The organism is Geobacillus sp. FJAT-46040, assembly GCF_002335725.1.
GTDB classification, from domain to species: Bacteria; Bacillota; Bacilli; order Bacillales; family Anoxybacillaceae; genus Geobacillus; species Geobacillus thermoleovorans.
In genome coordinates, this window is the sequence record NZ_NISS01000001.1 from 2,528,666 (window position 1) to 2,585,610 (window position 56,945).

Consider the following 56,945-nt stretch of genomic DNA (forward strand, 5'->3'; position numbering starts at 1 on the left):
AGCGCTGATACCAACCGAGAAGCGCCGTCGCCTTCCGCATCCGTCCTTGATGCGGAAACAGTCCGGCAAACACAAGCTTACGGATGAGGCGAACCGGAAGCGGCATTTTTTTATGCTGGGCGATAATGTCGCGCGCCTCTTCCAGAAGATGGCCGTAGCGGACCCCGGACGGACAGACCGACTCGCATGCCCGGCAGCCTAAACATAAGTTGAGCGCCCGCTCCACCTCTTCGTCCGGCTCAATCAGTCCATCGACGACCGCCTTCATTAAGGCAATCCGTCCGCGCGGCGACTGGGCTTCTTGCTGCCCCGATTCGATGTACGTCGGACATGATGGCAAGCAAAAGCCACAGCGCATACAGTTCATCAGTTCATCCTCATCCATCCGTTCTTGAAACGCTTTCTGAATGAGCGCTCGTTCTATCTTCGTTGTCATCGTGTCACCACCACCCGTTTTCTCGTGCTTTTGGCGAACACTTTGCCCGGATTCATAATATTGTTCGGGTCGAGCGCCTGCTTGACCGCTTTCATGGCAGCGATGCCGGCCGGACCGAGCTTCCATTCCAAATACGGCGCTTTCATCACCCCGACGCCGTGTTCGCCGGTAATCGTGCCACCCAATTCAATCGCTTTGGCGAAAATTTCTTCAAACGCTCGTTCCACCCGCTCCATTTCTTCACGATTGCGGGCGTCGGTCGGACAGGTCGGGTGCAAGTTGCCATCGCCGGCATGGCCGAACGTACAGATCTTCAACTGGTACTTCTCGGCAATTTCATTGATTGCTTTGACCATTTTGGCGATTTCCGAACGCGGCACGGTTGCGTCCTCTAAAATTGTCGTCGGCTTTAAGCGCGCCAACGCCGACAGCGCCGCCCTCCGCGCCGTCCGCAGCGCCTCTGCTTCTTCCTCCGAACGGGCGAGTTGAACAGACACCGCCTGCTCGGCCCGGCAAATATCGGCCATCTTTTTCATATCGCGCTCTACCACTTCCTTCGGCCCATCCTGCTCAATGAGCAAAACGGCTTTCACATCGGTCGGCAAGCCGATGCGGGCGAAATCTTCGACCACTTCCAATGTCGGCTGGTCCAAAAACTCGAGCGTCGCTGGAATGATCTTGTTGGCGATGATTTTCGACACCGAACGGGCGGCCGCCTCCAAATCTTGATAAAGAGCGAGCATCGTCTGCTTCGTCTCTGGCATCGGAATAAGTTTTAACGTCGCTTCGGTGACAATGCCAAGCGTTCCTTCCGATCCGACAAACAGACGGGTTAAGTCATAGCCAGCTACATCTTTTGCCAGCTTGCCACCGGTGCGGATGACATCGCCGTTCGCCAAGACGACTTCCAACCCGAGCACATAGTCGCGTGTCACCCCGTATTTCAGGCCGCGCAAGCCGCCTGAGTTTTCGCTGATGTTGCCGCCAATCGTTGAAATTTTCATCGACCCCGGATCCGGCGGATAAAACAATCCTTTTTCTTCAACGGCTTTCGCCAAATCAAGCGTCACCACTCCTGGCTGAACGGTCGCGGTTAAGTTTTCCTCATCAATTTCCAAAATGCGGTTCATATGGTTAAACAGGAGAACGATCCCGCCTTCGACCGGACACGTGCCGGCGCAAAGGTTCGTTCCTGACCCACGCGGCACGATCGGGATGCGATACTCGTTGCAAATTTTCGCAATTTCCGCGACCTCTTTCGTATTTCGCGGCGCAATGACCGCATCGGGGAGCGACTGAAACTGCGGAGTCGCATCATACGAATAGACGAGCCGCCCCGTTTTCGTGTCATCGTAGTTTTCAGCTCCCACGACTTGAATCAACCGTTTTTTCGCTTCATTTGGAATCAATGGTCTCACCCTTTCCACATCCATTTGCATTCGCCGACAGCGAAAAAGGGGCTGGGCTTGGCGTCTGTTTCCATCCAGGCCAAGCCTCGTCCCCCTTCGCTGCCGTTACGGAATCATCCACGACAATACCGTCGATTGCAGGTACACGAGAATACCAATCAAGATAATTAAGAATATGCTATGTTTGACCGTAAAGCGGAACAAGTCGGACTCTTTGCCGGTCAAGCCGACGGCCGCGCAGGCGACCGCGATCGACTGCGGCGAAATCATTTTCCCGACGACGCCGCCTGATGAGTTGGCCGCCAACGCCAGCACCGGATCCATGCCGATCGATGTTGCCGTCACTTTTTGCAAGTTGCCAAACAACAAGTTCGACGACGTATCCGAACCGGTGATGAACACGCCAAGCCAGCCCAAAATCGGCGAGAAGAACGGGAAGAATGACCCCGTTTTCGCCAACACCATCCCAAGCGTCGTGCTCATGCCCGACGAGTTGGCAATGTAGGCAAAGCCGACAACCGAAGCGATCGTGATGATCGGGAATTTCAATTCGTTAAGCGTTTCTACAAACGTACGCGCCCAATCTTTCCACGAGATGCCGATGATGAACTTTGTGACGACCGCCGCCACCAAAATCGCCGTTCCAGCCGCGCCGAGCAGCTCAAGCTTATACACCGCAGCGATCGGCTGGCCACTTGGGTTCAAAATTTGGTTATTGAGCCCCGGCACCGGCGGCATAAACGTCAAGTGGACGCCGATAGCGTTGACCAACTTCAACAAGCCGTTTGTCCCTTCATAATGGCCGGTGAGCGCCGCTTTCACCTGCGGGATGCCCCAAAGCGAGATCAAAGCTGTCAGCACGAGGAATGGTGACCACGCCCGGAACACTTCCCCACCGCGATGCGTTGCACGAGCCGTTTGCCCAGCAGCCGCCACTTCCGGTTCCGATGCGAAACGGAACGTGCTTTTTGGCTTCCAATATTTCAAAAAGACGGCCAGCGCGACGATTGAAACAATCGAGGACAAAATGTCCGGCAGCTCCGGTCCTAAAAAGTTCGAGGTGAAATATTGCGTCAGCGCGAACGAAACACCGGAGACGATAATGGCCGGCAACACTTCGACTGTCTTTTTCCATCCTGCCATAATCAAAACGAGATAGAACGGAATGAACACCGATAAAAACGGCAGCTGCCGCCCGACCATTTTCGAAATTTCCATCGCCGGCACACCGGTCGGCCCTTCCATCGAGATGATCGGAATCCCGACCGCCCCGAACGCCACCGGCGCTGTGTTGGCGATCAAACAGATGCCTGCGGCGTACAGCGGGTTAAACCCCAACCCGGCCAGAAGCGCCGCTGAAATCGCCACCGGCGCGCCAAACCCGGCCGCCCCTTCCAAAAACGCTCCGAACGAAAAGGCAATGAGCAGCGCCTGCAGCCGCCGGTCTTCGGTGAGGGAAACGACGGAGTTGCGAATGATGTCAAAATGGCCGGTCTTCACCGTCAGCTTATATAAAAAGACGGACGTAATGATGATCCAGCCGATCGGGAGCAGCCCGTACACCGCCCCTTGCGTCACCGACATGACCGCTTTGCCGGCCGGCATTCTGTAAGCGATTACAGCCAACACCAAAGCAAGCAGCAACGTCGTCAGCCCGGCGACATGCCCTTTCATCCGCTTGACGGCCAAAGCCCAAAAGAAATACAAAATCGGAATGAGTGCGACAATGGCCGATAACCAAAGCTGGTCGGCGATTGGCGTAAAATCTTGCTTCCACTGCATGCGGTTTTCTCCTCCCCTTTATGCCCGACTTAGCGGCGTTTGCAAATGATCGCCCACTGATCTTTCTGTTTCACTCTTCCAGTCATCAGATGACCGGATAAGAAACGCCGTCTGTCTCAAATTATAAAAGCGTTTTCTCCAAAAGACAATAGGTGTTTTTTCATTTTTTTGAACTTTCCACTCACTGCTTCCTCTCCCCAGCTGCAAAAAGCGCTTGTCTCTTCCCATGATGCTGTATCATAATAGACATTGCAGGAGATTTCCCCTACAATCGGAAATCTACTTTATCGTATTGAGGTGGATCCATTGGCATTTAAACGGATCAAAACGAAAAAAATTTACGAAGAAGTGGCCGAAGCGATTTTTGATATGATCAAAAACGGCGAGTTGAAGCCCGGTGATAAGCTCGATTCCGTCCAGCAGCTCGCCGAGCAGTTCCAGGTCGGGCGGGCCGCCATCCGCGAAGCGCTCACCGCGTTAAAAGCGATGGGGCTGATTGAATTGAAGCAAGGCGAAGGGACGTACGTGCGTGAGTTCGATCCGACGATGATGACATTTCCGCTTTCGATCGCCGTCTTAATGAACAAAGAAGATATTTGGCACTTGCTTGAGGTGCGCAAACTGCTCGAAGCAGGCGCCGCCTCGCTCGCTGCTGCCAAACGGACAGAGCGCGATCTTGAAGCCATGGCGGAAGCGCTCCGACAAATGAAAGAAGGCATCGGCAGCGATGAGCTTGGCGAAAAAGCCGATTGGGCGTTTCATATGGCCATCGCCGAAGCATCGCAAAATCCGATGCTCACAAGCATCATGAACAGCGTTTCCGGGATGATCGTTGAAACGATGCGGGAAACGCGCCGCATTTGGCTGTTTTCCAAGCAGACGACGACCGAAAAACTGCTTGCGGAACACCAGGCCATTTTTGAAGCCATTCGCAAACAAAATCCAGACGCCGCCCGGGCGCGCATGCTCGACCATTTGACAAACGTCGAAAACGTGTTGCGCCGCTACGTTCGCACTCAGCAGCCAAACTGAGTGCGTTTTTTGCAAAAAAGAGCTACGAATCTGAAAAAATGGTTTATAATAGACATATAGTCATCAGATGACCAGTTCACTGAATCCTCAAAAAACAGGAGGGAAACGAATGAAAGTGTCCTTGTTCGTCACTTGCCTCATCGATCTTTTTTATACGAACGCCGGCAAGGCGACCGTCGAACTGCTCGAGCGGCTCGGCTGCGAAGTAGATTTTCCAGAAGCGCAAACATGCTGCGGCCAGCCGGCGTATAACAGCGGTTACGTCAAAGAGGCGAAAGAAGCCATGAAACAGATGATGCGCGCGTTCGCCCACGCTGATTACGTCGTCACCCCATCCGGCTCGTGCGCGGCGATGGTAAAAGAATATCCACACCTTTTCCACGGCGACCCGGAATGGGAAGCGGAAGCGAAACAGCTTGCGGCGAAAACGTACGAATTGACGCAATTTCTCGTTGATGTCCTAAAAGTCGAAGATGTCGGCGCCTCGCTCCACGGACGGGCGACGTACCATACGTCTTGCCATATGACCCGCCTTCTTGGCGTCAAAGAAGCGCCGCTTTGCCTATTGAAAAACGTCAAAGGGCTTGAGCTCGTTCCGCTGCCGAACGCCCACCAGTGCTGCGGGTTTGGCGGCACATTTTCCGTCAAAATGGGGCCGATTTCCGAACAAATGGTCGATGAAAAAATCGCGCATATCGAAGAAGTGGACGCCGACTATTTAATCGGCGCCGACTGCGGCTGTTTACTGAACATCGGCGGGCGCATCGAGCGGCTCGGCAAGCCGATTCGCGTCATGCATATTGCCGAAGTGTTGAATGCGCGCAACTAAAGGAGGGAAGCGAACATGCCGATGAAAATTGAAAACGGGCCGTTTTGGAAACGGGTCCGAGAAAACTTGGACAACGACTTTATGCGCGGGGCGGTCGCCGGCATGCAAGACCGCGGCTATGTGCGGCGGCTTGGCGTCATCGAAGAGCTCGGCCATTGGGAAGAGTGGCGGTCGCTTGCTGAACAAATCCGCAAGCATACGCTCGAAAACTTGGACTTTTATTTAATGCAGCTTAGTGAAAACGTTGCCAAACGGGGCGGCCACGTCTTTTTCGCCCAAACAGCCGAAGAGGCGAACGACTACATCCGCCGCGTCGCTTTGGAAAAGCAAGCGAAAAAAATCGTCAAATCGAAATCAATGGTGACAGAAGAAATCAACTTAAATCCGGTGCTTGAGGCCATCGGCTGTGACGTTGTCGAAACGGACCTTGGCGAATACATTTTGCAAATCGATGACCATGACCCGCCGTCGCATATCGTCGGTCCGGCGCTCCATAAAAACAAAGAGCAAATCCGCGATGTCTTTCAACGGAAGCTGGGCTATACGAAATCGTCCGACCCCGTTGAACTCGCGCGCCATGCCCGTGAAATGCTGCGGCGCGACTATTTGACAGCCGACATCGGCATCACCGGGTGCAACTTCGCCATCGCCGAATCGGGCTCGATTACGCTCGTTACGAACGAAGGCAACGCCGACTTGGTGACAGCGCTGCCGAAAACGCAAATTACGGTCATGGGAATGGAGCGGATCGTTCCGACGTTTGAGGAGATGGAAGTGCTCGTCAGCATGTTGACGCGCAGCGCCGTCGGACAAAAATTGACGAGCTACATCACCGTTCTCACCGGTCCGCGCGACGAAGGCGACGCTGACGGTCCGGAAGAGTTCCATCTCGTCATCGTCGACAACGGGCGTTCGTCGATTTTAGGCACGGAGTTTCAACCGGTGCTGCAATGCATCCGCTGCGCGGCCTGCGTCAACGTCTGCCCGGTATACCGCCACATCGGCGGCCATTCGTACGGCTCGATTTACTCCGGCCCAATCGGAGCGGTCTTGTCGCCGCTGTTGGGCGGTTACGACGACTACAAGGAGCTTCCGTACGCGTCCTCCCTTTGCGCCGCCTGTACGGAAGCGTGCCCGGTGAAAATTCCGCTTCATGAGCTGCTTATCAAACATCGCCAAATCATCGTGGAGCGCGAAGGAAAAGCGCCGGCCGCAGAAAAATTGGCGATGAAGGCGTTTCGTCTCGGGACCGCCTCACCGTCATTGTACCGGTTCGGCACGAAGTTGGCACCAAGCGCCTTCGCCCCGTTTGCCGAAGACGGGCGCATCACAAAAGGCCCCGGCCCGCTCAAAGCGTGGACGGAAAGCCGCGAATTTCCGGCGCCAAGCAAAGAGCGGTTCCGCGATTGGTTTCGCAATCGCCAAAAAGGAGGGAATCCGTCATGACGCGTGGTGCTATTCACAACCGTGACGCGTTTTTAGAACACATCGCCCATCGCCTCGGGAGAGCTCCCCGCCTGTCCGGCGTCTCCCGGCCGCAATGGAGCGATCAGCCGCAATGGAAAGTCTTGGCTGGCTATAGCCAAGACGACTTGTTGGCAGTGCTTCGCGAACAATGTAAACTGATTCACACTGATTACATTGAGACGACAAACGCCGGACTTGCTGGGGTGCTCAAGCAACAAGTCACGGCTTATGGCGGCGGCCCGGTCATCGTGCCGGATGACCCGCGCTTTGCCGAATATGGGCTGTCCGCCTTGCTCCGCGACGAATGGCCCGCGGAGCGAACAGCCATCCATATATGGAATCCGGCGCTTGGACGCCAAAACATTGACGCCGCCGAACAGGCCAACGTCGGCATCGCGTTCAGTGACATCACCCTCGCCGAGTCAGGGACAGTCGTTTTGTTTTCGCGCAATGAACAAGGGCGGGCCATTCACTTTTTGCCGAAGACGTATATCGCCATCGTTCCGAAAAGCACCGTTGTGCCTCGCATGACGCAAGCGGCGGCCATCATTCACGAGCAAATTGAAAAAGGCGTCCTCATTCCGTCATGCATCAACTTCATCACCGGCCCGAGCAACTCGGCCGACATTGAAATGAACTTGGTCGTCGGCGTCCACGGCCCGATGAAAGCGGCGTATATCGTCGTCACTGACCGCTGATCAAAACGAAACGGTGCCCATTCTCGATCATAGGGCACCGTTTTTCGTCAATATTGCCGGCTCACATCGACCGCATTGGCGAGCGGTTCGCCCGTTTCGATGCGGCGGAGCGTGTCTAAAACGCTATGGGCGGCGGCGTCAACTGATGTCAGCGCCGCGATATGCGGGGTGATGATGACATTCGGATGAACCCAAAGCGGCGAGTGCGGCGGCAGCGGCTCTTCTTCGAACACATCGAGCACCGCCAGGCGGACATTTCGGTTTTCCAAGGCGCCGACAAGCGCCGTCTCATCAACCGTCGCCCCACGCCCAACATTGATAAAGCCCGCGTTGTGCAAACAGGCAAAAAACGTCTCGTCAAAGAGATGATGCGTTTCCTCTGTCAGCGGAAGCGCAGCGATCACCCAATCAGCGCAAGCAAGCGCTTCCCCCGCCTCTTCATGGCGGCAAACAGCCGAAAACGGCGGCGTGTCTCGGCCGCTTCGCGATACGCCGATCGGCGAAACGCCGAACAGACGAAGCGTTTCCGCGATGCGCCGGCCGATCTCACCCGTCCCATAAATGACAATCCGCTGTTCACCAAGCCGTTTCGGAGCGAGCGGCTTCCACTGCCGCTGTTCTTGATACCATGCATACACGTCATGACATTGGGCGTCGCGCAATAAGTAGCTGAGGCAATATTCGGCGATCTGCTCGCCAAATGACCCGACCGTCCGCGTCAGTAACACGTCCTTCTTCCATTCCCGCTTCCACAAAAACGCGTCAACGCCCGCGCCGAGCGAATGCACCCAGCGCAAATTGGCGAGCGAAAACGGCCCGGCCGGACGAAAGCCGACGTACGCATCCGCCCAGGCGAAATCATTGGCCGTCAATTCTTCTTCCGCCACAAAGCGAAACTCTTTATCCGGCCGCTTGTCCGGGAGAAGGGCGGCAAGCTCGGCATAAAGCCTTCCCGTCACGAGAATGCGTCGGATGTTCATGGCATCACACCACCCCCAACCGCTCAAATCAACGTCCCTTCTTCACGCTCGGCCTTTTTATTCGTGATATAGCCAGCTGACACGACCAAAATCGTCACGCCGGCGGCAACCGCGTAGACGAACGGGCCATAAGAAAGGTGAAACCAATGCAGCACCCCTTCATCCCCCGCCATCATCTTTCCGGCCGTCCACGCCAAAATGCCGGAGCCAACGTACGCGATCCATCGATGTTGTTCCATCACCCGGACGATCGCTTTGGAGCCGAAAATCATAATCGGGATGCTGATGGCGACCCCAAGCGCCAGCATGCCAAGATGCCCTTCGGCCGCCCCGGCCACAGCAACAACGTTATCAAGGCTCATCACTGCATCGGCAATGATAATCGTCGCAATCGCCTTCAACAACCGGTCTGCCGCTTGCACTTTGGCCTCCTCTTCCCGTTCGACAAGCACTTTATAGGCGATCCATACAAGCAGCAATCCGCCAACGAAGTGAACGAACGGGATGTTCAGTAAAAAGACAATGATGGCTGCAAACAAGATGCGCAGCAACACCGCCCCCGCTGTTCCCCAAAAAATCGCTTTGTTTCGCTGGTCTTTCGGCAGCCGCCGCGTCGCCATCGCAATGACGACCGCATTATCCCCAGACAAAATGATATCAATCGCAATAATCTTCCATAACGCCAACAGCGCCGCGGCAGAAATTGTCAATGATATACCCACCCTTTCCCCTTTGTCTCTCTTCTTCATCATACTGCAAATTCGACTGGGGGACAACAATGGAATAGACTGTCAATGCTCTCGTCCTAACCAATTATGGGGAAGGCTCACTGCATCGTCCGAACTCCGTAGAAAAAGTTAGGGAAGCAAACCATCTTCACTGATGACTGCTTCCCTATCTCTAGCGGAAAAGGTCTATATAACTACCATTTTTTCAAACACCTATCCTTGAACGCTCTCACGCCTCTACGCCCACTATGCTTTGCCCTTCTTGAAAAAGCTGGTGATTCAAGGGGAAATGCTGTCCTCCAACAGTATTTCTCAAGTTAAAAAACCTTGCAACCCCACAACTTCCTGGCTCTTTCTCACTAGACTTCTAAGCTTTCGCTTCATCGCGGAGAAAGTGATGGTTTGCCCTTTCGCTCAACCACGCCGCCACCGCTTCAATGTCATCAGAAAAGACGCGGTCAGCTGTAATGGAGGAAACAATGCGGCGCGCCTTATGGTAAAACTGCCTCGTTGACGGGGCCATTCGCTCGATGCCGCGCGCTTCGACAGCCTGCAACGCGCAAATGAGCTCAATCGCCAGCACTTTTCTTGCGTTTTGCACGATCATGTACGCATGGCGGGCAGCGGTCGTTCCCATGCTGACATGGTCTTCCTGGTTGGCCGATGACGGAATCGAATCGACGCTGGCTGGGTGAGCGAGCGTCTTGTTTTCCGACACGAGCGAAGCGGCGACATATTGCATAATCATTGCCCCAGACTGCAAGCCGGGCTGTGGGCTTAAAAATGGCGGCAAGCCTTCGCTAAGCTGCGGATTGACAAGCCGTTCGATGCGGCGTTCGCTGATGTTGGCCAGCTCCGCCACCGCGATTTTCAACAAATCCATGGCGATCGCCACCGGCTGGCCATGAAAGTTGCCGCCAGAGAGCACCGTCCCGTCCGCAAAAATAAGCGGATTGTCCGTAGCAGCGTTCATTTCGATTTCAAGCGTTTCCTTCACATAACGAAGCGCCCTAAGCGACGCTCCGTGCACTTGCGGGAGGCAGCGGATCGAATACGCGTCTTGCACGCGCCGCTCCCCTTGCCTTGTTGTGAGTTGGCTGCCCGCTAAATAGCGGCGCAGCCGTTCCGCCACCTCCGCCTGCTCCTGAAACCCGCGGGCTGCATAGATGCGGGCGTCAAACGCGTCCACAATGCCATAAAGCGCCTCAATCGTCAGCGCCGCGATCCATTCACTGTCATACGCCAGTTGTTCCGCCTCTAAGTAAGCAAGGGCTCCGACGGCCGTCATCACCTGAGTGCCGTTAATAAGCGCCAGCCCTTCTTTTTCCTGAAGGGAAAGCGGTGAAATCCCCGCTTGTGAAAGCGCTTGGGCGGCAGGCATCCGCCGCCCTTGGTACATCGCCTCTCCCTCGCCGGCAAGCGCCAGCGCCAAATGGGCGAGCGGCGCTAAATCGCCGCTGGCGCCGAGGGAACCTTGCTGCGGCACGATCGGATGGATGCCGGTATTCAAAAATGCGAGCAACTGCTCAATGACCGCCGGACGCACGCCGGAATACCCTTTCAACAACGCATTCGCCCGCAAAAGAAGCATCGCCCTCACGACATCTTCGGCAAATGGCTCGCCGACGGCACAAGCGTGCGAGCGAAGAAGATTGATTTGCAGCTGTTCAAGGTCGCTTCCTTCAATGCGCACATCGGCGAGTTTGCCAAAACCCGTATTCACGCCATAGATCGTCCGTCCATTGGAGATCGCTTGTTCCACTGCCGCGCGGCTTTTCTCGACAGCCCTCATGCTTTCCTCATCGGCCGCCACCCGCTCCCGTTCATAGACAACACGTCTTACCTCATCGATCGTCAATGTATGCCCGGTCAATACGATCATCATTTCATCTCCCTTCGTTTGTTTTCTCAATCGAACGCCTGGGCAAACAAAAAAGGAGGCGCCCTGCCATATGGCAACGTTTGCCTCCTCATGACTTATTGCTCTAGGCACTTACCGTCTTATATATGATTGATTCCGAGCCCGGCCGCCTCGTGCTCGAGCCCGCGCACCGGAGCGCCGATCGTCCCGTACAACGCAACGGCGATCCATTCCCCTTCGTTCGGCTGTTCATATGGCATACCGCGCACCACGGCGAAACGAAGGCCAGCGGTTCTCAACAAATCTCCCAGCTCTACCTGCCCCCTCGTCACGCCATGCACCGCCTCTAAAATCGCATGGTATAAGGCGTGCATCTCGTGGTACAAGCCGCCGTCCACCACTCCATGCCGCTTTGCCGCCGTCTCAATCGCCGCGACGATTTTGTGCGGCTCCATCGCCCCGACCCGCCCTTGGCAATAGCGCCACGAAAGCGCCTCAAGCTGGCTCAAGACCGGGCCTTCCTCCCCCTCATCCAGCATCGCCAGCAGCAACGCCTGCCGGCCGATGCGCGCTTGTCGTGTTTCCATTGCTTCTACACACCTATTGGTCTTTTTTTCTATTGTATGATGACAATGAATGCGATGTCAATTATGAATTTCCATTTTTTAGTACATTAAAACATTAACAGGCTGAACGATCGCCCTTTATGCTTCTGGATGGAAAATAGTTAGAAACATCTGCCTCGTGGCGAGCTATGGGCGAATCCCTCTTCTCGTCTTAACATGATCAATCCCTGTTTCCATTTTTTTGATTATATGATATCATATAAATATCAAATCGACACTATTAGGGGGATAGGTATGAGAGAACAAAAAGCATGGCGCATGGATGGATTTATCGGCATCGGATGCATCGCCCTTTTCGTTATGGCTGGTTTTGTCAGCCTCATTCAAGTGCAGCTCTTATTGGCCGTTTTCTGCTTCGCCCTTGCCGCCCTCTTGGCGACTGGCATCACGATCGTTCAGCCGAATCAAGCGAAAGTACTCACCTTTTTCGGCCGCTATTTCGGCACGATTCGCGACAGCGGGCTGTTTTTCACCGTGCCGCTCACCGTTCGAAAGAAAGTATCGCTGCGCGTGCGCAACTTCACGAGCAACAAGTTGAAAGTGAACGATGTTCAAGGCAATCCGATTGAAATTGCCGCCGTCGTCGTTTTCCGCGTCATTGATTCAGCCAAGGCTGTGTTCGATGTTGATGATTACGAACAATTCGTCGAGATTCAAAGCGAAGCCGCCATTCGCCATGTCGCGACAAAATATCCGTACGACACGTTTGAAGACGACAACGAGATTACGTTGCGCGGCAACGCCGATATTATTTCCGATGTTCTCGCCGCTGAGCTGCAGGAGCGATTGCGTGTCGCCGGAGTCGAGGTGATGGAAGCGCGCCTCACTCACTTGGCGTACTCCCCGGAAATTGCGAGCGCCATGTTGCAGCGTCAACAAGCAGCCGCCATTTTGGCCGCCCGGAAAAAAATCGTCGAAGGCGCTGTCTCGATGGCGCAAATGGCGATTGAACAACTTGACAAAGAAAACATTTTAGAGTTAGATGATGAACGAAAAGCCGCAATGGTGAACAACTTAATGGTCGCGATCGTCTCCGAGCGCGCCACCCAGCCGGTGATCAATACCGGCAGTCTATATTAACGGTTGTGGAGTGCGATGACAAAGAAAAAACAATTTCCCCTGCGCATTGACCATGAATTATATGCCGCGCTCGAACAATGGGCGCAGGACGAGTTTCGCAGCGTCAACGCCCAGATCGAGTATTTGCTGAAGGAGGCAGCCAAGCGGGCCGGACGGCTCGGAAAAGGAAAAACAGATCAACAACAAGGAAGCTAGCCGATGACGGCTGGCTTCTTTTGTTTTTCAGTCATGGGCATTTGTTACAGAAATATAACGATAGCAGAGCCTTTTTTGAAAGGGGACGAACCGATGCCGCATCCGCTGCCGCCGCTTACGGCCATTGCGAAAGTTGATGCATCATCCCACCGCGCTTTCAACAGCTCGGCCGCCTTTAGGCGTAACGGGCAGTGTTAAAGTTCTATAGAAAATGCCACTGTGCATCGCAGAGAATCCTCGAAGACGGGATTCACCCTTGACCAACACCCGCCAAAGGGGGCGAAAGGGACGTCAAGGGCGGCGAAAACCAAAAAGAAGACAATGGGAAAGCCATGGTTCGTAATTTCTAGATTTTACCTTCCCGCAACGCATAAGGAGGATCATCATGGAAAGCTACTTTCCAGTGCTTGAGGCCATCGCCGCCGCGCCGTGCGATGGTGTGCTCGCCATCATCATCGAGGTGGAAGGCTCGGCATACCAAAAAGAACGATGCCCCCAGTCATTTTTGGGAAACAAACGTTCCCTGCCTTGCTTGCTCTAAGGGGCGATGCCGGGGGGCGCACACTGTTTCACCATCCGCGTTGGCGCGGTCTCTTGTAGGAAGGCGATGAGACGATCGGCATCGACATTGACACGATAGACGATTATAAGCATGCCGTCATGGATCGAGAAGAAAAGGAGGGACGCCACCGTGGCCATCGGTAAAAGCATCATCCGCAAAGAAGCGTGGGATAAAGTGACCGGCCGGGCGAAATATACGAACGATTTCAAAGAACAGGGGATGCTTCATGCCTCTTTGGTGACAAGCCCATACGCCCACGCGCGCATCCTCTCGCTGGAGGCACGCCGCGCGCTCGCCGCCCCCGGCGTCCATGCTGTTGTGACCGGCGAAGGGCTTCCGCTCACCGGTGAAGACATGCGCGATCGTCCGCCGATCGCCGTCGACAAAGTGCGCTACTATGGCGAAGTCGTCGCCGTCGTCGTAGCCGATACGCTCGCGCAAGCCGAACAAGCGGCCCGCCTCGTCCGCGTCGTTTACGAACCGCTTCCAGCCGTCGGCTCGCCGCGCGAGGCGTTGAAAAAGGGCGCTCCATTATTGCATGAACACCTCGACCGTTATGAAAAAAACAAAACGACTCATCCTGAGCCAGGGACAAACGTCGCCCATCGAACGAAAATCCGAAAAGGCAACATTGAACAAGGGTTTGCGGAAAGCGACGTCATCGTCGAAACGAGCGTATCGTTCGCGCCGTCCGATCATGCTGCAATGGAAACACGCTGCGCCACGGCGGAAATTTGGCCGGATGGCACGATCCATATTTCTGCCTCTTCGCAGTCGCCGTTTATGATCAAAAAACTGCTCCATACGTACTTTGGCGAAGAAACCGGCAAAGTCATCGTCCATACGCCGCTTGTCGGCGGCGCCTACGGAGGAAAAGCGCCCGTCCAGCTTGAGTTGCTTGCCTACCTTGCCTCCAAAGCGGTCGGCGGCCGAAAAGTGAGCGTCTGGAACAGCCGCGAGCATGACATGGTCACTTCGCCCGTCCATATCGGGTTGGAGGCAACCGTCAAAATCGGCGCGACAAAAGAGGGCTTGTTCAAGGCCATGGAAATCTTATTTCTATTTGACGGCGGGGCTTATTCCGACAAGGCGATCGATGTCAGCCGCGCCGCAGCCGTCGATTGCACCGGCCCGTACCGTGTCGACCATGTCTGGTGCGACTCGCTTTGCGTCTATACGAACCGCCGCCCGTATGCGACGCCGTTTCGCAGTTTTGGCCATTGCGAGCAGGCATTTGCCGTCGAGCGGGCTATCGATGAATTGGCACGAACGCTTCAACTTGACCCATGGGAGGTGCGGCGCAAAAATGCCATCCGCCCGGGGCATACGACCCCAACGCAAGTACGGCTCACAAAAAGCAACGTCGGCAACATATCAGCCTGCCTCGACCGGTTGCGCGAGCTGATGCGTTGGGACGAGTGGCAGCGCGTGGAATTGGACGCCTATACGGTAAGAGCAAAAGGAATCAGCAGCGGCTGGAAAACATCGACGATCAACACAGATGCTAGCTCGGGCGTCATCTTAACGTTCAACTCCGACGGCAGCGTCAACGTCATCTCCGGCGTCGTCGAAATCGGAACCGGAACGAAAACGGTGCTCGCGCAAATCGTGGCCGCCCAGCTGCTTGAAGATATGCTTCGTGAGCTCGGAGACGGAGAAACCGTCTAAACAGGAGGTGAGCATGCGGACATGGAGGAAACGACAAAGCGGGAGCTTGTGCTGCACGTTAATGGAGAACGAAGATCGATCGTCACTCGCCAAGCCGAAACGCTGCTGTTTGTTTTGCGCGATGGGCTGGGGCTGACCGGGGCCAAGCCAGGCTGTTTGAACGGCGACTGCGGCGCCTGCACCGTCTTAGTCGACGGCACGCCAATCAAATCGTGCATGATGTTGGCCATCGAAACGGCCGGCAAACAAATCACGACTGTTGAAGGACTTAACGGGGCGCCCATCCAGCACGCCTTCGTCCGCCACTTCGCCTTTCAATGCGGCTATTGCACTCCTGGCTTTATCATGAACGCCCACGCACTCATCGAGCGGCATCCGGGCGCGGATCAAGCTTGTCGCTTTTCTCTTTCTCGTCTGGCACAAACACGAACCGTCGGCGACGAAAACAGTCTGACCAACGACAAGGCCAAAACAGCACAACTTGACGCAAGCTGGAAGACCCGCTGGCTGGCATGGATCAGCGCCCGTTTTCACCTGAAAACGGGCGCTTCTTTATCGGCAGCCTGTTCGGGTTTCGCGCGGCTTCCCATCGGCTGCCTGTTCATTCGCTCCCTCTCCTTTTAGCAAGGGCGAATCGTTTGTTTCTCGCTAATCACGACCCCGCGCCTTTTCATTTCCTCAATATACACCTCTCCTGGCACGGCTTGCTCCGGCGGATAGACGCCGCGCTTTGTGATCACCCCACGGCCGATGAGCTGGGCGACAGCGGAAATGGTGTAGGCCGTCGTGCGCGCCATCGCCGTTACCTTGTTTTCGCGGTCATTAAACGTGACGGTCTCGTATTCCAATACCGTTTCCTTCCCGCCTTTTCGGCCGCCGACGATGACCCGAAGCAACACCACATCATCTTTCCCTTTCAAATCAAGCAGCGGCTTCAGGACGGAAAGCAGCACATCGCGCGGTTTGACTTTGCATCCATTGACCTCCACTTCCACATCGTGGCGCGTCAAGTTCAAATCGACGAGCAGCTTAAATTTTTCTGCATGGCCGCGGTAGCGGATCGTTTTGTACTCGAGCCGCTTCAAGTTCGGAAACGAGCGCGAGAGCGTCGACGTCCCTCCTGAGGTATGAAACGCTTCAAGCGGCCCAAACCGGTCGAAATAAATCGGCTCGACTTCCGAAAGCGACGGCACTTCCTGCTTTTGGCCGTCGCGGATAATGAGAGACGGATCGGTGTAATGGTCAAGCAGCCCCTCGAGCGAAAACACATGGTTGTACTCCAGCGGCGGTTCGGGGCGGACGGGGATGCCGCCAACATACAGCAAGATGGATTCCACCTCATCGAGTTGACTCGCCCCATAGCCGGATAAAATGTTGATCATCCCCGGCGCGACGCCAAGGTCGGGGATGATGGTCACCCCAGCGGCTTGGGCTTGTTCATGCAGCTCAAGCACCCGGTCGGTGATATGGCCGATATGGCCGCCTAAATCGACAGAATGGACGCCAGCTGCAATAGCTGTTTTCGCCACCGTTTCATTGAAGCGGTAAAACAAGGCATTGACGACGACATCATGCCCTTGCATGGCCGCTGCCAGTTGTTGCGGATCGCCGGCATCCACCCGCACAGCGGCAAGCTTTTCGGAATGAAGCTGCCGCACCGTCTGCTCCACTTTAGCCAAATCGACATCCGCCAACGTCACCGCCTCAACATCTTGGCTTTGCACTAAATCGCGCGCCGCTTCTTTTCCCATCAGCCCCGCTCCAAGCACGAGCACTTTCATCGTTCTCTCCCCCTCTGTCACCGATTGTTTGCCATACGCTCACATGACAGCCGCTGTTTTCACATCGTTGCCGCGGCCGCCGCTTCGATTCACGATATAGGTTCCACGTTGATCTTCGCTTCTCTTTTGCCGGCCATGTTGCAAGCGACAGCCCGGTTCAATCATCGGTATCGATTTGCGCCCGCTGCAGCTTGCCGCTGAAATCGACATAAATGCTCCGCCATTCGGTGAATACGTCAAGCGCAGCGACGCCGGAGTCGCGGTGGCCGTTGCCCGTCCCTTTCGTGCCGCCAAACGGCAAATGAATTTCCGCTCCCGTTGTGCCGGCGTTGACATACACGATGCCGGTGTCCAAATCGCGCATTGCTCGGAAGACGCGGTTGACATCGCGGGTGAAAATGGCGCTTGACAGCCCATAATCGACGCTGTTGTTGACGGCGATCGCTTCGTCCAAACTGCGGACGGAAATGATCGACACAACCGGGCCGAAAATTTCTTCGCGGGCGATGCGCATATTCGGCGTGACATCGGTGAAAATCGTCGGCGCGTAATAAAAGCCGCGCGCATAGTCGCCCTCGCGCAATATATAGCCACCCACAAGCAATTTCGCCCCTTCTTCTACACCAATGCGCACGTAGCGGTCGATCTTTTGCAGCGCCTCTTCATGGATGACGGGTCCGACTTTGACCGTTTCATCCAACCCGTTGCCGATTTTCAATGTTTTCACGGCTTCCAGCAGACGCCGCTCAAGCTCCTGTTTCACCCGCTCATGGACGATGACCCGGCTGCACGCCGTGCACCGCTGGCCTGATGTGCCGAACGCACTCCAGATGATGCCGTCAACCGCCAATGTCAAATCGGCATCATCCATGACGATCACCGCGTTTTTCCCACCCATTTCGAGCGACACTTTTTTCAACAGTCGTCCGCATTTTTCCGCAATCATCCGCCCGACTTCATTCGATCCGGTAAATGAGATGACCTTGACATCCGGATGCTCGACGAGCGCATTGCCGACTGTCGGTCCGTCACCGTGGACCACATGAAACACTCCCGGAGGCAAGCCCGCTTCTTCAAAAATGCGAGCTAATTCCTGCGCCATGATCGGTGTCTCGGGCGCGGGCTTCCATACGACCGCATTGCCGGCCACAATCGCGGGGAACGACTTCCACGTTGCGATGGCAATCGGAAAGTTCCAAGGAGTGATGATGCCGACAACCCCCACCGGCGTGCGGACGCTCATCGCAAACTTGTCTTTCAGTTCAGACGGCGTCGTATCGCCGAACAGCCGCCGCCCTTCCCCCGCCATATAAAACGCCATATCAATGCCTTCCTGCACTTCGCCGCGCGCTTCCTCAATCACCTTGCCCATTTCCATCGTCAACAGCCGTGCCAATTGTTCTTTCCGCTCCTTTAGCAGCATGCCGACTCGATATAAAACTTCCGCGCGTTTCGGCGCCGGCACGAGCGCCCACTGTTTTTGCGCTTCTTTGGCTGCCTGAACCGCTTCATCGATATCGTTTGGCCCGGACATCGCCACCTCGGCAATCGTTTCCCCCGTCGCCGGATTGATCACCGGCGCAAATTGCCCGGTGCTTGGCTCCTTCCATTCTCCATTGATATAGTTTTGGATTTTCACTGTATACTCCCCCCATTTTTCCAGATGATTTATTGAGATAATTTATACATTGAACGCCGAGCGATGATCGTCAGGACTTCCTCTTGGCCCGCAAGTCTTGGATCGTTGCCGCCACCGAAATGTGGTTCGGATCGGTCAACACTTCAATCACCGTCGGCTTCTTGGCTTCAAGCGCCAACAGAAGCGCTTCCGTGAACTGTTGTTCCGTCTGCACTTGGAATCCGCAGCTGTTTAGGCATTCTGCCAACCGGGCAAACGACACGCGGCCTAAATCGGTGCCGATGACCCGCCCCGGAAACTGCAATTCTTGATGCATGCGGATGGTGCCGTACATATGATTGTTAAACACAATGCTGATGATCGGAATATCGTATCGAGCGGCCGTTTCCAACTCCTGCACCGTCATCATAAAGCCGCCATCCCCGGATAAAGAAACGACGGTCCGGTCGGGAAAGGCCAGTTTCGCGCCAATGGCAGCCGGCATGCCATATCCCATCGCTCCTGACGTCGGGCCGATGTACGTGTGCCCATCCCCAAACGGGAAAAAGGCGTGAAGCCAACCGGCGAAATTCCCAGCATCGTTCGTAATGACCGCATTTTTTGGCAAATGGCGCGCCAAACTTGCCATCACAGCTTCATAGAGATTGCGATGTTCCACCGGCAGCCTGGCTGTTTGTTCGTACCGTTCCCTCCGTTCAGCCGCCCATTCCTGCCAAGACGGCTGCACCGCGATATCGAGCAAACGGGACAGCACTTCCTGACAGTCAGCCCAAACCGCGAGATCCGGTGCATACACTTTTCCGAATCCATCGCTGTCAATATCGATATGAATCAGCGTCTGCGTTGGAGATAGCAAACGGTAATCTTGCGTCGTCACTTCCGACAGCCGCGTTCCCAATGCCATCACCACATCCGCCTGCTCGGCCGTTTCGATGACCGCTTTGGGCGACCCTAGACCTAGGTGTCCGACATAGCACGGATGGTTGTGGGGAAACACATCATGCCGCCGGAACGCCGCCATGACCGGAAGTGCATACTTTTCCGCCCATAAGCGCAGCAACTGCTCGGCTCCCGACCATTTGACGCCGCCGCCAGCAATCACGAGCGGCCGTTTGGCGCGCTTCAGAATCTCTTCAATGTGCTGTATATCTTCTTGCCTTGGTGCCGGCTTCGGCACATCGGTCTCGGCTATCACTGCTTCCGTTATCGTTTTGGAAAATACATCTTCTGGCAGTGAAACGACGACGGGGCCGGGCCGCCCTGTTTTCGCGGTGCGAAACGCCCGTTGCACCAGCTCTGGCACCCGCTCGGCTTCGCGAATTTCGACCGCCCATTTGGCGATCGGACGAAAAAACGCTTCCATATCGACTTCCTGAAATCCTTCACGCCCTAGGAAGCGGCTGTTCACTTGCCCCAAAAACACGACCATCGGAGTGGAATCTTGCCTCGCGGTATGGACGCCAATCGCCAAATTCGCTCCGCCAACCGCCCTTGTAGCCAGCACGACGCCGCACTTTTGCGACGCTTTCGCATACCCTTCCGCCATAAAGGAAGCACCCCCTTCATGGCGGGCGGAGATGAACTCGATGGATGGCTCATCATAGATGGCATCAAGGAGGGGCAAATAACTTTCCCCCGGCACACCAAACACATAACGGATTTGTTCCTGTTTGAAACATTCGACGATGGCTTGAGCCACCGTGATGTGACGCATCGTTCGCTTCATGGCGCCGATTCCTCCCAATCCACTTGCTTCCATCGTTCAACGGCTTGCTCTAGACGCTCCATCGGCGCTGACAGCGATACGCGGACATATCCTTCCCCTGCGGATCCAAACGCTGTTCCCGGTGTGACGATGACTCCCGCTTCTTCGAGCAGTTTGGCGGCAAATCGTTCGGACGAGTATCCGTCATAGACCGGGATCCACAAGAAAAAGGTCGCTTTCGGCCGCTGCACGTCGATGCCCAGTTCTCGGAGTTTCTCGACCATCATATTCATGCGTTGTTCATAAATGCGGCTATTTTCTCGAATAAACGTCTGTCCGTTCATCAAAGCGGCCATCGCCGCCTTCTGGATCGGAATAAACTGGCACGTATCCGTGTTGCTCTTGATCACCGAAAGCGCTCGAATCATGTCCCGGTTTCCGACTACGTATCCGATGCGGCAGCCGGCCATGTTATAGCTTTTGGACAACGATCCAAATTCCACCGCCACTTCCTTTGCCCCGTCCACCTGCAAAATGCTCGGCGCTTGAAAACCGGCAAACGTCACGAACGAGTAGGCCGCATCATGAGCAATGAACATCTGGTGCTGACGGGCAAGTGAAACGGCTTCGGCCAATACATCCAAATCGACAGCGGCGGCCGTCGGATTGCTCGGATAATTGAGAAACATGATTTTCGCTTGGTCATAAACGGACGAGGGGAGCGCATCAAACCGAGGAATATAACCATGTTGCGCATCGAGCGGCAGCGATAGGCTCTGGCCGCGGGCAAAATGGACGGCCGTCCGATAGACGGGATAGCCCGGATCAGGCACTAAGGCGAGCTCGCCGGGATTGAGAACGGCTTGCAGCAAATGGACGATTCCTTCTTTCGAGCCGATTAACGCCAACACCTCGGTCTCCGGATCGATCTTGACGCCATATTCCCGTTCATAAAAACGCGCGACCGCTTCCCGATACTCCCTGCAGCCGCCATACGGCGAATACGTATAGTGTTCTGGCGCATCGAGCGCTTCTTTCAACGCTTCGATGACAAAGGAAGGGGGCGGCAAATCGGGGGCGCCGATCCCTAAATCAATGACATCGACCCCGATCTTTAGCAATTCTTCTTTTTTCTTCTGAAATCGGGAGAACAAATATGGCGGCATCGTCTGCACAATATCGGAAAATGTGTTCAATCCCATCCCTCCTCATAGCCCTTCGTTTCAGTTTATGCGCACGCCCATCCCCCTCATGCCCGTCTCACGTTCAAGAAGCAGCCTATCATACCAATGGCTTTCTCACATCAAGACATCATCAAAATCTTTTTTCTCGAAAAGCGGTCGATGCAGGAGAAGGGGTTATTTTTTCACTAAGCTGCTAGAAAAACGCGATCCACCTTCTGAAACCCGGCCCTTTCGCCATAAAAAAAAGCGGCCGGCATCATCCACGGTTCGATGACGCAACTGGCCGCTGTCTATGGAAGCGAAGCGCCGGCGAAGGCGCCGCGATAGACTGCGCAGTTTTCCCCGCATGATCATTCTATGACTAGAAATTTGCACCTTATGCCATTATCATAATCAATCCGAAACGATTTGTAAATATATTTTTTAAAAATTATATATTTTTAAAATAATAAGGAACCGCACCAATTTGCAGAACAAACAAGAGGGGCAATGAACGTTCGCCCCCCTCCGCTGCTTCGATCAGCACTGAGCGCCTTCCAGCTCATGCTTTTTCCGTTGATCGAACTTCCATATTCTCTCCACCATGCCGAGCATCGCAGCCCGCTTCTTGTCATTGATACAGCGACGAGCCTTGCCGAATAAATTGTTGCGCTTTTTCTTTCATCCCTTCCTCTTTGATTTGCCGCTGCAGCTCGTGCGAAATGTTCATCGAACAAAACTTCGGCCCGCACATCGAACAAAAATGAGCTGTTTTCGCCGCCTCGGCCGGCAATGTTTCATCATGGTACTCACGAGCCCGTTCCGGGTCAAGCGACAAGTTGAACTGATCGTTCCAACGAAATTCAAAGCGCGCTTTCGAGAGCGCGTCGTCACGCTGCTGAGCGGCTGGATGCCCTTTTGCCAGATCAGCCGCATGGGCGGCGATTTTATAGGCCACGACCCCGGCGCGTACGTCCTCTTTATTCGGCAACCCTAAATGTTCTTTGGGCGTTACGTAACAAAGCATCGCCGTTCCATAAGCGCCAATGATGGCGGCGCCAATCGCTGACGTAATATGGTCATACCCGGGCGCGATGTCGGTGACAAGCGGCCCTAACGTATAAAACGGCGCTCCATGGCAAATGTCCTGTTCCCGCTCGACATTTTCGCGAATTTTATGCATCGGAATGTGGCCCGGCCCTTCGATCATCACCTGCACATCATGCTTCCAGGCGATTTTCGTCAGCTCGCCAAGCGTTTCCAGTTCCGCAAACTGCGCCTCATCGTTCGCATCGGCGATGGAGCCGGGGCGCAAGCCGTCGCCAAGGGAGATCGCGACATCGTATTGTTTCAAAATCTCGCAGATTTCTTCAAAATGCGTATACAAAAAGTTTTCTTCATGATGGGCCAAACACCATTGGGCGATGATCGAGCCGCCGCGCGAGACAATTCCGGTCGTCCGGTTGGCGGTGAGCGGAATGTAATGAAGCCGCACACCGGCGTGGATCGTCATGTAGTCGACTCCTTGTTCAGCCTGCTCGATGAGCGTCTCGCGGTACACGTCCCATGTCAGCTTCTCCGGCACCCCTCCTACCTTTTCGAGCGCCTGATAAATCGGCACCGTTCCCACGGGGACCGGCGAATTGCGGATGATGTACTCGCGTGTTTCATGAATGTGTTTGCCGGTCGACAAATCCATGACCGTATCGGCGCCCCAACGCACCGCCCAAAGCAATTTTTCCACTTCGTCTTCAATCGATGAAGAAACAGCCGAGTTGCCGATATTGGCATTAATTTTCACATGGAAACGACGGCCGATGATCATCGGTTCGCTCTCTGGATGGTTAATATTGGCCGGAATAATGGCCCGACCAGCGGCGACTTCTTGGCGGACAATTTCTGGATCGATTTGTTCACGAATCGCGACAAACTCCATTTCTGGCGTAATGATCCCCCGTTTGGCGTAATGCATTTGTGTCACTGTTTTTCCGGGCTTTGCCCTCAATGGACGGCGCACAAACGGAAGCGAACGTTGGATCGCAACAGAAGACCGCTCCATTTCCTCCACATCGCCGCGCTCGACAATCCAGCGGCGACGAAGAGGAGGCAAGCCTTTCTCCACGTCCGGTTCAAAATCGGGATCCGTATACGGGCCCGTCGTATCGTAGACACGCACCGGTTTGTTTTCCACCATTCCTTGCGGCGTTTTCGTTGGCGACAAAGCAATTTCTCTCATCGGCACGCGCACATCCGGGCGCGACCCTTCGATGTACACTTTGCGGCTTTCCGGAAACGACATAAACGAGCGGATGTTTTCCATGCGTGGCTTCCCCTTTCAACATAAAATGATGAAAAATCAGATCTGAAGCCACACCGTCTGAAGCGGGGCAAACACGAGAATAGGCGATGGCGGCCGATTCAAAATAAAAACAGGTTCCGACACCGGAACCTGATCGAAGGCAAAAGGCCAAATGAACAAGACACGTCCATCTGTTCCCGCTGCCTGCTTCCCTACGCTGGCATGACCCAGATCAGGTTCAAAGGGTCAAAGAACTTCATCGCGTTCTTTTCTCAGCCCGGCTCTCGGACTCCCCTAGCAGATAAGCGTATCACAATGATGACTGACTTTTTTTATTTTATCAGGCAATTGGCAAAGATGCAAACCATTTTATTCCAAACGTTGACTCCCACACGTCGTTTGAAAGCCCCTCTTTCTCGAAGAAAGCGTCCTTTTCCTCACTCACACAGAAAATTTCTTCAGCATTGCCCGCATCTCGTCCGCCATCTGACCGAGCGATGTCGACGAAGAGGCGATTTCCTCGACGGAAGCCATTTGTTCCTGGGTCGCTGCCGATACGTTGGCCGCACCAGACGCTGACTGTTCGACAATATTGGTCATCTGTTGGAGTGCGTCGTTCACTTGACGAGCATGCTCCGTCATTTGCTCGATGGCGGACGATACTTGTCCAATTTGTTTGCTCACTTGGCCGACCTCCTCACGGATATGGGCAAATGATTGGCCGCATGCCGCCGCAACGTTCAATCCTTTCGCCACTTCGGCGATCACCTGTTCGGCAGACGCAACTGCCCGCTTCGTTTCTTCTTGAATGTAACCGATCAGCTCGGAAATTTGTTGCGCTGAGCGCGCTGATTGTTCTGCGAGCTTCCTCACTTCGTCCGCGACAACCGCAAACCCTTTCCCTTGCTCGCCGGCGCGCGCCGCTTCGATCGCCGCATTGAGCGCCAACAAATTCGTCTGCGACGCAATGCCGGTGATCGCTTCCGTAATCTGTCCAATCTCGTTGGAGCGCTCCCCAAGCCCTTTCACCACCTGGCCGAGCGTTTGCACATGATCGTAAATGAACTGCATTTGCTCGGACATTTGTCCGATTGACTGCTTGCCGTCCTCTGCTTTCGCCGACGTTTTCTCGGCGCGGTGCGCCACATCTTTCGTATGGCAAGCGACGTCGCTCAATGTTTGGGAAATATCATGCACGGACGCAGCGGTGGTGCGGACAGCATCGGCCTGTTCCTCCGCACTTGCCGCAAGCGTTTCCATCGTTGTCGCAATTTGCTCTGTCGCTTTCGTCGTCTGTTCGGCGACAGCGGCAAGCTGCTGAGAATATTGCGCTACTTCTTCGGCATGATGTTGGATTTGCCCCATCACACTTTGCCAAGCATCTGCCATATCGTTTAACGACGCCGCAATCGGCCGCAGCTGCTGCACGCGATCAAGCGGTATGCGCACCGTCAAATCTCCGCCTGTCATCTTGCCTAAATGTTCGTTAATAACGGCAATCGGGGCAACAAACCGTCGATAGTTGAGCGTTGCCGAAACGAAGCCGAGCATCGCGCCAAACAGCACCGTAGCAACAAGCGTCCACCAAAATGCCGCCCCGCGAATGCCGTTGACCAGGCATGTGGCCATGCCGATCGCCGCTGTGCCAGGAATGACAACGAACATTGTGCGAATGATATAAGCGCTTAACGACAATCCATTCTCCTCCTTTTTTCTATATAAGTTGCAATAAAGATTTTCCGATTGTTCGATTCTGTTTTCCTTCATAACAAGTCATTTTGATAGAATGCAACGGGCGTTCTACTGGATGTAAAACAAAGTTTCAACTTATATAGTAATGTCTCCGCTTTTTCTAAGCAAGTAGCACTTTGCGGAGTGCAAAACGGAAATGTATTACAATTCTTTCTTCATATAATATGAAATTCCTTTGTACGTTTCCATAAAAAACGACCTCCCAATCGAGGCTGGGAGATCGTTTTCTTTAACCGCTATGCTTCATTTTTCTCGTTTCCTTATCAAACAAACTGTATACGACAGGGATGACGAACAATGTCAAAAAGGTGCTGCTAATTAAGCCGCCGATGACGGTGATGGCCAATGGCTGGTTCATTTCCGCTCCTTCGCCAATGCCAAACGCCAGCGGCAGCAACCCTAAAATCGTTGTCAAGGCCGTCATCAAAATCGGACGGACGCGCAATTTCACCGATGTGACAATCGCATCGTAGCTCGCCAAACCTTTTTCTTTCATTTGATTAATGTAATCAACAATCACGATCGCGTTGTTGACGACGATACCCGCAAGCACGATGACGCCGATAATCGCCATAACGCTAACTGGCGTTTTCGTTGCCATTAAGCCAAGCGCGACACCGATGGCCATCAGCGGCACGGTGAACATAATGACAAACGGATATTTCAGCGATTCAAATTGCGCCGCCATGACAAGGTACACGAACGTAATCGCTAAGGCAAAGGCAAGCAGCAAATCACCCAACGCCGATTCTAACAATTCGCGGTCGCCGCCAAAGACGATTTCCGTCTCTTCCGGAAGATGCAATTTCGCGATTTCTTTATCGACAATCGCGGACATCTCCCCTAAATTCGTCGTGTTTTTGTATTTTAATGTAAACTGAACGGCGTATTGCTCATCGATGCGATGAATTTGAACCGGGCTTTTCCCGATCGTAATATCCGCAATGTCGCCAAGCGGAATAAACGTGCCGTCTTGCTTTTTGATCAGCAGTTTTTTCAAATTGTCGACCGAGTTTTTCACCGATTCGTCGTATTCGACGTTAACGTTGTACAAATTCGACTCTTTATCAAGCATGCGTGTCGCCGTCACACCGCGTGTCATATCGTTGACCATCGTCGCCACTTGCGCTGGAGTAAACCCTTGCGCGAGCGCTTTTTCGCGATCGACTTTGATTTGAATTTCGTCGACTGTTTCCGAAATATCGGTCGTCAGTTCGTTCACTTCATCGAGTTTGCTTAAGCGGTCGTATATTTTTTCCACCGCTTTTTCCAGCCGCGCTTCATTCGTATCTTTCACGCTGAACACAAGCGTATTCGGCGTACTTCCTGCAGTCGATTGCAAGTTGATCGATACTTCCGCCGTTTGATTCGCTTTTTTCGCTGCCTGTTCCATATCGTTCTTTATGTCATCGACAACGTCAAATACGGAACGGTCTCGCTCGTCCAAGTCTTTCATTTTCACATATATTTCAGCAACATTGCTTTGCGATGTACCGCGGAACGCCTGCTCCTGCGTCGAGCCGATTAAGCTGACATACGCATCAATTTCTTTTACTTTTTTCAACTCGTCTTCAATGGCAGAAACAACCTTTTCCGTTTCGCGGAGGGCGCTGCCGTTGGCAAGGTTGACGCGGATGGAGAAAAAGCCTTCATCCGTATTCGGCAAAAACTGCATGCCGACTTTCGTAACGCCAAATAACCCGAAAGCTAACGTACCGATCGCAAGCAACAACACAATGATCCGATGGCGCAGCGACCATCTCACTATCTTGTCCAGACCGACAAGCATGCGCGAAGACTGGCGTTTTTCCTCGATGTTTTCGCGAGGCGGTTTTAACCAGCGGCTCGCCAGCATCGGCACGACCGTCAATGCCACGAACAATGACGCAAGCAAGCTAAACGAAATCGTTAACGCAAATTCGGTAAACAAATCGCCGATTAATCCCGTAATGAAAATGACTGGTACAAACACGGCCACCGTTGTCAACGTGGACGCGGTGATCGCAGCGCCGACTTCTTTTACCCCGTCTCTTGCCGCTTGTTTCGGATCTTTCCCCATTGATAAATGGCGGTAAATATTTTCGATCACGACAATCGAGTTATCGACGAGCATTCCGATACCGAGCGCAAGACCGCCAAGCGTCATCATGTTTAACGTAAAATCAGCAAAATACATTAACACAAACGTCACGATGACCGAATACGGAATCGCGATGCCGATAATAAGCGGGCTTTTTGCACTGCGCAAGAATAAAAACAGCACCAGCATCGCGAATACTCCGCCAAGAACGAGCGACTGAAAAATGTTCTGAATCGTCCGCTGAATAAAATCGCCTTGGTCAAATAAAACATCCGCATGAACCGCCGAAAATTTTTTCGTATCCAACAATTCGTTCAAGCGTTTTTCGAACGCTTTCGACACTTCTGCTGTATTGGCATCCGCTTTTTGCAGCACGCTTAATAATACAGAAGGCTTCTCGTTCGTGCGCGTAATCGTATCTTCTTTTTCCGGCACAATCGCAATATCGGCGATATCTTGCAAACGAACTTTTTCGCCGTTGAGCGGATTCACCGTGACAACGAGCTGTTTTAACGTATCAATGGAGTCGATCGTGCTGATAATCCGGGTCGTTAACTGCTTATCATCGATCACGACCGTCTCGCCTGGAAGCGAAATATCGTTGGCGGAGATAAAGTTGGCAATATCTTGCTGGCTCAGCTTATACGTTTTTAATTTCTCCTGGTCCAACAGCACCCGCACGTTTTTCGTCAACGTGCCGGAAACATTCACACTGGCGACCCCTTCTACCTTCGTCAGCTCTGCTCGCAGCTGATCCGCTAATTGTTTTAAAAGTTCCTCGTTCCCTTTCTTCGATGTTAATGTTAGCTGAATAATCGGGAACTGTGACGGGTCAAACTTCAAAAACCGCGGCTTGTTGACATCATCCGGAAGCGCCGTCTGATCGATCCGCTGCAATACATCGTTTTGCACATCATCAATCGATGTCGACCACGAAAACTGCAGCAAAATCAAATTAGAACCTTCCTGCGATGTCGATGTGATCGACTTTAGCCCAGGCAATGTCGACAAATTCGCCTCCAGCGGCTTCGTGACTTTCTCAAGCACTTCCTTCGGTCCCGCCCCTGGATAGCTCGTTACGACCACCCCGACTGGCGGATTAATATCCGGGATCAGCTTCATCGGGATATTGAACAGCGACACTGCTCCTAAAATCAACACTAAAATCATCGAAACGAGCGTAAAAACCGGTCTTCGTATCGAAAAGTCACTGATTTTCATCGTCTTCCCCCTCTTATGTAAACAAAAAAGTTTTCTTCTATAAGCCGCATCCACCACTCCCATTCGCGCCGTCCTCATCCATGGCGGCGGATGGAGATGTAGACGCTTGTCCATCGATGCAAAGCGATCAATAACAGTACAACCTGTTTGCCTAGCGATTTAACACATCCTCGTGTTCACGCAGACGGTAGTGGTCTTCCGCTGGACACATCCGCTTCCGGCCGATCGATTCATAAATGATTCCTGCCTCGCGCGCGCTTTCTAGGCTGTAACAATTCCGGCCATCAAACACGAACGGCGTTTTCATTAAGTTCGCATATTGGCGGACATCAAATTGCCGGATTTCCGGCCACTCCGTGAAAATAAAACAACTGTAGATGAGCATTTTTCATTACAATAATTTCCATGGTTAGAGAGACAAACAGGGTACCCCTTACGCGATACGGAGCTGTTTTTTGATCACATCAATGGGAATATCTTGCTTTGCAGCGTCATAAATGAACTCGACGACGCTGTGGTCTTTCCGCGACCGAAGAAGCTCCAGCCCGGTGGAGAGGTTTTGTCGGGATTCGGCGATGCTGTACACGCAGGAGAGCAGCACCACCGCCCAATACCGTTTCACCGCCCGAATGTGGCGAACGCGGTATCCATCCAGCTTCAGTTGATCTTTCGCCTGCCGGAAAAAGCACTCGATCGTCCAGCGCTGGGCGTAGTAACGCAAGATGTCTTCGTCCCCGAGTTCCCGGTCGGTGCTCAAGATGCAATGAAGATGTTCCGGCGCCATCGGCTGATCCGCCTTCCAAGCCAGCAGCACCACCGCGTCATCGAGGCCATGGATGGCCCCCTCATAGCGATACACGCGATAACGCTCCTGCCCCACCGTGACGAGGCGGGTGTCTTTGGACTCGATATAGCGGGCAAACTGCTTGGCTTGGATGGCGATGCCTTTCGGGTAGAGAATCCGGTTCGTCTTGAGCATCGCGATGACATGGAATCCCTGTTTCAGACAGGCTTCGATGAGCTTTTTGGACGGATACCACGAATCCATGAGCACATACACCGGCTGAGCCCGCTTCACCTTGAGCGAGGAAAGCATCTCGATCGCCAGGTCGATCTTGCTTTTTCCCGCTTTCTTGTCATACAGGCGGAACGCAAATGGGAACGCCTGCGTGAAGGTGTGCACCATCAGCCAAACGAGCGAATGCCCCCAGACCGATTGATGATCTTTATGCGAGTAGTGCCAGTCGCACCCTTGAATGGCGTGCACAGCCCGTGACGAAGGCTTTGTTTTTTGGCAAATCGTATCATCAATCGAAACAAAAAGGGGTTGATTCTTCCGTTTGGCCAGTCGTTCGACCTGGGAAAGGATCCACTCTTGAAGCTTCCCAAGCAGCCTTTCCTCGTTCCAAGGGCTTTTCGTGAAAAAGTGACTGAGCGTCGTTCGATGATTCGGATGAAAGCTCCAGTAATGAATATCAGTCAATGTTCCCGAGAATCCCTTGGTGGTCAAGGCATCGACAATATGAATGAGATGCTTGATGACCGGTTTGGAAAGCTGCAGCGTCAACCCCAGCGTGAAGAAAAACTTGTGGATTCCTTGGTGATGTGCTAATCTATTCATGAGACATGAACCTCCTTGTGTGAATGGGTTTTGAGCACATCTATTTTACCCAAGGAGTCCGGTTCATGTCTCCTTTTTTGTTTAGTTGTCAATTTATGTAAGTGAATTTGCTCATCTACAGATACCACTTTAAAAAAATGACAGAGGGGCAATCGATGGCTCTCTGTTAAACATCACAATCACACCCTTATTTCAATTTTTCAATCTCTTCAATCGGCAGTTCGGTTAATTCGTGAATCGTTTGGATGTCGTACCCTTTTACCAACATCTTTTTTGCAATTTGTCGCTTTTCTTGTTGTAATCCTTTTTTTACACCCTCTTTTAATCCTTTTTGCTCATACGAAATTAACAATTCGAGCACTTGTTCTTTTTCTTTCGTTTCCATCTTGTTCACCTCGTTTCGTAATTGTTGTTCTTCTTCATCCGACAGTTGCACATATGTTTCGAAAAAGCCGATTAACAATCGTTGCTTTGCTTCGTCTAATTCCATGCGCACAAGCATGCGTAAAAATTGTTTTTTCAATTCAATTCGTTCACTTTCAGTATACCCCATTTTGCTTAACAGCGCAGCGGCGATCGGGTTGTCGTTGCGAATATAATGACGCCAGTTTTGTTTGCGCAGCTCGACGGTGAAAAAACGGAAGTGGAGTATGTTCCCAAATGGAAGTCGAAGCGTAAATGAGGATGGTTCGTCGCGGATGGTATCGTAGCTAAAGACGGCAATCGGAACGATGTTTGTGCGGTATTTTTCAAACAAGCGGCTGAAGTAAATAAACATACGCTCTGGAAACGATGGTTGAACGTAGCTTTGGTTTTCGATATGGACGATAATTAAACCGTCTTCCCCTTTTAGCTTCGTTTCCACTAACAAATCAACGCGATATTTTTCCCCAGCGGTCACGTCCGTGAACAGTTCTTCAGATAAAAATGATAAATGGTGAAAATCAATATGCTCGTGCACTTGCGGGAAAAAGAGAAGAATAAACTCTTCAAAAAACGTTGTGATGAGCTCTTTAAACAAGCGGTCGTGATCGACGGCCATACATTTACCTCACCTCCAAAAATTTTACATACTTTTTCGACAAAACGAACCAAATTCCTGCTTGGGAATGAATTTTTTAAACAAAAGCAGAGAGCCAATCTATGACCCTCTGTTTCTACAAATCTCGACATATATCGGGGCGTGACAGGCACGCTGCACATTTTTCCATTGTTTACACCGTCGGTTTTTCCGTTGTCACATACGTCCCAGCGATAAAATCGTGAATCGACCGTTTGTCTTCTCTTGCAGCTACCATAATCGCACTAATAATGAGACCAATGCCAAACGTGATAAAGTATACGAGTCCACCAACGAACGAGCGCAAAAACATCGTGCCGACCCCAACTTTTCCGCCGTTGACTTTCGCAATCCGGATGCCAAGCATCCGCTTGCCGACCGTATATCCGTACCAAACAGCCGGAACGATTAACGCGTAAAGGATGTTCGCTAATGACGTAAACCAGTTCGTTTCCCAACTGCCAGTGATGAAATAGCCGATGATCGAAATCGGAATGCCAACGACAATCGCATCCAACAAGTTAGCCAACAGCCGCTTCCAAAATCCAGCCGGATTCGTCACCGCCATATGTCTTCCCTCCTGTTGCCTTTTCTATATTGTATTCGCAATCAACAGCGTAATTGTCTTTATTTTAACCTGAATTGTGGAAAGGAATCTATACTATAGTTTGGTGTTTGCCGCCATTATTGGGCGGCAGGAGTGAATGCGTCTTTTCACGATCCGTAAAAAAGATAGCCCAAAAGGCCATTTTTGCAACCGAGACACAGTTGGCTGCCGTGCCGTTTCATACATAAAGAAAAAGCAGCTTGTGAAGCGGATCGATCATCCGATATAGGCGGCTTTTCCCCTCGTTTAGCCAAGCTTGGCCACCACCGCCGAAAAATCGTCCGGAAGCGGCCCTTTTTGCGCAAAATGGCGGCGCAGATGGTCCAAAAGCATCTGCTCGTCCAATAAAAACAAGTAAAAAGCGATTCCTCCATCATGGCCGGGCACAGCCCGCACCGTCGTCTGCCTGACATAGACCGAACTGTTTTTCCGCCGCCAGCGCACCCATCCCCTCCATTCCCCGCTTTTCCCCGTTCCCGCTTGAATCACCTCGTAAAGCCAGGCCTCGTAATAACCCGCGTAAAGCGTATGCAACGGCTGACCGACAATCTCTACACCATGGCCAGTGATTTTTGTGAACGCCGGATTGACAAATTGAACGACAAACTGTCCATCGGTTACGAGCATCGCCTGTTCCATCACTTTGTACACTTGTTCAGCGAGCTGCCGTTCATTCTCGTTTCGCTTTGCTTCTGTCAGATCAGCGACAATCCCGCTGACAAGCCTCACTTCCCCGAATTGGCCAAGCACAGGAAACGTCCGTTCAAGCACCCAGCGGACGGAGCCATCCCGCTGATTGATGATGCGATACGTTTGGGCGCCCGCATCCGCTTCCGAAAGGAGCGACCATTTTCTTTCCGCCTTGGCGCGGTCATCCGGGTAGGACACTTTTGCCCATATGTCTTGATCGTGGTAAAAGTCGTCCGGAGGCAGGCCGTACAGCTGCTCGCATGATGACGAAATGAACAAGAGCCGCCTTTGTTCCGGCGCTGCGAGCCAATACACATAATCGTCCGGCCCAACGAATACATTCATTTTTTCCAAGCCGAGAAGCAACTCTCGCCACGCGAGGTGGTCATAACGTTGAACATGTTCCCAAAACCCATCCACCATAGAACGTCATTCTCCACTGAAATAATCCATGGCTTCCTTCTCTGTGGCAAATAGTTTGATAAACGAAGAAAATTTGACAATATGGAAAATTTCTGCAAGCGACCCTTCCACTCCGGCAATGACCAACTCTTTTTGTCGGGCTCTCGCCTCCATGACGCTGTCAGCGATGACACCGAGTCCGGCGCTGTTAATGTAGTTGACCCCCTCCATGTTGACGATCAATTGGTCCGCTCGTTTGTCCAGCAACCTCTCCAGCGCTTGACGGAATGATTCGACGTTGTTTAAGGTAATATCTTCTACCCATGTCAGCGTGCAAATTGCCCCTTGTTTTGTCTCCATCTTGTTTCCTCCCAATGGTCACTCATTTTTTTGCATTTGCACATGCAAAACAAGACGTTGTTTCCCGCTTGCTTCACGTATACATCGTCGACGATATGGGTGATCAGCTGCAGCCCCCTGCCGCGCGGCCCAGTGTTGACGACATCAGTTTGGGCTACGGAGAAGCATCCTCCTCGCTGTTTGACAATGATCATAAACTGTCTCGCATCAATTTTCTAAAATATCCTAAATGGCAGTTTTAAATGGCAGTTTTCTCGTTTTTTGGCTCTTCACCAAAAGTTGTACTTGATTTTTTCTGAACATACCCTATTTACGCTTGTGAGGGAAAATCAGCACTTTTTGCCTATCCTTACGCAGGAAACCGCATTGCTTGTCAAGTACATGTTGTGGTGAAGAGCCCGTTTTTTGACAATATTCATACGCATTCGTGCACACTTCCTCTGTCGCGAGCCGAAGAAAAAGGCAATCGCGCGGCAAAAACCCCATTCTCTTCGCCAGTTCCTCGGTAATGTCCATCGCTTTTAAAATGTCCGCCGTTTTCACGATCGCCATCGTTCGGATCATGGCCTTGGGCTTCATCGGCATTCCCCTATCCTTGTTATGCTTATGCGCCGGCCAAAGCAACATGGCAGCTTTTCCACTATCCCACGTTCCAGCGCTGGGGAAAACGGATTCGAATGCTATTTTTCTCCTTTATTGTTCCATCTATATAAGTTGCAATAAAGATTTTCCGATTGTTCGATTCTGTTTTCCTTCATAACAAGTCATTTTGATAGAATGCAGCGGGCGTTCTACTGGATGTAAAACAAAGTTTCAACTTATATAGATAAAACTCAGACAAGCATAAAAATAGCCCTTGCTGGCGGATCTCCAGTAGAATGGAAGTGTCACCCAACATTCGAAAGGAGAGATCCCCCATGCAAGAGCACTTTCATTTTACTACAGATCCAGCCAAACTTCAAAAACAATATGCCGCTATTTTCTGTTTTGTTTCTGCCCAACTGTCGTTGATTCAAATGTATCTTCATCGCCGCAACCGTCACTTGGTCAAGCAAGAAGACGAAGTGGTCATGGCGGTTCACCTTTTGGGGAAGCTGCTGGGCTTTTCTTCCGAACGAGCCTGGCATCGTTTTGTCACGGGAAATTTGTTCACAAACGGCTCGTTTCTTGAACGCTCCCGATACAACCGCCGCTGCCGAGCGCTTGGTTTCGCCATCAAATGGATCCGTCATGAGCTGGCGAAACGTGGCCAACACCATGCTTATGCGGTCGTCGACAGCTTGCCTCTTCCGTTGTGCCATCCCGCAAGAATGCAGCGCGTCAAGCGATTTCGAGGGATCGCGGATATGGGGTATTGTGCTTCCAAAAAGCAATGGTACTACGGTTTCAAGCTGCATCTTCAAGTGACCAATCAAGGGCTGGCCATGGGCTATGTCGTGACGGAAGCGTCCTGCCACGACGTCAAAGCTGCTGAAACGGTGATGACTCAAATCCCTCATCCCTACAACTTTGGGGACAAAGGGTACATCAGCCACGCTCTTCGAGAAAAGCTGTACGAAGAACACCAAGCCGCGTTCTGGACACCGTCTCGACACAATCAAAAGCACGGCCCATCCAAGGCATGGGAAGAATGGATCAGGAAAAAACGCAAAGTCATCGAGACGGTGTTTTCGATTCTCGTAGACCAATACCGGATCACCGACATTCGAGCGAATTCCATGGCCGGGTTTGAAGTGGCACTCGATGGCATCTTGTTGGCTTATTCCTTGGTCACACTAGGGCTGGTTGAGCGCTGACGCTCAACTAGCACCACGGGTTTCAAATAAGAATTGCGATAGACCTTTTTGACTTGAACGTTCATAAGAGAAAAACTCCTTTACGTTCCTTGTGTGTCAAGGATTCATTCGACATCGGAACGAAAAAATCCTCCCGATTTTCGTCGAGAGGGTGCGAAATGTGAGATACAAAATGGGGTTCATTCCAATTTCCTACATCCAAAAAAAAAAGACATCATGGCACCCATCGTCCAATGATGTCCCCTTATCGGCGCTGCCGGCGGTGGTTTAGTTGATACACAAGGGCGATCAACTGCGACCGGTCATTGACGCCAATTTTTTGAAAAATGTTCGTAATATGATTTTTCACGGTATGGACGCTAATGAACAGCCGTTCTGAAATTTCGCGATTGCTGTAGCCTTGAATGAGCAGCTCCAATACATCCATCTCCCGGGCTGTCAACTGCTCGGACAACATGTCGATATTGACCGTCCCATCATTCCCACCGTGGGCCTTGCCGCTAATCATCATCGCCCCAATCGCGGCCAGCGCCGTCATATACACTTCCGCCTCTTTCGCTTCCCTTCCTTTCTTTATATGAACGGCGAGAACGCCATAGCGGCCATCGCCGACGAAAAACGGCACTTCCATCACCGATTTGCCCTCGACATCAAGCAACGCCGGCACCTCGCTTTTCGCCTTCTCGCCGTGACAGCCATAGCGACGGCAGACATCATCCCGATAACGAACGGCCATTTCTACGTCCATCGCCCCTTCGTGGACAACGGCTGTTTGGCCATCGCTAGACCATACCACGCAGACGAAATCCCCGTAAGCAAACTCCGCGGCGAATTCGGCCATCATCCGGATGATTTCTTCCTCATTCTGCACCATACGCATGGCCCGTCCAATTTCCACCAACATCGAAAGGCGCATCAAATGGCGGTCCATTTTCATATCGGCCTCTGTACATTTAGCCAGGAGCAGCCAATGTTGAACGAGGGCGGAGCCGACCGAACGAAGCGCCGCCGGCAGTGAAGAGGCCGCCTCGCTGCCGATCATGACCCATCCTTCCATTGTTTTCCCGTACATCGCCGGATACGCAATCATCGCTTTCGGGCGGATGCCATGGCGGACAAAAAAGGAAAAGCGTGGATCCAAAGCGGCATCTTGAACGTAAACCGAACGAAGCGGCGGCTCCGAAGACGAAAGCGGCGGAAACAGCGCATCGATCATTTTGCCGCGCAGCTTTCCAGCCTTTTCCCCGCTTGCCGCCGCCACCATCCATCCTTGCGGACACTTGGCGATATACAACGCCATATCGACGCGTTCATCGAACGCTCGCAACTCAAAAAGCAGCTTGTCCACGTCCGCTAGGGCGGAGCTGTCCGCAACCACTGCTTCGAGCCGTTTTCCGTATTCACAGCATTGTTGCTTGCGGCGCTCGCCGCTGATTAATTCCCCGCATATGACCGCCATCTTTTCTATATCTCTGTAGATGAGCATTTTTCATTACAATAATTTCCATGGTTAGAGAGACAAACAGGGTACCCCTTACGCGATACGGAGCTGTTTTTTGATCACATCAATGGGAATATCTTGCTTCGCAGCGTCATATATGCACTCGTCGACGCTGTGGTCTTACCGCGACCGACGAAGCTCCAGCGCAGTAGAGACGTTGTGTCGGGATCCGGCGATGCTGTACACGCAGGCCAGCAGCACCACCGCGTCATCGAGGCCAGGGATGGCCCCCTCATAGCGATACACGCGATAACGCTCCTGCCCCACGGTGACGAGGCGGGTGTCTTTGGACTCGAGATAGCGGGCAAGCTGCTTGGCTTGGGTGGCGAGGCCTTTCGGGTAGAGAATCCGGTTCGTCTTGAGCATCGCGATGACATGGAATCCCTGTTTCAGACAGGCTTCGATGAGCTTTTTGGACGGATACCACGAATCCATGAGCACATACACCCGCTGAGCCCGCTTCACCTTGAGCGAGGAAAGCATCTCGATCGCCAGGTCGATCTTGCTTTTTCCCGCTTTCTTGTCATCCAGGCGGAACGCAAATGGGAACGCCTGCGTGAAGGTGTGCACCATCAGCCAAACGAGCGAATGCCCCCAGACCGATTGATGATCTTTATGCGAGTAGTGCCAGTCGCACCCTTGAATGGCGTGCACAGCCCGTGACGAAGGCTTTGTTTTTTGGCAAATCGTATCATCAATCGAAACAAAAAGGGGTTGATTCTTCCGTTTGGCCAGTCGTTCGACCTGGGAAAGGATCCACTCATGAAGCTTCCCAAGCAGCCTTTCCTCGTTCCAAGGGCTTTTCGTGAAAAAGTGACTGAGCGTCGTTCGATGATTCGGATGAAAGCTCCAGTAATGAATATCAGTCAATGTTCCCGAGAATCCCTTGGTGGTCAAGGCATCGACAATATGAATGAGATGCTTGATGACCGGTTTGGAAAGCTGCAGCGTCAACCCCAGCGTGAAGAATAACTTGTGGATTCCTTGGTGATGTGCTAATCTATTCATGAGACATGAACCTCCTTGTGTGAATGGGTTTTGAACACATCTATTTTACCCAAGGAGTCCGGTTCATGTCTCCTTTTTTGTTTAGTTGTCAATTTATGTAAGTGAATTTGCTCATCTACAGTATATCTTTTAACTTCGCTTCGACTGCCCGCGCCGGCAGCGCCACCGATCGTTCGATGGCTGACACCCACTTTCCGCCGGCTGCCAGCGGCTGTTCGCAAATGAGCCATTTCGTTTCTTCCTCGATAAACACGCCCGCCCAAATCCAATATTCCGCCTTCTCATCGACAAACACGGGAGCGACGATGCTTTTCATGCCAGAACGCCCGACCGGTACGACCGATGGACGCTGCCATCCGTCAATAACAAGTTCTCGCGGGCAGAAAAACGATGGCGCTTCCTTTTCAGCTGCAAACAAAACGAGCTCCGCCAGCTCGGTCATATTCGATACTTTCGTCACGGGAGCGCCGTGATCATCGACGATCAGCATGCTCAACTCCGTCAATGCCGCGTATGCATCTTGAATATATTGCAACGATTCACGGATCACCACGCCTTCAACTCTCCTACAACTCGTTTTTACCCCTATCTATTATGGACAAATAAATCAAGCTTTAACCCCCTGCGACAGCAAAAACAAACCGGCGCCGGCGGCCCACACGAGATAGCGGGCGCCGCGCCGGAAAAGAGTTTTTGCGCCAAACAGAGCGCACCATCAAGAACAGGCCCAAGCATTTCGGGCAGCTTGGAAATGAACATCACCAATCGATGCACAATTCAAGAGCATGGAGACAATCAGCCAGTTGCCGCTTAATCTCCGCCAGCGCTTCCTCCGTCTTCGCTTCTGCGCGTAAGACGAGAATCGGCTGCGTGTTCGACGGCCGCACCAACCCCCAGCCTTCCGGGAACTGGATGCGGGCGCCATCGACGTCAACAACCGGATAGCGGCCAGCGAACCGGTTTTTCACCGCAGCAATGGCAGCTGGTTTTTTCTCTTCCGGACAAGCAACTCGCGTCTCCGGCGTCGCGGCGTACCGTGGCACATCGGCAAACCACTCGGACAGCGGGCGCTCATCGTGCGACAGTAATCGAAGCAGGCGCCCAGCGGCGTACAGTGCATCGTCATAGCCGTAAAACTCATCATTGAAGAACAAATGGCCAGACATTTCACCAGCAAACGGGATCTCCGGACGACGGCGCAACGTCGCTTTGACGTGCGAATGGCCGGTGCGATGGAAGAACGGTTTCCCGCCGAGCCGCTCAATTTCCTCAACGAGCGCTTGCGAACATTTCACTTCGACGGGCGCGTCGGCTCCCGGATGGCGCTTCAAAATCTCGCGCCAGAACAGCACCATCAGTTGGTCGCCCCAACGGATCGCACCCGTTTCATCCACAACCCCGATCCGATCGCCGTCGCCGTCAAACGCGATGCCAAGATCCGCCTGCTCCTTGCGCACCATCTCAATCAAGTCCGTTAAGTTCTCCGGCACGACCGGGTCCGGATGATGGTTCGGAAACGTTGGATCGGATTCACAGTAAAGCGGGACGACATCGCACCCCCATTCTTTGAGCACTTGTGGCGCAATGATCGATGGGGTGCCGTTGCCGCAGTCGACGACGACCTTCAGCTTGCGCGGACCGAGTTGGATTTTCTCCTTCAACATCTTGATATATGCCGGAGCAAGGTCCAACGTTTCCTCGCGCCCGCGCGCTGTTTCAGGACGCGGCTGTTCCTGGCTGAGCCGCTCCATCGCCCGCCGCAGCGCTTGGATGCGCTCGCCATAAATTGTCGTTTTCCCCATGGCGATTTTAAATCCGTTCTCATCGCCTGGGTTATGGCTGGCGGTGATGATCATGCCGCATGGAATGTTCGTGTAGTATAAGCTGTAGTAAAACATCGGCGTCGTCGAAAGCCCAATATCGACGACATCGCAGCCGCCATCGAGCAGCCCATCTTTGAGCGCCCGATGCAAGCCAGGCGATGATAGACGATTGTCATGACCGACAACCGCCCTCTTCTCGCCTTCCTTTTGCATCATGTCGGCAAAGGCCCGTCCGAGCCAATACGCGAACGACTCATCGAGCTCCTCTCCGGCTCGTCCGCGGATGTCGTATTCTTTAAACACGTGTGCCGGCCATGTGAACGGTTTCGTTGTTGACGTATTCATCGACAACCACCTCCACCGAAATCGATTGAGCGATTGCTGCGGTTAACAAGTAAGATAATGTCGATTCTGCCCCCCGATTCGGGTTCGGGCCGTTCGGGCCAAGCCCGTCGCAGCAACTGCCGTCGCTTGGGTCGGCAAGCGGCGCCTTGCCGTCGTTTTGTCCGTAAAACCAAGCGAGGCAGCGGCGGACGACGCCACGATAACGCTCGTCGTCCGTTGCCCAATACGCTTCGCGCGCCGCCAAAGCGAGCTTCATCACATCAAGCGGCTGTTGATCCCAATCGGCGCGGTAGCGGCGGCTGCACCAACCGCGGTTGCCGACCGGACGAATGACACCTCCCGGTCCGCTCATTTTTTCAATAAGGAAAGCAAGGCTTTTTTCCGCCACTTCCTTCACCTCATTCCGCGGCGCGCGCCGATATGCCGTCCAAAGCGCCCACGGCATCACCCCGTTGGCGTACGTCAACTCCGGCTCATACCAATGCCAATCATCGCCAGCATGCTCCCAATACGCCGCAAGCAGCCGCTGCTCAAGCCGTGCAGCCAAAGCGGCCACTTCCTCTTGATCGACGCCAAGCGGGCGTCCTTCTGTCAATAAGACGCCGCAAGTGGCCACCCCCCAGGCGACGCCGCGCAGCGAACGAAGCTCCCAAGCCGCCGGCATGGCCCGCCGCAACATCTCGGCTGCCGCCTCGCGCCGCGCCGGATCGCTGAGGCGAACGTAAGCCAACGCCGCCGCCCAAAACGACCGCCCGAAGCAGTCGTCTGACGGCGTTTCCTCTTCTTTTGTCCGATCGAAGAAAAAGTTGTTATGGAACGTGCCATCATCGTTTTGCGCCCAAAGCAAAAACGCCAAATACCGGTCAAGCAAACGGTGCAGCCGCTCTTTCTCTCCTTTGTCTTCACATAGCGCCAGCCATTCCAGGCACGCCCAAATGGCACGGGCGTTGTCATCGGTCGAATAACCCTCGCGACGGCGCGGGATGCGGCCAAGGCTATGCTCAAGCAATCCGGTGTCGTCAGTCATGCGCTCGAGATGGTCGAACTTAATGACTGACGGTGCCAATGGTCTTCACCTCCCCACGTTTCGCGGCGCACATGCGCGCAAACAAGGCGACATGCTGTTCGCCGACGCGCGGCCAATGCGTGTTTGCCCCGATTTGGCGCACCTTTTCCTCCCATCGCTTCAGCGCCGCCTCGTCGGCCAACAGCTGCCCGAGCCGTTCTTCCCAGGCGGCCGTATCACCATACGGCAACAACAGCTCTTCACAACCTTGCAACAAATCGCGCGCATGCTCATACGGCGTCGAAACGACCGGACGGCCGACGCCGACCGCATAGGCAAGCGTGCCGCTTGTGATTTGCTGCATGCCCGGGTACGGGGTGACGTATAGATCGCACGCCGTCAAATAATCGATCAATTCCTCTTCGCTGAAATACCGATCTTCCATGTGGACATGGCGCTCAAGCCCTAAACGGTGAATGAGCGATTTCAACTCCTCGCGATATGCTTCTCCTTCCCTCTTTTTCACTTCTGGGTGCGTCTGTCCGGCAATGACATACAGCGCTTCCGGCACCTTGCGCACAACGCCCGGCAATGCGGCTAAAACCGATTCAATCCCTTTGCCGCGGCTTAGAAGCCCGAACGTCAACATCACTTTGCGGCCGCTGAATCCGAGGCGTCGGCGAAGCGAATCGCGATTTTCGCTGCTTGGGCCTGGAGCACCGTGCGGAATGTAGACAATTTTTTCTTCCGGCAGGCCAAACGCTTTGACCAAATACGGAATCGCCTGCCGGTTCATGACGATGATCGCATCGCTTGCCGCCGCGATTTTCTCTTGAATCGGGCGATACGGCGGCTCAGGCTCGGCAAATACCGTATGGAACGTCGTCACAAGCGGTTTTTCTAGCACGGCGATGAAATCAAGAATGTATTCGCCCGCCTCGCCGCCGAAAATGCCGAACTCATGCTGCAATAAAACGACATCGATGTCGCTTTCATTCACCCGTTTGGCCATCTCGGCATACGCCGCGCGGTTTTGCGCCGGAAGCGGCCAATACGCCGGGTTGTGGCGATAGGCGTCATCGCCGTCGCTTTCGTTGTACAACACGATGACGCGGTCGCCATCGGACGGTCCGCGGACGCCGTCAATACTTTGCCGCAAATGTTCCGTAAACGTCGCCAGCCCGCACCGCCGCGGCGGATACGTGCTGACGTACGCGATTCGAATCATGCTTGCACCGCCTCCTTAAACTGGTTGATGATTGAATCCTCGAACACTTCTCCCGCCGTCGTCACCGTCCGATAGCCGAAAATGCTGTTTTGCAAACGGCTGCGGTCACGAATGACAGAGCGGTCCCAAACGATGGTCTGCGCGCAATGGACGCGGGCGCCGATTTGGCAGTGGTCACCGATGACCGCATTCGGGCCGATCACAGCCTGCCGTCCGATTTTCACATGGTCGCCGATGAGCACAGGCGGTACAAACAAGACGCCCGACCCAATCTCGACATGTTCGCCGACAAATACCCCTGGCTGGATTTCACGGCCTTTGAGCGGAACCGGAAACTCCCGGCTCAGCGCATCCCAATGCACTTGGCGATAGCGGGCCGGCGTCCCCATATCGCGCCAGTATCCGTCACTGACGATGCCATAGACACCGACATTCCTTTCGATCAGCAGCGGGAATGTTTCGCGTTCAATCGACACTTCCCGCTCCGCCGGGATATAGCGCATCACCTCTGGCTCCAAAATATACATGCCGGCGTTGATCCGGTTCGATGGCGCTTCTTCGCGGCGCGGCTTTTCGATAAAGCGCAAAATTCGCCCGCTGTCGTCTTGTTCTACGACCCCATAGGAAGAAGGATCGTCTACTTCCGTTAAAACAATGGTCGCCAAACCGCCATGTTGACGATGGAAATCAAGCAGCGGGATCAATTGCGGCAAATGCACAATGTCGGCGTTAAACACGAGAAACCGTTCCTTCAGCCAGCGCTCGGCGTTTTTGATCGCCCCAGCCGTTCCGAGCGGGAACGGTTCGAGCGCGTATGTAATCTTGACGTTCCAGCGCTTCCCATCTTCGAAATAGCGACGGATCACTTCTGAACAATGATGTGCGGCGATGACAAATTCGTTGACTCCTTGGTCGCGAAGATGAACGATAAGGTGTTCAAGCCATGGCCGATTCGCAATCGGGGCCATCGGTTTGGGGATGTTTTCGGTCAATGGACGAAGACGCGTACCTAATCCTCCTGCCAGCAACAATGCTTTCATTTCGTCATCCCTCCATATCTTTTTTTCACAAAAATAGACACCTTTTTTGACGGATGAACGAGAAAATGAAAGTAGTTCATAGATTGCTAGCACTCGGCTGCGATGGTTGCTAATAATAATATACATAATATTCCTCCTTCTATGCAAGCGAAATAATTGTCGGATGGTGTCGATGAGGAATGATTGATGCTTGCAAATTTCAAAACTTTCATTTTCTCGTTCTTCTTTTTCTTTGCGGTATAATGAGTATCGTTAATGCTATATATATGTGAGGGAGGAGGAGAATACGCCATGATTTCTTCATCATCTTTCCGTTACCATGTTGGCATTGCCGGTGCCGGCGCATTCGCTGAATTTTTAGCCGGCGCGCTCGCCCCGCTTCCTTCCTTCCATCTCGCCGCTGTCGCCGGGCGGACGGACGAAAAACGCCAGCGCGTCATCGACGCCTATCGCCGCCGTCAGCCGCAGGCGGGCGACGTGCGCGAATACCGCGAAGCTGAAGAATTGATCGTTGACCCGCATGTTGACATCGTCATTCTCACCACCCCGCCGCATTTGCACGCCCCGCTTGCCAAGCGGGCGCTTGAGGAAGGCAAACATGTGTTGCTTGAAAAGCCAGGCGGCCTCACCGCCGAGGCGCTGCGGGCGAACATCCAGCTCGCCGCCCGCCAAAACCGGGCGTTGGCGGTCAATCTCGTCCTTCGCTACCACCCGCTCGCAGAAGCTGTCAAGCAACTCATCCACCGCGCGTTTCTTGGCCCAGTGGACTACGCAAGCCTTCACAACGCGGCTCACCGCGTCGCCAAAGGCCATTGGTTTTGGGACGAGCGGCGAAGCGGCGGCATCCTGATCGAGCACGGCGTCCACTTTTTTGAAGTCGGTCGCGATTGGTTTGGCGAAGCGGTTTCCGCGCACGGATTCGCGTTGCGAGAACCAGACGGCACACGGCCGCGCGTCGGCGCTACGGTGATTCATGAAGGCAACGGACGGCGCATCCCCGTCCATTATTACCATGGCTTTACGATGGACCCCGCCGCTTCGGAATCGACGCACTGGGACATTCATACGACGCGTGGACGCATCACGCTTGACGGCTGGATCCCGATGCAGCTATCCGTCTCCGGCCTCGTCTCAACCGATGAGGCGGCGCATATGGACGCTTTGCTCGATGCCATTCCGAAACAACCGTCCTCCCGCGCCATCGAACAAGTCAGGCAAGCGGCCGACCGCCTGTTGCCGTCGGTTCCACGGTCAGACGCCCCGCGCATCCCGTACGAGCGCACCGTGGTGCTCTCGGACCGCCACGGGTGGTACGAAGCGATTGCCCAAACGCGCTTTCTTGACTTTTGCCGCTTGATCGAAAATCCGAATGAACGCGGTCTTGTCACGCTGCAAGACGCCATCGCCGACCTCGCTTTGGCCGAAGCGTGCACCGCCGCAGAAACATCATCGTCTGCCCGCTAGGCAGCGAAAAAACAAGCCTGTTGGGGCTGCTGTAAAGGCAGCTGTCAACAGGCTTGTTCGCGTTGATTTTCCCGCAATCACGTGTTTTCAATTGACGCCAACTGACATGCGCTTCCCGCTGACTGCGCGTCTTTGCCTTTCACGCGTTTGAAGCGGGAGTCTTCTTTCAGAACTATGGCAAAGAAGAGACAAATAGTAAAAAAGTGCTATATGTTTTACAAAAAGAAGAAAAATAGTAATTTAAATTACCCAAAAAACATGTTACTATATATTTGCAATATCAACCAGGATGCGCCATTAATTCATCCTATTTCGCGCAGGAGACTCCCACTTCAACGACCAAAGGGAGTAAGTGGGAGAGGAATGTGCGTTCCCCCTTTCTTTTGTGTATGATATAATAAAGGCATGGAGAAAACCGTTCAATAAAGGCACTCCAATAACGGCTGCTCGATGGATGGAGTTGGTTGCAGGAAACGTTGCAACCGTAAAACATCGAGCGTAGGTCTGTCTGTTGTGTGTGGAAGCCAAGTACTGCCAACAGACACACCGAGAGAATCGGTAACGATGCAGGCATGACCTGCGTCGTTGGGTAGTCGTCAACCTGCCCCCTGATGCAACCCCAAGTCAAGGAAGGAGGACGAAGTCCGTTTGCACTTCTGGGGAGTGGCAAGCCCCCACTTCAAGCGTTCGCGAAGTGGGGGTAGTTGACAAAAGAGTGAAATCATTAGAAAAACGTTCTGAAGAAATTGAGAAAATCCTTGATGTAATCAGCACCATCGCCGACCAAACAAACTTGCTGGCACTAAACGCAGCCATTGAAGCCGCTCGAGCCGGCGAGCATGGAAAAGGATTTGCCGTTGTCGCCGATGAAGTGAGAAAACTTGCCGAGCAGTCGCAATCATCCACGAAACAAATCGAGGAATTGATTGGGAAAATCCAACAAAGCACAACAGAAGTGGTCCGATATATGTCCCGTGTGACCGAAAATATTGAAGGTGGCCTTCACATTTCTACGCAAACAGCCCAACGCTTTTTACAAATCGTCCAAAATATGAAAGAAGTAGCCCCGCAAATCGAGGAAATCTCCGCGATTGCTGAGCAAATCTCAGCCGGCACCCAGCAAGTCACCGCATCCGCCCATCAGTTAGCGGGTATCGCGCGGGAAAATGCCGCCACATCCGAAGAAGTTGCAGCATCTGCTGAAGAACAGCTCGCTTCTATGGAAGAGATCACATCATCTTCGCAAATGCTCGCTAAAATGGCCGAAGATTTGCGGACATCCGTTCAAAGGTTCACATTGTAGACCATAGCGCGAATCAAAAACGGTTCTTCCTCCGGGAAAAACCGTTTTTCTTTCAATAGAGTCGACGCCCCATTCCCCGAACCGACATCTTTCTCGGCTATGAGCGACTCTTCGCCAACAGCGCCTCAACGGTAGGGAGATCGGCCGGCGCCCATCTAAGGTCACGAAGCTGGGAGAGCGGCACCCACCGAAGCTCGGCATGCTCCCGCGCCCGCGGCTCCCCATCAGTAAGGCGAGCTTCGTACGTCCGCAAATGAACGATGGCGTGTTCATACTCATGAAACACATCAGCCAGCAGCTTGCCGACCGAAACGGTGCAGCCAAGTTCCTCACGAACTTCCCGAACTAAAGCCGCTTCTGGGCTTTCCCCTTCTTCCACTTTGCCTCCAGGGAACTCCCAAACGTTCGGCAGCGACATATTTGACCCTCGCAATGCGCATAAAACATCTCCCTGTTCATTGCAGATGACTGCCCCAACGACGTGGATAACCCGTTTCATTGCTGATCCGCCTTTCTCATCCATATGCGCTATTTTAGCAAAAACCGTCTTGTTTTCCAAAATAGTGGAACTCCCTTAGGCATTATGTTACCCTTAACAATGGATAAACAGAAGAAGGAAGGGATAGCGGATGATGAATTGATCAGCCTTGGTGTCGTGGGCGGCCACATATCAGAAAACTTAATCGACAGCGGTTATGTTCTCATCGTCTATAACCGGATAAAAAATGGAACCTTTTTACTAGACGCTGCGTATTCCCGGATGAGGAAGAAACTAATCAACAAGGGGGAGAATCGATTGTTCAAAAAACTGCTAAGCTCCATCGGCATCGGGTCCGCTACGGTCGATACGAAACTTTCCAAAGCGCAATACGCCCAAGGGGAAACGGTCGAAGGAGTCGTCGAGGTTCGCGGCGGCAGCGTCGAACAGCGCATTGATGAAATTTATCTAGCCTTAGTAACGACGTATATTCGCGAAATCGATGATAAGAAAGTCGAAGAAAAAGCCGTGCTCGCCCGATACAAAGTGTCTGACTCGATGACAATCGGGCCGAATGAAACAAAAACGATCCCGTTCCAATTCGCCTTGCCATACGACGTACCGGTCACGCTCGGCTCTTCCAAAGTGTGGCTGCAAACCGGCCTTGACATTAAAATGGCGCTTGATCCGCAAGACCGGGACTACCTCACCATCGAACCGCACCCGCTCGTCGCAGCGTTTCTCGAGGCAGCCCGCCAATTAGGATTCCGCCTCCGTGATGTGCAATGCGAACAAGCACCGCGCTATTGGCAACGGCGGCTGCCGTTTGTCCAAGAGTTCGAATTTCGCCCGACAGGGGGAGCCTTTCGAGGCCGCCTTGATGAATTGGAGGCCATCTTCTTTGTGTCCGAACATGGAGTGGAAGCCATTTTGGAAATCGACCGTAAAGCGCGCGGATTCGCTGGATTGCTCGCCGAGGCGCTTGACATGGACGAAACACTCGTCCGTTTCACCTATGGGCCGAACGATATCGCATCGTTGCCGCAATTGCTGGCCAATGCCATTCGTCGACATAGCTGAACCGAAAAAGCAAAAGGGGCCATCGGCCTCTTTTGTCCCATAATGAAACAGGTCAACCACTTGACTCTCTCGCGAGTTTTACGCCATTACTGTTTTGACGAACATAGAGCTTTTTTGAGCGAGGAAAGCAGGGGGAACTTACACCGTCCATTTGACCATGAACAGTCCCAACTAACCGCCATGTGTCGCCATCTTGTTCAAAGACAAGGCACAAGCTCTGCCAATAATACTGACGTCTTCTTCACCGTTACAGAAAACTTATAAAACTTTTATAAAGCTCCTAGCCCCCTCCTCTCCCCCTCTAGAACAAATCCCCCTTCAATAGACAACCGTCTACCGAAAGGGGATGTTCAGCAACTCCAGCATCACCTTACTCTATTACGCTTTGACCGTCGTATCTTTATCTTTCGGTTTCGTAAAGGAGCGATACGCTTCAATGACGAGGAAGATACACAAGACAAACAAGATAAACCCACAAACCACAAGGAAAATATTCCCGTTTAAGAAATTCGTTCTCATGAAGACGAGCAATGCAGAAAGCGTCACAATAAACATAAAGATCATCGGGATGATCGTAAACCACGACTTCGTCCCTTTTTTTACAAGCCAGACGCTGACGGCCAGCAACGCCAACGCACCAAGCATTTGGTTAGCAGAACCGAACAGCGGCCATAAATCGCTCCACGTTCCCGAGAGCGCCAGCGCCGCCGCACCGACGACGATCACTCCTGTTGCTATATGAGGGTTGGCAAACGTCTTGGATCTTCCTTCCGCAAACTCTTGCACACCGTATCTCCCAAGCCGTGTCGCTGAATCTAACGTTGTCATGAGAAAAGCTGAAGCCGCCAGAGCGACAAAGGTCGTACCTGCCGCTTCTGGGATTCCGAAATGGCTCATAAAATACCCAAGACCGGCAGAGAAAGCCGGAATCGGCCCACCCAGCTCAACGAGTCGCTGTGTGAACTGCTCCGTCGTCAAATACGCTACCGAGCAGACAACAATCACTGCCAAAAATCCTTCAATCAACATCCCACCGTAGGCGATAAAACGGCCGCTTCGTTCGTTGTCGAGCTGCTTAGCTGTCGTGCCGCTCGCCACCAAGGAGTGGAAACCAGAAATCGCGCCGCAGGCAATCGTAATAAAAAAGCCCGATTCCCTCTGGTTAAGGGAGCGAGCTTTTCCTCATGATGATTTCACAAGCAACGCACAGCACTCGACATGGGCCGTATGCGGAAACATGTCCACCGGCTGGACGGTTTTCAATGTATAGCCGAACGAGACTAGCTCCGTAATGTCTGACGCAAACGTCTCCGGATTGCAGGAGACATACACCACCCGCTTTGGTTGCGCCCGGCCGATTTTGCGCATCACTTTTCCGCCTGCGCCAGAACGCGGAGGATCCAAAAGCAGCAGCTCCGGCCGCCCGAACTGCTCCAACACGTCATCAATCCCGCGCCGCGCATCCCGCGCCAAAAAGTACGTATTGTCAACGCCGTTGTCTTTCGCGTTTCGTTTCGCCGACTCGATCGACGTTTCCACAATTTCAATGCCCGCCAACGCCTTCACCCGCTTGGCGAACGGCAAGGAAAACGTGCCGACTCCGCAGAAGAGATCGATCATTTTCTCATGGGGCTTGGGCTCGCCCATCTCCAACGCCAGTTCAACCAATTTGGCCGCCTGCACCGGGTTCGTTTGGAAAAACGTATCAAACCAAAGACGGTAGCGGAACCCGCACAATTCATCGTAAATGAAATCCCGTCCGGCCAGCACGTGCGTTCGTTCCGCCTGGGTGCGGTCGGCCCACGCCCGATTCTCCAGCCAAAGCAAACTTTTCACGTCCGGGAGCGCCTTCGTGATCCGCTCCGTCAAATCAGCCGCCGCTTCTTTCAACTCCCCTTCCGGCGCCTCGGTCGCAAAGAGCGCCACCATCACCTCTCCTGTCGCAAACGACTCGCGCACCATGACGTGGCGAAGCAGCCCTTCATGGGTGTCTTTGTGATACCCAGGCAGCTGATGATCGCGCGCCCAACGCGCCACTTCCATAGCGGCTTTGACGATCTTCTCGCCGGCAATGAGACATGTCTCCAACGAAACCACTTGCCGGAAATTCCCTTGCTCGTGCAGTCCAAGCAGGCCCTCAGGAGAGAACGTAAACTCCATTTTATTGCGGTAATGCCACGGATGTTCCATCCCGATCGTCTCGCGCACAACGTCCGGATCAAATCCGTGCTGGGCAAGCAGCGCCTTCACCTGTTCGGTCTTATGCCGCAGCTGTCCCTCATAGCGCCAGTGCTGCCAGACACAGCCGCCGCAGCGGTCAAAGTGCGGACACGGCGGATCGAGCCGCTCTGGATGCCGCTCGATCACTTCTTCCACTCGGGCATGGGCCCTCCGGCGTTTCGGCCAATCGATCAAAACCCGCACCTTTTCACCAGGAAGCGTGGACGGAACAGTGAGTTTGAGCTTTTTTCTCCTCCCTTCTTCTTCCTGCCAAACGACCGCTTGTCCCGCTCCTTTTTTATCCAACTGATGAATGTCCGTAATGAACGATTGTTTTCCGCTGTCTGTCAATGGCTTTCCTCCTTCCGAGATGAACGATGTTGTCACCCTTTATGTATTGTACACGATCAGTGGACGAATCCAAAGAAACTTCGCACAATGGAACAGTGTTCCCCAAACCGTATAAAAAGAAAAGCCTAAGCTGGCGATGCACAGTCGTATCCTCCTAACCAATGGGAAAGATATAAACAATCGCCATCGCTTAGGTTGTTTCCATTTTCTTCTGGCCATAAAAAACATGGAAGGCTCGTCCATTGCAGCTACGAAAGGACTTGACTTTTTTAACACGATATAACTATAATAGTTACAACGGTGGTGTTACATAGTGAAACAAATCAGCACACGCTTTTCGATTGCGGTTCATATTCTTTGCCTGATTGCGGTCAGTTCAACCGATTGCACCGGGGAGTTTATCGCCCGCAGCGTCAATACGAACCCTGTCATCATCCGCCGAATTATGGGCATGCTAAAGAAGGCGGGGCTTGTCGAAGTGCGGCCTGGCGTAGGCGGTGCTTCGCTGCGGAAGTCTCCGGATGACATTACCCTTCTTGACGTGTACCGGGCGGTCAACGCGACCGAAGCGGATCAACTGTTTCGTATCCATGACGCTCCGAATATCGAGTGCCCGGTCGGACGAAACATTGAGGCTGTGCTACAAGCGGAGCTCAAAGAAGCCCAATTCGCCATGGAACGGCGCCTAGCGCAAACGACCGTGGGTCAACTGATTGCCAAATTTCAATAAAAAAGCTCTTCAAGGGCTTTTTTTTACACCACCGTTGTAACAAAAATAGTTACAACAAAAAATCCCTAAGGAGGTTCAGCACAATGAAACTGTTAGTCACCGGCGCCACAGGAAAACTCGGCACAAAAGTGGTCGAGGCGCTGCTGAAATCCGTGCCCGCCAACCAAATCGCCGTCAGCGTCCGCCAACCGGAAAAAGCCGAACATTTTCGCGCTCAAGGAATCGATGTTCGCCACGGAGACTTCGACCGTCCGGAAACACTGGACACTGCCTTCCAAGGCATCGACCGGTTATTGATCATCTCGACGGATGGGGACAATGAAACAAGAATCCGCCAGCACACAAATGCAGTTGAAGCGGCCAAACGCGCCCAAGTCGGATTCGTTGCGTACACAAGTCTAGCGAAGGCAAGCGAAAGCCGTCTCTCTCTTGCCGAAGTGCATCGGGTCACGGAAGAAGCTATTATCAAAACAGGCATCCCGTATTCGTTGTTACGCAACAACTGGTACTTGGAAAATGAAATCGGAACCATTCAAGCCGTTTTGGCAGGAGCGCCTTGGGTGACGTCGGCGGGCGCAGGAAAAGTCGGCTGGGCTCTTCGCCAAGACTACGCGGAAGCTGCAGCCGCCGTCTTGGCAGGAAGCGGTCATGAAAACACGATCTACGAGCTGTCCGGCCCGCTGATGACCCAAGAACAACTAGCGGCCGCCCTCGGCGCTGTCCTAGGCAAAGAAGTACCGGTGCAACAAGTGGATGACGCTGCCTATGCCGACATCATGAAAAACGCCGGTCTGCCGGAACCGCTCGTGTCGTTTCTCGTTGACATCCAACGCGGCATCCGGGAAGGCTCCTTAGAAGTCGAAAGCAACGATTTCGAAAAACTGCTCGGCAGACCAGTGACGCCGATCAACGAAGCACTGACGCAAATCGTCCATGACATTCGGAAAACAGCCCATTGATTTCCGCAAAAACCGGCCGCTCGGCCGGTTTTTCCAAATGCATCTCCCTCGCTCAACTTTCCGTTTGATTTTAACACCAAAAGCAGTGGGTGGAAACAGACGAAAAGCCCTGATGACGACAAAATCGCATCGTATTCGCGGAGACGCAAAGGCGATTCAAGCGATGGATATCTCTGCATGCCTCTTATCACTCTGTGAGGAAGGAGAACGGGAAGATGGGTCCTTTCCTCTCTTGCGCGCAGTGCACAAATCGGAAGGGTGTCCCAAAAGCAACGGAACACCCTCCACTTGAGAATCATTGCTATTCACGTACTAGGCAGCCTAAACACGGACTGCTTCGGCAAAGCAACCGTTATAAAGCTTCCTTTTTATTTTCTTCAGCTTTCTTATACCCATTTTCCCAAAATGTCGCGTTCTTGATTCCGTATTTTGACGCATTGAACTCTGGATCTTTGCCTTGCTTCAGCTGTTCTTCGTAATCTTTTAAGGCCATATAGGCCGGTTTAAACAACAACAAGATCGCAATCAAGTTGAGCCACACCATGATGCCAAGCCCGATGTCGCCCATCGCCCACGCCGTCGTCGCCGTTTTGACCGTTCCATAGAATGTGGCCGCCAAAAAGACGAGCTTCAAGGCAAAGAAGGCCATTCCCCTCTTTTCACTGCGCACCAAATAGGCGAGGTTCGTCTCGGCAATATAGTAATAGGCGTACATCGTCGTAAACGCGAAGAAGAACAGAGCGATCGCAATAAAGGCCGACCCGAATCCCGGGAAGAGCGTGTCCACCGCCGCCTGCGTATACCCTGCGCCCGGTTCTACCCCTTCAAGGTTGACGACAATCGGCTCCTTGGTTTTTTCATTAATGACATTATACTGGTTAGTAAATAAAATCATCAGCGCCGTCGCCGTCACGATCAAGAACACGTCCAAATAGATCGAAAATGCCTGCACAAGCCCCTGCTTCGCCGGGTGGGACACTTCCGCCGCCGCTGCCGGGTGGGCGCCCGTCCCTTGCCCCGCTTCATTCGCATAAAGGCCGCGTTTGACCCCCCACATCACCGCCGAACCAAGAATACCGCCAAACACTTGATCAGCGCCAAACGCGCTTTTGAAAATCAAACCAAACACATCCGGGACTTTTTCAATATTGGCCGCAATAATGGCAATCGCGACCAACAAATAGCCAACTGCCATAAACGGCACGACAATTTCCGCCGTTTTCGCGATCCGCTTCACTCCGCCAAAAATCGTAAAGCCAAGAACGGCAATCACGAAAATTCCCGTCACCAATTTCGGAATGCCAAACGCATTCGAAAAGCTGTCGGCAATCGAGTTTGCTTGAATTCCCGGCATCAGCACCGCCATCGAGAGAATAATCGCCCCGGCAATCACAACCGCAAACCATTTCCAGCCAAGGCCCTTTTCAATATAAAAAGCCGGACCGCCGCGGTACTGTCCGTCTTGTTCCTCTTTATAAATTTGCGCCAGCGTCGACTCGACATACGCCGTCGCCGCTCCGATAAAGGTGATGACCCACATCCAAAAGACCGCGCCCGGCCCCCCGTACGCAATCCCCGTCGCCGTCCCGGCCACGTTCCCGACGCCGATGCGGCCGGACAACGACATCGTCAACGCCTGGAAAGAAGACACCCCGGCCTCAGAGCTTTTCCCCATCGTCACAAGCCGGACCATCTCTTTCACATGGCGGATTTGCAGAAAACGGGTGCGAATGCTAAAATACAAACCACAACAAACAATGAATGCAATCAAAAAAGGACTCCATAGCCACCCGTTCACCGTTTCTACAAGCTTTTCAATCAACCCAATCCCTCCTATGCCAGCTGATTATTTTTGTTGTACAACACAAAACTTAAATAATATTACTGTAGATGAGCAAATTCACTGACATAAATTGACAACTAAACAAAAAAGGAGACATGAACCGGACTCCTTGGGTAAAATAGATGTGTTCAAAACCCATTCACACAAGGAGGTTCATGTCTCATGAATAGATTAGCACATCACCAAGGAATCCACAAGTTTTTCTTCACGCTGGGGTTGACGCTGCAGCTTTCCAAACCGGTCATCAAGCATCTCATTCATATTGTCGATGCCTTGACCACCAAGGGATTCTCGGGAACATTGACTGATATTCATTACTGGAGCTTTCATCCGAATCATCGAACGACGCTCAGTCACTTTTTCACGAAAAGCCCTTGGAACGAGGAAAGGCTGCTTGGGAAGCTTCAAGAGTGGATCCTTTCCCAGGTCGAACGACTGGCCAAACGGAAGAATCAACCCCTTTTTGTTTCGATTGATGATACGATTTGCCAAAAAACAAAGCCTTCGTCACGGGCTGTGCACGCCATTCAAGGGTGCGACTGGCACTACTCGCATAAAGATCATCAATCGGTCTGGGGGCATTCGCTCGTTTGGCTGATGGTGCACACCTTCACGCAGGCGTTCCCATTTGCGTTCCGCCTGTATGACAAGAAAGCGGGAAAAAGCAAGATCGACCTGGCGATCGAGATGCTTTCCTCGCTCAAGGTGAAGCGGGCTCAGCCGGTGTATGTGCTCATGGATTCGTGGTATCCGTCCAAAAAGCTCATCGAAGCCTGTCTGAAACAGGGATTCCATGTCATCGCGATGCTCAAGACGAACCGGATTCTCTACCCGAAAGGCATCGCCATCCAAGCCAAGCAGTTTGCCCGCTATATCGAGTCCAAAGACACCCGCCTCGTCACGGTGGGGCAGGAGCGTTATCGCGTGTATCGCTATGAGGGGGCCATCCATGGCCTCGATGACGCGGTGGTGCTGCTGGCTTGGAAGGCGGATCAGCCGATGGCGCCGGAACATCTTCATTGCATCTTGAGCACCGACCGGGAACTCGGGGACGAAGACATCTTGCGTTACTACGCCCAGCGCTGGACGATCGAGTGCTTTTTCCGGCAGGCGAAAGATCAACTGAAGCTGGATGGATACCGCGTTCGCCACATTCGGGCGGTGAAACGGTATTGGGCGGTGGTGCTGTTGGCCTGCGTGTACAGCATCGCCGAATCCCGACAAAACCTCTCCACCGGGCTGGAGCTTCTTCGGTCGCGGAAAGACCACAGCGTCGTCGAGTTCATTTATGACGCTGCGAAGCAAGATATTCCCATTGATGTGATCAAAAAACAGCTCCGTATCGCGTAAGGGGTACCCTGTTTGTCTCTCTAACCATGGAAATTATTGTAATGAAAAATGCTCATCTACAGTAATATTATAAATATTACACATTTCAGCTTCAATAATTTTTTCATATATCATTCTTTTTTGCATTTTCTTTATATTCCCTACGCTTGTCCTCGTGTAGAAAAATGAACGACTTTCTTCGCTTTTTTAAAAATAACTTTGAAGCCCAAAAATGATAGATGAGGCAAGACAGAGAAATCCGCCTCGAACGGTCCCCTAATGCCAGTCCTTGAGGCCTTGAGCGCGAGCCCCATCTCCCCCAATGATCCCCATCTGAATCGCCGCAAACGCAAAGCCGAACACACAGAACAGCGTGTTCGGCTTTGGCTTTCCGTTACATATAACCGATGAGAAACACGACAAAACCCGCTAATCCGACCGATGCTATGAAGAGACCAAAGGCGATCCGTTTGGCGGCTTTGCTCTTTTGGACAACACCATACACGAGCAACACGATCGACATGATCAACAAAAGCAAAATGAGAGACGAAATGCTCACGTTCAGCGCTCCTTATCATGCACTGCCACTTGTGGTGAAGAGCCTATTCTTTAACTTTTAGCAATCGCATGCTGTTTAATGTTACGAGTAATGTTGCTCCCATATCGGCAAATACCGCTAACCATAGCGTTAACCAACCAGGCACAATTAACAGTAATGACAATGCCTTAATCCCTAAAGAGAAAATAATGTTTTGCTTAATAATCGCTAAAGCTTTGCGGCTCAATTTAATCGTATATGGCAATTTGCTTAAATCATCAGACATTAAGACAATATCGGCTGTTTCTAGGGCTGTATCGGTTCCAGCACCACCCATTGCCACACCAACGGTTGAAGCTGCAAGAGCTGGTGCATCGTTCACACCATCTCCAACCATCGCCACGCTTTGATGCTTGTCACGAAGCTCTTTGATGAAATTCAGTTTATCTTCTGGAAGTAAATCGGCTTTAATATCGGAAACGCCGACTTGTTTTCCGATGGCTTCGGCTGTTCTTTGGTTATCCCCTGTCAACATTACCGTTTTTTCAATACCGACTTGATGAAGTTTTCGAATAACCTCTTTGGATGATTCTCTTATTTCGTCTGCCACGGCAATTAACGCCAGAATTTCTTTTTCCGTCCCTAATATCATGACCGTTTTCCCTTGTGTTTGAAGGGTTGTAATTTGTTCTTTTATTTCTGATTGGATGCCATTTGGAAGAAGTTCTTCAAAAAGACTTGGACTTCCGACATAATACATTGCGTTATTTACTTTGGCTTTGACCCCTTTACCTGTAATGGATTGGAATTCTTCAACAGATAAATCATTAAAATTCAATCCATCTTCTTCTGCTTTTCTTATAATGGCGGAAGCAAGTGGATGTTGTGAGCCTTTTTCAATGGCTGCTGTAATGGTCATTAGTTCATTTTCATTGCCATTATAAGTGACTACATCGGTGACGGAAGGAACACCTTTTGTTAATGTTCCTGTTTTATCAAAAGCAATCACTTTTAAGTTTCCTGCTTCCTCTAAATAAATACCACCTTTAATTAACACACCGTTTTTCGCTGCATTTCCAATGGCAGTTACAATCGAAACAGGCGTGGAAATAACCAACGCACACGGACAACCAACCACTAATACAGCTAGACCTCGATAAATCCATTCGC

44 protein-coding genes, 7 pseudogenes and 1 riboswitch (1 of these 52 cut by a window edge) are annotated in these 56,945 nt (G+C 52.7%); of the genes and pseudogenes, 17 read left to right on the plus strand and 34 right to left on the minus strand.

Annotation, left to right across the window (positions count from 1 at the left end; translation table 11 throughout):
• The 3 genes from CD000_RS13565 to CD000_RS13575 form a co-directional block, all read right to left on the minus strand.
• Window positions 1-436, minus strand: partial view of a (Fe-S)-binding protein gene (locus CD000_RS13565; RefSeq protein WP_023633717.1) — the 5' portion only. The gene continues 929 nt to the left of window position 1, outside the view; 436 of the gene's 1,365 nt are visible here — the first part of the coding sequence; the start codon lies at window positions 434-436; the stop codon falls past the left edge of the window.
• On the minus strand, window positions 433-1,845 hold the full coding sequence (gene glcD, locus CD000_RS13570; protein ID WP_023633718.1) for a glycolate oxidase subunit GlcD: 1,413 nt from the start codon (window positions 1,843-1,845) through the stop codon (window positions 433-435). Before glcD ends, CD000_RS13565 begins: the two co-directional genes overlap by 4 nt.
• A gap of 105 nt (window positions 1,846-1,950) precedes the next feature.
• Complete coding sequence (locus CD000_RS13575; protein WP_096225855.1) at window positions 1,951-3,627, minus strand: L-lactate permease; 1,677 nt, start codon at window positions 3,625-3,627, stop codon at window positions 1,951-1,953.
• Window positions 3,628-3,933: 306 nt separating this feature from the next.
• Between CD000_RS13575 and CD000_RS13580 the strand changes: the two genes are divergently transcribed.
• The 4 genes from CD000_RS13580 to CD000_RS13595 all read left to right on the plus strand — a co-directional run bounded on the left by CD000_RS13580 (window position 3,934) and on the right by CD000_RS13595 (window position 7,653).
• Entirely contained in the window at window positions 3,934-4,659 is a 726-nt protein-coding gene (locus CD000_RS13580; RefSeq protein ID WP_044743048.1) for a FadR/GntR family transcriptional regulator, read from the plus strand.
• Between the two features lie 109 nt (window positions 4,660-4,768).
• Window positions 4,769-5,488 (plus strand): (Fe-S)-binding protein, encoded by a 720-nt coding sequence (locus CD000_RS13585; RefSeq protein ID WP_096225856.1) that lies wholly within the window; start codon window positions 4,769-4,771, stop codon window positions 5,486-5,488.
• A 15-nt stretch (window positions 5,489-5,503) separates the two neighbouring features.
• The gene (locus CD000_RS13590) at window positions 5,504-6,934 is read left to right on the plus strand and encodes a LutB/LldF family L-lactate oxidation iron-sulfur protein (RefSeq protein ID WP_096225857.1); all 1,431 of its coding nucleotides are present in this window, start codon (window positions 5,504-5,506) and stop codon (window positions 6,932-6,934) included.
• A complete protein-coding gene (locus tag CD000_RS13595) occupies window positions 6,931-7,653 on the plus strand; it encodes a LutC/YkgG family protein (RefSeq protein ID WP_062898364.1) in 723 nt (240 codons plus the stop codon). Before CD000_RS13590 ends, CD000_RS13595 begins: the two co-directional genes overlap by 4 nt.
• Before the next feature lie 47 nt (window positions 7,654-7,700).
• Here the strand turns inward: CD000_RS13595 and CD000_RS13600 are convergent, their stop codons facing one another.
• From CD000_RS13600 to hutP, 4 genes are all read right to left on the minus strand, one after another.
• Window positions 7,701-8,633 carry a D-2-hydroxyacid dehydrogenase gene (locus CD000_RS13600; RefSeq protein WP_096225858.1) on the minus strand — a complete coding sequence of 311 codons (933 nt, stop codon included), beginning with the start codon at window positions 8,631-8,633 and terminating at the stop codon, window positions 7,701-7,703.
• Window positions 8,634-8,656: 23 nt separating this feature from the next.
• Window positions 8,657-9,385, minus strand: coding sequence for a TerC family protein (locus CD000_RS13605; RefSeq protein ID WP_020279704.1), 729 nt, complete (start codon window positions 9,383-9,385; stop codon window positions 8,657-8,659).
• A 343-nt stretch (window positions 9,386-9,728) separates the two neighbouring features.
• The gene (gene hutH / locus CD000_RS13610) at window positions 9,729-11,243 is read right to left on the minus strand and encodes a histidine ammonia-lyase (RefSeq protein ID WP_096225859.1); all 1,515 of its coding nucleotides are present in this window, start codon (window positions 11,241-11,243) and stop codon (window positions 9,729-9,731) included.
• Window positions 11,244-11,362: 119 nt separating this feature from the next.
• A complete protein-coding gene (hutP, locus tag CD000_RS13615) occupies window positions 11,363-11,809 on the minus strand; it encodes a histidine utilization transcription antiterminator HutP (RefSeq protein ID WP_096225860.1) in 447 nt (148 codons plus the stop codon).
• A gap of 273 nt (window positions 11,810-12,082) precedes the next feature.
• Here hutP and CD000_RS13620 point away from each other — a divergent pair, with 273 nt between their 5' ends.
• From CD000_RS13620 to CD000_RS13640, 6 genes and pseudogenes are all read left to right on the plus strand, one after another.
• The gene (locus CD000_RS13620; RefSeq protein ID WP_047757530.1) at window positions 12,083-12,928 is read left to right on the plus strand and encodes an SPFH domain-containing protein; all 846 of its coding nucleotides are present in this window, start codon (window positions 12,083-12,085) and stop codon (window positions 12,926-12,928) included.
• A gap of 15 nt (window positions 12,929-12,943) precedes the next feature.
• A complete protein-coding gene (locus CD000_RS13625; protein ID WP_096225861.1) occupies window positions 12,944-13,123 on the plus strand; it encodes a type II toxin-antitoxin system antitoxin in 180 nt (59 codons plus the stop codon).
• 385 nt (window positions 13,124-13,508) lie between these two features.
• Window positions 13,509-13,664, plus strand: a complete 156-nt coding sequence (locus CD000_RS18530; protein WP_158225553.1) for a hypothetical protein — start codon at window positions 13,509-13,511, stop codon at window positions 13,662-13,664.
• Window positions 13,613-13,828: pseudogene (locus CD000_RS19600) on the plus strand (xanthine dehydrogenase accessory protein PucB); the annotation flags it as partial. The gene CD000_RS18530 and the pseudogene CD000_RS19600, both read left to right, overlap by 52 nt.
• Window positions 13,815-15,320, plus strand: a pseudogene (locus tag CD000_RS13635) (xanthine dehydrogenase family protein molybdopterin-binding subunit); the annotation flags it as partial. The pseudogenes CD000_RS19600 and CD000_RS13635, both read left to right, overlap by 14 nt.
• 54 nt (window positions 15,321-15,374) lie before the next feature.
• A pseudogene (locus CD000_RS13640) lies at window positions 15,375-15,746 on the plus strand ((2Fe-2S)-binding protein); the annotation flags it as partial.
• Window positions 15,747-15,973: 227 nt separating this feature from the next.
• On the opposite strand, the gene CD000_RS13645 reads toward CD000_RS13640, so the two are convergent.
• The 14 genes from CD000_RS13645 to CD000_RS13715 form a co-directional block, all read right to left on the minus strand.
• On the minus strand, window positions 15,974-17,134 hold the full coding sequence (locus tag CD000_RS13645) for a saccharopine dehydrogenase family protein (protein WP_033009544.1): 1,161 nt from the start codon (window positions 17,132-17,134) through the stop codon (window positions 15,974-15,976).
• A 157-nt stretch (window positions 17,135-17,291) separates the two neighbouring features.
• Window positions 17,292-18,773, minus strand: coding sequence for an aldehyde dehydrogenase family protein (locus CD000_RS13650; protein WP_096225862.1), 1,482 nt, complete (start codon window positions 18,771-18,773; stop codon window positions 17,292-17,294).
• A gap of 70 nt (window positions 18,774-18,843) precedes the next feature.
• On the minus strand, window positions 18,844-20,499 hold the full coding sequence (locus CD000_RS13655; protein ID WP_096225863.1) for a thiamine pyrophosphate-binding protein: 1,656 nt from the start codon (window positions 20,497-20,499) through the stop codon (window positions 18,844-18,846).
• Window positions 20,496-21,674 (minus strand): aminotransferase class I/II-fold pyridoxal phosphate-dependent enzyme, encoded by a 1,179-nt coding sequence (locus tag CD000_RS13660; protein ID WP_143425248.1) that lies wholly within the window; start codon window positions 21,672-21,674, stop codon window positions 20,496-20,498. Before CD000_RS13660 ends, CD000_RS13655 begins: the two co-directional genes overlap by 4 nt.
• Before the next feature lie 598 nt (window positions 21,675-22,272).
• On the minus strand, window positions 22,273-23,961 hold the full coding sequence (thiC, locus tag CD000_RS13665) for a phosphomethylpyrimidine synthase ThiC (RefSeq protein ID WP_096225865.1): 1,689 nt from the start codon (window positions 23,959-23,961) through the stop codon (window positions 22,273-22,275).
• A 171-nt stretch (window positions 23,962-24,132) separates the two neighbouring features.
• Window positions 24,133-24,246, minus strand: a riboswitch (TPP riboswitch).
• 135 nt (window positions 24,247-24,381) lie between these two features.
• Entirely contained in the window at window positions 24,382-25,635 is a 1,254-nt protein-coding gene (locus tag CD000_RS13670) for a methyl-accepting chemotaxis protein (RefSeq protein WP_023633783.1), read from the minus strand.
• A gap of 286 nt (window positions 25,636-25,921) precedes the next feature.
• Window positions 25,922-28,993 carry an efflux RND transporter permease subunit gene (locus tag CD000_RS13675; RefSeq protein WP_063329754.1) on the minus strand — a complete coding sequence of 1,024 codons (3,072 nt, stop codon included), beginning with the start codon at window positions 28,991-28,993 and terminating at the stop codon, window positions 25,922-25,924.
• Between the two features lie 151 nt (window positions 28,994-29,144).
• Window positions 29,145-29,378, minus strand: coding sequence for a hypothetical protein (locus CD000_RS13680; RefSeq protein ID WP_369806584.1), 234 nt, complete (start codon window positions 29,376-29,378; stop codon window positions 29,145-29,147).
• A gap of 48 nt (window positions 29,379-29,426) precedes the next feature.
• A complete protein-coding gene (locus tag CD000_RS13685) occupies window positions 29,427-30,614 on the minus strand; it encodes an IS701 family transposase (protein ID WP_047817716.1) in 1,188 nt (395 codons plus the stop codon).
• 187 nt (window positions 30,615-30,801) lie between these two features.
• Window positions 30,802-31,656: an Rpn family recombination-promoting nuclease/putative transposase gene (locus CD000_RS13690; RefSeq protein WP_011888356.1), complete on the minus strand. Its 855-nt coding sequence runs from the start codon at window positions 31,654-31,656 to the stop codon at window positions 30,802-30,804.
• A 172-nt stretch (window positions 31,657-31,828) separates the two neighbouring features.
• Window positions 31,829-32,242: an RDD family protein gene (locus CD000_RS13695; RefSeq protein WP_011229872.1), complete on the minus strand. Its 414-nt coding sequence runs from the start codon at window positions 32,240-32,242 to the stop codon at window positions 31,829-31,831.
• Window positions 32,243-32,527: 285 nt separating this feature from the next.
• Complete coding sequence (locus CD000_RS13700) at window positions 32,528-33,394, minus strand: PAS domain-containing protein (protein ID WP_233130452.1); 867 nt, start codon at window positions 33,392-33,394, stop codon at window positions 32,528-32,530.
• 6 nt (window positions 33,395-33,400) lie between these two features.
• Window positions 33,401-33,733 carry an STAS domain-containing protein gene (locus tag CD000_RS13705; RefSeq protein WP_033010855.1) on the minus strand — a complete coding sequence of 111 codons (333 nt, stop codon included), beginning with the start codon at window positions 33,731-33,733 and terminating at the stop codon, window positions 33,401-33,403.
• 306 nt (window positions 33,734-34,039) lie between these two features.
• A complete protein-coding gene (locus CD000_RS13715) occupies window positions 34,040-34,312 on the minus strand; it encodes an ATP-binding protein (RefSeq protein ID WP_233130453.1) in 273 nt (90 codons plus the stop codon).
• Window positions 34,313-34,650: 338 nt separating this feature from the next.
• On the opposite strand from CD000_RS13715, the gene CD000_RS13720 reads away from it, so the two are divergent.
• On the plus strand, window positions 34,651-35,529 hold the full coding sequence (locus CD000_RS13720) for an IS982-like element ISGsp1 family transposase (RefSeq protein WP_004439648.1): 879 nt from the start codon (window positions 34,651-34,653) through the stop codon (window positions 35,527-35,529).
• Window positions 35,530-35,773: 244 nt separating this feature from the next.
• Here CD000_RS13720 and CD000_RS19495 read toward each other — a convergent pair.
• The 7 genes and pseudogenes from CD000_RS19495 to CD000_RS13755 all read right to left on the minus strand — a co-directional run.
• A pseudogene (locus CD000_RS19495) lies at window positions 35,774-37,003 on the minus strand (response regulator transcription factor); the annotation flags it as partial.
• Window positions 37,004-37,063: 60 nt separating this feature from the next.
• A pseudogene (locus CD000_RS13730) lies at window positions 37,064-38,038 on the minus strand (transposase).
• Window positions 38,039-38,159: 121 nt separating this feature from the next.
• Window positions 38,160-38,591: pseudogene (locus CD000_RS13735) on the minus strand (PocR ligand-binding domain-containing protein); the annotation flags it as partial.
• Window positions 38,592-38,796: 205 nt separating this feature from the next.
• On the minus strand, window positions 38,797-40,206 hold the full coding sequence (locus tag CD000_RS13740; protein WP_096225866.1) for a phosphomannomutase/phosphoglucomutase: 1,410 nt from the start codon (window positions 40,204-40,206) through the stop codon (window positions 38,797-38,799).
• A complete protein-coding gene (locus CD000_RS13745; RefSeq protein WP_096225867.1) occupies window positions 40,157-41,272 on the minus strand; it encodes a YyaL domain-containing protein in 1,116 nt (371 codons plus the stop codon). The genes CD000_RS13740 and CD000_RS13745 overlap by 50 nt, the downstream gene beginning before the upstream one ends.
• Window positions 41,253-42,440: a glycosyltransferase family 4 protein gene (locus tag CD000_RS13750; RefSeq protein WP_096225868.1), complete on the minus strand. Its 1,188-nt coding sequence runs from the start codon at window positions 42,438-42,440 to the stop codon at window positions 41,253-41,255. Before CD000_RS13750 ends, CD000_RS13745 begins: the two co-directional genes overlap by 20 nt.
• Window positions 42,437-43,480, minus strand: coding sequence for a nucleotidyltransferase family protein (locus CD000_RS13755; protein ID WP_096225869.1), 1,044 nt, complete (start codon window positions 43,478-43,480; stop codon window positions 42,437-42,439). The genes CD000_RS13750 and CD000_RS13755 overlap by 4 nt, the downstream gene beginning before the upstream one ends.
• Before the next feature lie 291 nt (window positions 43,481-43,771).
• Between CD000_RS13755 and CD000_RS13760 the strand changes: the two genes are divergently transcribed.
• Window positions 43,772-44,944, plus strand: a complete 1,173-nt coding sequence (locus CD000_RS13760) for a Gfo/Idh/MocA family protein (RefSeq protein ID WP_096225870.1) — start codon at window positions 43,772-43,774, stop codon at window positions 44,942-44,944.
• 715 nt (window positions 44,945-45,659) lie between these two features.
• On the plus strand, window positions 45,660-46,247 hold the full coding sequence (locus CD000_RS13770) for a methyl-accepting chemotaxis protein (RefSeq protein WP_233130455.1): 588 nt from the start codon (window positions 45,660-45,662) through the stop codon (window positions 46,245-46,247).
• 97 nt (window positions 46,248-46,344) lie between these two features.
• Here CD000_RS13770 and CD000_RS13775 read toward each other — a convergent pair whose 3' ends face one another.
• Entirely contained in the window at window positions 46,345-46,746 is a 402-nt protein-coding gene (locus tag CD000_RS13775; protein ID WP_047819207.1) for a (deoxy)nucleoside triphosphate pyrophosphohydrolase, read from the minus strand.
• 297 nt (window positions 46,747-47,043) lie between these two features.
• Here CD000_RS13775 and CD000_RS13780 point away from each other — a divergent pair, with 297 nt between their 5' ends.
• Window positions 47,044-47,805, plus strand: a complete 762-nt coding sequence (locus tag CD000_RS13780; protein ID WP_096225873.1) for a sporulation protein — start codon at window positions 47,044-47,046, stop codon at window positions 47,803-47,805.
• A 378-nt stretch (window positions 47,806-48,183) separates the two neighbouring features.
• On the opposite strand, the pseudogene CD000_RS13785 reads toward CD000_RS13780, so the two are convergent.
• Both CD000_RS13785 and rlmD read right to left on the minus strand, forming a co-directional pair.
• Window positions 48,184-48,948 (minus strand): annotated as a pseudogene (locus tag CD000_RS13785) (carbon starvation CstA family protein); the annotation flags it as partial.
• A 39-nt stretch (window positions 48,949-48,987) separates the two neighbouring features.
• Window positions 48,988-50,376: a 23S rRNA (uracil(1939)-C(5))-methyltransferase RlmD gene (gene rlmD / locus CD000_RS13790; RefSeq protein WP_096225874.1), complete on the minus strand. Its 1,389-nt coding sequence runs from the start codon at window positions 50,374-50,376 to the stop codon at window positions 48,988-48,990.
• A gap of 313 nt (window positions 50,377-50,689) precedes the next feature.
• Here rlmD and CD000_RS13795 point away from each other — a divergent pair, with 313 nt between their 5' ends.
• Entirely contained in the window at window positions 50,690-51,106 is a 417-nt protein-coding gene (locus CD000_RS13795) for an Rrf2 family transcriptional regulator (RefSeq protein ID WP_096225875.1), read from the plus strand.
• 83 nt (window positions 51,107-51,189) lie between these two features.
• Window positions 51,190-52,065, plus strand: a complete 876-nt coding sequence (locus tag CD000_RS13800; protein ID WP_055358813.1) for an SDR family oxidoreductase — start codon at window positions 51,190-51,192, stop codon at window positions 52,063-52,065.
• 352 nt (window positions 52,066-52,417) lie between these two features.
• Here CD000_RS13800 and CD000_RS13805 read toward each other — a convergent pair whose 3' ends face one another.
• On the minus strand, window positions 52,418-53,887 hold the full coding sequence (locus CD000_RS13805; RefSeq protein WP_096225876.1) for an alanine/glycine:cation symporter family protein: 1,470 nt from the start codon (window positions 53,885-53,887) through the stop codon (window positions 52,418-52,420).
• 183 nt (window positions 53,888-54,070) lie between these two features.
• On the opposite strand from CD000_RS13805, the gene CD000_RS13810 reads away from it, so the two are divergent.
• Entirely contained in the window at window positions 54,071-55,258 is a 1,188-nt protein-coding gene (locus tag CD000_RS13810) for an IS701 family transposase (protein WP_012748853.1), read from the plus strand.
• Between the two features lie 373 nt (window positions 55,259-55,631).
• Here CD000_RS13810 and CD000_RS18890 read toward each other — a convergent pair whose 3' ends face one another.
• Complete coding sequence (locus CD000_RS18890) at window positions 55,632-55,796, minus strand: hypothetical protein (RefSeq protein ID WP_198962513.1); 165 nt, start codon at window positions 55,794-55,796, stop codon at window positions 55,632-55,634.
• 43 nt (window positions 55,797-55,839) lie between these two features.
• The coding region (locus CD000_RS13815) for a heavy metal translocating P-type ATPase (protein ID WP_143425285.1) at window positions 55,840-56,945 on the minus strand (1,106 nt) is incomplete at its 5' end.

Coding starts and splice junctions, on each gene's coding strand:
- CD000_RS13585 (WP_096225856.1), top strand. CDS start 4,769: ATGAAAGTGTCCTTGTTCGTCACTTGCCTCATCGATCTTTTTTATACG.
- CD000_RS13680 (WP_369806584.1), bottom strand. CDS start 29,378: ATGCTCATCTACAGTTGTTTTATTTTCACGGAGTGGCCGGAAATCCGG.
- CD000_RS13755 (WP_096225869.1), bottom strand. CDS start 43,480: ATGAAAGCATTGTTGCTGGCAGGAGGATTAGGTACGCGTCTTCGTCCA.
- CD000_RS13675 (WP_063329754.1), bottom strand. CDS start 28,993: ATGAAAATCAGTGACTTTTCGATACGAAGACCGGTTTTTACGCTCGTT.
- CD000_RS13690 (WP_011888356.1), bottom strand. CDS start 31,656: ATGGCCGTCGATCACGACCGCTTGTTTAAAGAGCTCATCACAACGTTT.
- CD000_RS13740 (WP_096225866.1), bottom strand. CDS start 40,206: ATGAATACGTCAACAACGAAACCGTTCACATGGCCGGCACACGTGTTT.
- CD000_RS13775 (WP_047819207.1), bottom strand. CDS start 46,746: ATGAAACGGGTTATCCACGTCGTTGGGGCAGTCATCTGCAATGAACAG.
- CD000_RS13685 (WP_047817716.1), bottom strand. CDS start 30,614: ATGAATAGATTAGCACATCACCAAGGAATCCACAAGTTTTTCTTCACG.
- CD000_RS13695 (WP_011229872.1), bottom strand. CDS start 32,242: ATGGCGGTGACGAATCCGGCTGGATTTTGGAAGCGGCTGTTGGCTAAC.
- CD000_RS13810 (WP_012748853.1), top strand. CDS start 54,071: ATGAATAGATTAGCACATCACCAAGGAATCCACAAGTTTTTCTTCACG.
- CD000_RS13655 (WP_096225863.1), bottom strand. CDS start 20,499: ATGAAGCGAACGATGCGTCACATCACGGTGGCTCAAGCCATCGTCGAA.
- CD000_RS13605 (WP_020279704.1), bottom strand. CDS start 9,385: ATGATGAAGAAGAGAGACAAAGGGGAAAGGGTGGGTATATCATTGACA.
- hutP (WP_096225860.1), bottom strand. CDS start 11,809: ATGGAAACACGACAAGCGCGCATCGGCCGGCAGGCGTTGCTGCTGGCG.
- CD000_RS13715 (WP_233130453.1), bottom strand. CDS start 34,312: ATGAAGCCCAAGGCCATGATCCGAACGATGGCGATCGTGAAAACGGCG.
- hutH (WP_096225859.1), bottom strand. CDS start 11,243: ATGATCGTATTGACCGGGCATACATTGACGATCGATGAGGTAAGACGT.
- thiC (WP_096225865.1), bottom strand. CDS start 23,961: ATGGAAAACATCCGCTCGTTTATGTCGTTTCCGGAAAGCCGCAAAGTG.
- CD000_RS13620 (WP_047757530.1), top strand. CDS start 12,083: ATGAGAGAACAAAAAGCATGGCGCATGGATGGATTTATCGGCATCGGA.
- CD000_RS13595 (WP_062898364.1), top strand. CDS start 6,931: ATGACGCGTGGTGCTATTCACAACCGTGACGCGTTTTTAGAACACATC.
- CD000_RS13750 (WP_096225868.1), bottom strand. CDS start 42,440: ATGATTCGAATCGCGTACGTCAGCACGTATCCGCCGCGGCGGTGCGGG.
- CD000_RS13700 (WP_233130452.1), bottom strand. CDS start 33,394: ATGGTGGATGGGTTTTGGGAACATGTTCAACGTTATGACCACCTCGCG.
- CD000_RS13800 (WP_055358813.1), top strand. CDS start 51,190: ATGAAACTGTTAGTCACCGGCGCCACAGGAAAACTCGGCACAAAAGTG.
- CD000_RS13645 (WP_033009544.1), bottom strand. CDS start 17,134: ATGAAAGTGCTCGTGCTTGGAGCGGGGCTGATGGGAAAAGAAGCGGCG.
- CD000_RS13760 (WP_096225870.1), top strand. CDS start 43,772: ATGATTTCTTCATCATCTTTCCGTTACCATGTTGGCATTGCCGGTGCC.
- CD000_RS18530 (WP_158225553.1), top strand. CDS start 13,509: ATGGAAAGCTACTTTCCAGTGCTTGAGGCCATCGCCGCCGCGCCGTGC.
- CD000_RS13705 (WP_033010855.1), bottom strand. CDS start 33,733: ATGGAGACAAAACAAGGGGCAATTTGCACGCTGACATGGGTAGAAGAT.
- CD000_RS13590 (WP_096225857.1), top strand. CDS start 5,504: ATGCCGATGAAAATTGAAAACGGGCCGTTTTGGAAACGGGTCCGAGAA.
- CD000_RS13600 (WP_096225858.1), bottom strand. CDS start 8,633: ATGAACATCCGACGCATTCTCGTGACGGGAAGGCTTTATGCCGAGCTT.
- CD000_RS13575 (WP_096225855.1), bottom strand. CDS start 3,627: ATGCAGTGGAAGCAAGATTTTACGCCAATCGCCGACCAGCTTTGGTTA.
- CD000_RS13720 (WP_004439648.1), top strand. CDS start 34,651: ATGCAAGAGCACTTTCATTTTACTACAGATCCAGCCAAACTTCAAAAA.
- CD000_RS13625 (WP_096225861.1), top strand. CDS start 12,944: ATGACAAAGAAAAAACAATTTCCCCTGCGCATTGACCATGAATTATAT.